At 67.0% G+C, this 55,648-nt stretch carries 55 protein-coding genes and 1 pseudogene (2 of these 56 cut by a window edge); 42 read left to right on the top strand and 14 right to left on the bottom strand.

What is annotated here, in order from left to right; genetic code table 11:
* Positions 1-894, bottom strand: the 5' portion of a protein-coding gene (locus tag LGM56_RS14155; RefSeq protein WP_089430007.1) for a branched-chain amino acid ABC transporter substrate-binding protein. Its footprint begins 261 nt before the window's first position; only the first 894 of its 1,155 coding nucleotides appear in the window; its start codon is at positions 892-894; the stop codon falls past the left edge of the window.
* 639 nt (positions 895-1,533) lie between these two features.
* A complete protein-coding gene (locus LGM56_RS14150; RefSeq protein ID WP_226205232.1) occupies positions 1,534-2,433 on the bottom strand; it encodes a DMT family transporter in 900 nt (299 codons plus the stop codon).
* 57 nt (positions 2,434-2,490) lie between these two features.
* Between LGM56_RS14150 and LGM56_RS14145 the strand changes: the two genes are divergently transcribed.
* The 4 genes from LGM56_RS14145 to LGM56_RS14130 all read left to right on the top strand — a co-directional run bounded on the left by LGM56_RS14145 (position 2,491) and on the right by LGM56_RS14130 (position 5,632).
* Positions 2,491-3,477: a LysR substrate-binding domain-containing protein gene (locus LGM56_RS14145; protein WP_226205231.1), complete on the top strand. Its 987-nt coding sequence runs from the start codon at positions 2,491-2,493 to the stop codon at positions 3,475-3,477.
* 185 nt (positions 3,478-3,662) lie between these two features.
* Positions 3,663-4,331, top strand: coding sequence for a nitroreductase (locus LGM56_RS14140; RefSeq protein WP_089444584.1), 669 nt, complete (start codon positions 3,663-3,665; stop codon positions 4,329-4,331).
* 118 nt (positions 4,332-4,449) lie between these two features.
* Positions 4,450-4,905: a sodium:proline symporter gene (locus LGM56_RS14135; protein ID WP_226205230.1), complete on the top strand. Its 456-nt coding sequence runs from the start codon at positions 4,450-4,452 to the stop codon at positions 4,903-4,905.
* Positions 4,906-5,119: 214 nt separating this feature from the next.
* Positions 5,120-5,632 carry a hypothetical protein gene (locus LGM56_RS14130; protein ID WP_226205229.1) on the top strand — a complete coding sequence of 171 codons (513 nt, stop codon included), beginning with the start codon at positions 5,120-5,122 and terminating at the stop codon, positions 5,630-5,632.
* Positions 5,633-5,671: 39 nt separating this feature from the next.
* Here LGM56_RS14130 and LGM56_RS14125 read toward each other — a convergent pair whose 3' ends face one another.
* From LGM56_RS14125 to LGM56_RS14115, 3 genes are all read right to left on the bottom strand, one after another.
* A complete protein-coding gene (locus tag LGM56_RS14125; RefSeq protein ID WP_226205228.1) occupies positions 5,672-6,316 on the bottom strand; it encodes a glutathione S-transferase family protein in 645 nt (214 codons plus the stop codon).
* 120 nt (positions 6,317-6,436) lie between these two features.
* On the bottom strand, positions 6,437-7,609 hold the full coding sequence (locus LGM56_RS14120; protein WP_226205227.1) for a porin: 1,173 nt from the start codon (positions 7,607-7,609) through the stop codon (positions 6,437-6,439).
* Positions 7,610-7,926: 317 nt separating this feature from the next.
* Entirely contained in the window at positions 7,927-9,780 is a 1,854-nt protein-coding gene (locus tag LGM56_RS14115; protein ID WP_226205226.1) for an ABC transporter ATP-binding protein, read from the bottom strand.
* A 289-nt stretch (positions 9,781-10,069) separates the two neighbouring features.
* On the opposite strand from LGM56_RS14115, the gene LGM56_RS14110 reads away from it, so the two are divergent.
* The 3 genes from LGM56_RS14110 to LGM56_RS14100 all read left to right on the top strand — a co-directional run bounded on the left by LGM56_RS14110 (position 10,070) and on the right by LGM56_RS14100 (position 12,384).
* The gene (locus tag LGM56_RS14110; RefSeq protein WP_089448963.1) at positions 10,070-10,636 is read left to right on the top strand and encodes a TetR/AcrR family transcriptional regulator; all 567 of its coding nucleotides are present in this window, start codon (positions 10,070-10,072) and stop codon (positions 10,634-10,636) included.
* 230 nt (positions 10,637-10,866) lie between these two features.
* Complete coding sequence (locus LGM56_RS14105; RefSeq protein ID WP_046547194.1) at positions 10,867-11,292, top strand: organic hydroperoxide resistance protein; 426 nt, start codon at positions 10,867-10,869, stop codon at positions 11,290-11,292.
* Positions 11,293-11,349: 57 nt separating this feature from the next.
* The gene (locus tag LGM56_RS14100; protein ID WP_226205225.1) at positions 11,350-12,384 is read left to right on the top strand and encodes an alpha/beta hydrolase; all 1,035 of its coding nucleotides are present in this window, start codon (positions 11,350-11,352) and stop codon (positions 12,382-12,384) included.
* Positions 12,385-12,485: 101 nt separating this feature from the next.
* Here the strand turns inward: LGM56_RS14100 and LGM56_RS14095 are convergent, their stop codons facing one another.
* Positions 12,486-14,198, bottom strand: a complete 1,713-nt coding sequence (locus tag LGM56_RS14095; RefSeq protein ID WP_226205224.1) for an ATP-binding protein — start codon at positions 14,196-14,198, stop codon at positions 12,486-12,488.
* A 90-nt stretch (positions 14,199-14,288) separates the two neighbouring features.
* Positions 14,289-15,017 carry a response regulator gene (locus LGM56_RS14090; protein WP_226205223.1) on the bottom strand — a complete coding sequence of 243 codons (729 nt, stop codon included), beginning with the start codon at positions 15,015-15,017 and terminating at the stop codon, positions 14,289-14,291.
* Between the two features lie 69 nt (positions 15,018-15,086).
* On the opposite strand from LGM56_RS14090, the gene LGM56_RS14085 reads away from it, so the two are divergent.
* The 7 genes from LGM56_RS14085 to LGM56_RS14055 all read left to right on the top strand — a co-directional run bounded on the left by LGM56_RS14085 (position 15,087) and on the right by LGM56_RS14055 (position 20,218).
* Entirely contained in the window at positions 15,087-15,332 is a 246-nt protein-coding gene (locus tag LGM56_RS14085; protein ID WP_226205222.1) for a hypothetical protein, read from the top strand.
* A 3-nt stretch (positions 15,333-15,335) separates the two neighbouring features.
* Positions 15,336-15,659, top strand: a complete 324-nt coding sequence (locus tag LGM56_RS14080; protein WP_039355302.1) for a flagellar transcriptional regulator FlhD — start codon at positions 15,336-15,338, stop codon at positions 15,657-15,659.
* Complete coding sequence (locus LGM56_RS14075) at positions 15,656-16,309, top strand: FlhC family transcriptional regulator (protein WP_226205221.1); 654 nt, start codon at positions 15,656-15,658, stop codon at positions 16,307-16,309. Before LGM56_RS14080 ends, LGM56_RS14075 begins: the two co-directional genes overlap by 4 nt.
* Positions 16,310-16,444: 135 nt before the next feature.
* Entirely contained in the window at positions 16,445-18,397 is a 1,953-nt protein-coding gene (locus tag LGM56_RS14070) for a sensor histidine kinase (protein ID WP_226205220.1), read from the top strand.
* A 187-nt stretch (positions 18,398-18,584) separates the two neighbouring features.
* Complete coding sequence (locus LGM56_RS14065) at positions 18,585-18,956, top strand: CidA/LrgA family protein (RefSeq protein ID WP_089429982.1); 372 nt, start codon at positions 18,585-18,587, stop codon at positions 18,954-18,956.
* Entirely contained in the window at positions 18,953-19,687 is a 735-nt protein-coding gene (locus LGM56_RS14060) for an LrgB family protein (protein ID WP_226205218.1), read from the top strand. Before LGM56_RS14065 ends, LGM56_RS14060 begins: the two co-directional genes overlap by 4 nt.
* Before the next feature lie 225 nt (positions 19,688-19,912).
* A complete protein-coding gene (locus LGM56_RS14055) occupies positions 19,913-20,218 on the top strand; it encodes a hypothetical protein (protein ID WP_069249854.1) in 306 nt (101 codons plus the stop codon).
* A gap of 91 nt (positions 20,219-20,309) precedes the next feature.
* Here LGM56_RS14055 and wrbA read toward each other — a convergent pair whose 3' ends face one another.
* Positions 20,310-20,912 carry an NAD(P)H:quinone oxidoreductase gene (gene wrbA, locus LGM56_RS14050; protein WP_039355294.1) on the bottom strand — a complete coding sequence of 201 codons (603 nt, stop codon included), beginning with the start codon at positions 20,910-20,912 and terminating at the stop codon, positions 20,310-20,312.
* A gap of 61 nt (positions 20,913-20,973) precedes the next feature.
* Positions 20,974-21,699: a pirin family protein gene (locus LGM56_RS14045; protein ID WP_089498966.1), complete on the bottom strand. Its 726-nt coding sequence runs from the start codon at positions 21,697-21,699 to the stop codon at positions 20,974-20,976.
* Between the two features lie 128 nt (positions 21,700-21,827).
* Here LGM56_RS14045 and LGM56_RS14040 point away from each other — a divergent pair, with 128 nt between their 5' ends.
* The 7 genes from LGM56_RS14040 (at position 21,828) to LGM56_RS14010 (ending at position 29,847) form a co-directional block, all read left to right on the top strand.
* Entirely contained in the window at positions 21,828-22,745 is a 918-nt protein-coding gene (locus LGM56_RS14040) for a LysR family transcriptional regulator (protein WP_089429978.1), read from the top strand.
* 94 nt (positions 22,746-22,839) lie between these two features.
* Positions 22,840-23,961 carry a Fic family protein gene (locus LGM56_RS14035; protein WP_226205216.1) on the top strand — a complete coding sequence of 374 codons (1,122 nt, stop codon included), beginning with the start codon at positions 22,840-22,842 and terminating at the stop codon, positions 23,959-23,961.
* A gap of 270 nt (positions 23,962-24,231) precedes the next feature.
* On the top strand, positions 24,232-24,429 hold the full coding sequence (locus LGM56_RS14030; protein ID WP_085040323.1) for a DUF3311 domain-containing protein: 198 nt from the start codon (positions 24,232-24,234) through the stop codon (positions 24,427-24,429).
* Positions 24,430-24,513: 84 nt separating this feature from the next.
* Positions 24,514-25,908, top strand: coding sequence for a sodium:solute symporter family protein (locus tag LGM56_RS14025; protein ID WP_226205214.1), 1,395 nt, complete (start codon positions 24,514-24,516; stop codon positions 25,906-25,908).
* Between the two features lie 36 nt (positions 25,909-25,944).
* Complete coding sequence (locus tag LGM56_RS14020; RefSeq protein WP_226205211.1) at positions 25,945-27,612, top strand: amidohydrolase; 1,668 nt, start codon at positions 25,945-25,947, stop codon at positions 27,610-27,612.
* Positions 27,609-28,646, top strand: a complete 1,038-nt coding sequence (locus tag LGM56_RS14015; RefSeq protein ID WP_226205209.1) for a CobW family GTP-binding protein — start codon at positions 27,609-27,611, stop codon at positions 28,644-28,646. The genes LGM56_RS14020 and LGM56_RS14015 overlap by 4 nt, the downstream gene beginning before the upstream one ends.
* A 130-nt stretch (positions 28,647-28,776) precedes the next feature.
* A complete protein-coding gene (locus LGM56_RS14010; protein ID WP_226205206.1) occupies positions 28,777-29,847 on the top strand; it encodes a lysozyme inhibitor LprI family protein in 1,071 nt (356 codons plus the stop codon).
* 37 nt (positions 29,848-29,884) lie between these two features.
* Here LGM56_RS14010 and LGM56_RS14005 read toward each other — a convergent pair whose 3' ends face one another.
* Entirely contained in the window at positions 29,885-30,970 is a 1,086-nt protein-coding gene (locus tag LGM56_RS14005; RefSeq protein ID WP_089498961.1) for a LacI family DNA-binding transcriptional regulator, read from the bottom strand.
* Positions 30,971-31,211: 241 nt separating this feature from the next.
* On the opposite strand from LGM56_RS14005, the gene rbsK reads away from it, so the two are divergent.
* Genes rbsK through LGM56_RS13990 form a run of 3 tightly spaced genes read left to right on the top strand, consistent with a single transcriptional unit; the run spans position 31,212 to position 34,507 of the window.
* On the top strand, positions 31,212-32,138 hold the full coding sequence (gene rbsK, locus LGM56_RS14000) for a ribokinase (protein ID WP_226205204.1): 927 nt from the start codon (positions 31,212-31,214) through the stop codon (positions 32,136-32,138).
* A 60-nt stretch (positions 32,139-32,198) separates the two neighbouring features.
* Positions 32,199-33,518 (top strand): MFS transporter, encoded by a 1,320-nt coding sequence (locus tag LGM56_RS13995; RefSeq protein WP_089498959.1) that lies wholly within the window; start codon positions 32,199-32,201, stop codon positions 33,516-33,518.
* Between the two features lie 44 nt (positions 33,519-33,562).
* Positions 33,563-34,507 (top strand): dihydrodipicolinate synthase family protein, encoded by a 945-nt coding sequence (locus LGM56_RS13990; RefSeq protein WP_089498958.1) that lies wholly within the window; start codon positions 33,563-33,565, stop codon positions 34,505-34,507.
* A gap of 78 nt (positions 34,508-34,585) precedes the next feature.
* Here LGM56_RS13990 and fliD read toward each other — a convergent pair whose 3' ends face one another.
* Positions 34,586-36,088 (bottom strand): flagellar filament capping protein FliD, encoded by a 1,503-nt coding sequence (fliD, locus tag LGM56_RS13985; RefSeq protein WP_089498957.1) that lies wholly within the window; start codon positions 36,086-36,088, stop codon positions 34,586-34,588.
* A gap of 1,027 nt (positions 36,089-37,115) precedes the next feature.
* Between fliD and LGM56_RS13980 the strand changes: the two genes are divergently transcribed.
* From LGM56_RS13980 to LGM56_RS13940, 9 genes and pseudogenes are all read left to right on the top strand, one after another.
* Positions 37,116-37,529 (top strand): DoxX family protein, encoded by a 414-nt coding sequence (locus tag LGM56_RS13980; protein WP_089429970.1) that lies wholly within the window; start codon positions 37,116-37,118, stop codon positions 37,527-37,529.
* A 354-nt stretch (positions 37,530-37,883) separates the two neighbouring features.
* Entirely contained in the window at positions 37,884-38,849 is a 966-nt protein-coding gene (locus LGM56_RS13975) for a dTDP-4-dehydrorhamnose reductase family protein (RefSeq protein WP_226205202.1), read from the top strand.
* A gap of 274 nt (positions 38,850-39,123) precedes the next feature.
* Positions 39,124-39,528, top strand: coding sequence for an extradiol dioxygenase (locus LGM56_RS13970; RefSeq protein ID WP_089498955.1), 405 nt, complete (start codon positions 39,124-39,126; stop codon positions 39,526-39,528).
* A 186-nt stretch (positions 39,529-39,714) separates the two neighbouring features.
* Positions 39,715-40,425 (top strand): SDR family oxidoreductase, encoded by a 711-nt coding sequence (locus tag LGM56_RS13965; protein ID WP_226205200.1) that lies wholly within the window; start codon positions 39,715-39,717, stop codon positions 40,423-40,425.
* Positions 40,426-40,999: 574 nt separating this feature from the next.
* Positions 41,000-42,040 carry a polysaccharide deacetylase family protein gene (locus tag LGM56_RS13960; protein ID WP_413226777.1) on the top strand — a complete coding sequence of 347 codons (1,041 nt, stop codon included), beginning with the start codon at positions 41,000-41,002 and terminating at the stop codon, positions 42,038-42,040.
* Between the two features lie 57 nt (positions 42,041-42,097).
* Positions 42,098-42,415 (top strand): annotated as a pseudogene (locus LGM56_RS37015) (hypothetical protein); the annotation flags it as partial.
* A gap of 250 nt (positions 42,416-42,665) precedes the next feature.
* A complete protein-coding gene (locus LGM56_RS13950; protein ID WP_226205196.1) occupies positions 42,666-43,847 on the top strand; it encodes an MFS transporter in 1,182 nt (393 codons plus the stop codon).
* Between the two features lie 72 nt (positions 43,848-43,919).
* The gene (locus tag LGM56_RS13945; RefSeq protein WP_226205194.1) at positions 43,920-44,477 is read left to right on the top strand and encodes an ester cyclase; all 558 of its coding nucleotides are present in this window, start codon (positions 43,920-43,922) and stop codon (positions 44,475-44,477) included.
* A 123-nt stretch (positions 44,478-44,600) separates the two neighbouring features.
* Positions 44,601-45,524 (top strand): LysR family transcriptional regulator, encoded by a 924-nt coding sequence (locus LGM56_RS13940; protein WP_226205192.1) that lies wholly within the window; start codon positions 44,601-44,603, stop codon positions 45,522-45,524.
* A 348-nt stretch (positions 45,525-45,872) separates the two neighbouring features.
* On the opposite strand, the gene LGM56_RS13935 is transcribed toward LGM56_RS13940, so the two are convergent.
* Positions 45,873-46,145, bottom strand: coding sequence for a hypothetical protein (locus LGM56_RS13935; protein WP_089498949.1), 273 nt, complete (start codon positions 46,143-46,145; stop codon positions 45,873-45,875).
* A gap of 661 nt (positions 46,146-46,806) precedes the next feature.
* Between LGM56_RS13935 and LGM56_RS13930 the strand changes: the two genes are divergently transcribed.
* From LGM56_RS13930 to LGM56_RS13905, 6 genes are all read left to right on the top strand, one after another.
* A complete protein-coding gene (locus tag LGM56_RS13930; RefSeq protein WP_226205190.1) occupies positions 46,807-47,187 on the top strand; it encodes a hypothetical protein in 381 nt (126 codons plus the stop codon).
* Positions 47,188-47,228: 41 nt separating this feature from the next.
* Complete coding sequence (locus tag LGM56_RS13925) at positions 47,229-47,384, top strand: plasmid fertility inhibition factor family protein (protein WP_226205188.1); 156 nt, start codon at positions 47,229-47,231, stop codon at positions 47,382-47,384.
* A 265-nt stretch (positions 47,385-47,649) separates the two neighbouring features.
* Positions 47,650-48,999 (top strand): reverse transcriptase family protein, encoded by a 1,350-nt coding sequence (locus tag LGM56_RS13920; RefSeq protein ID WP_089498948.1) that lies wholly within the window; start codon positions 47,650-47,652, stop codon positions 48,997-48,999.
* Positions 49,000-49,326: 327 nt separating this feature from the next.
* Positions 49,327-49,656: an H-NS family nucleoid-associated regulatory protein gene (locus LGM56_RS13915; protein ID WP_089498947.1), complete on the top strand. Its 330-nt coding sequence runs from the start codon at positions 49,327-49,329 to the stop codon at positions 49,654-49,656.
* Positions 49,657-49,953: 297 nt separating this feature from the next.
* Positions 49,954-51,201 carry an MFS transporter gene (locus LGM56_RS13910; protein ID WP_089498946.1) on the top strand — a complete coding sequence of 416 codons (1,248 nt, stop codon included), beginning with the start codon at positions 49,954-49,956 and terminating at the stop codon, positions 51,199-51,201.
* Between the two features lie 51 nt (positions 51,202-51,252).
* A complete protein-coding gene (locus tag LGM56_RS13905) occupies positions 51,253-51,804 on the top strand; it encodes a DNA-binding protein (protein ID WP_226205186.1) in 552 nt (183 codons plus the stop codon).
* A 148-nt stretch (positions 51,805-51,952) separates the two neighbouring features.
* On the opposite strand, the gene LGM56_RS13900 is transcribed toward LGM56_RS13905, so the two are convergent.
* The gene (locus LGM56_RS13900) at positions 51,953-53,062 is read right to left on the bottom strand and encodes a polyamine ABC transporter substrate-binding protein (protein WP_226205297.1); all 1,110 of its coding nucleotides are present in this window, start codon (positions 53,060-53,062) and stop codon (positions 51,953-51,955) included.
* 241 nt (positions 53,063-53,303) lie between these two features.
* Entirely contained in the window at positions 53,304-53,504 is a 201-nt protein-coding gene (locus LGM56_RS13895) for a hypothetical protein (protein ID WP_373452579.1), read from the bottom strand.
* Positions 53,505-53,754: 250 nt separating this feature from the next.
* Here LGM56_RS13895 and LGM56_RS13890 point away from each other — a divergent pair, with 250 nt between their 5' ends.
* The 3 genes from LGM56_RS13890 to LGM56_RS13880 form a co-directional block, all read left to right on the top strand.
* Positions 53,755-54,345 (top strand): UTRA domain-containing protein, encoded by a 591-nt coding sequence (locus LGM56_RS13890; protein ID WP_226205184.1) that lies wholly within the window; start codon positions 53,755-53,757, stop codon positions 54,343-54,345.
* 223 nt (positions 54,346-54,568) lie between these two features.
* The gene (locus LGM56_RS13885) at positions 54,569-55,372 is read left to right on the top strand and encodes a transporter substrate-binding domain-containing protein (protein WP_319000758.1); all 804 of its coding nucleotides are present in this window, start codon (positions 54,569-54,571) and stop codon (positions 55,370-55,372) included.
* A 4-nt stretch (positions 55,373-55,376) separates the two neighbouring features.
* A protein-coding gene (locus LGM56_RS13880) for an ABC transporter permease (RefSeq protein ID WP_089498942.1) crosses the window boundary here: on the top strand, positions 55,377-55,648 show its 5' end (the start). Its footprint extends 463 nt past the window's final position; the window shows 272 of its 735 coding nt (coding positions 1-272); its start codon is at positions 55,377-55,379; its stop codon lies off the right edge, out of view.

The raw sequence follows: 55,648 nt of genomic DNA, 5'->3' as shown, positions 1-55,648 counted from the left end.
CGCGAGGAAGTCCGCGCCGCCCGGCATCTTCTCGAGCGCGGCGCCGGCCTGCGAGCACAGCACGTTGTCGGCCGCCGGGCCGGCCAGCTCGGCCAGCGAGTCGGTGCACACGCCGTCGCCGGACAGGATCTTCGCGCGCAGGCCGAGCTGCTTCGCCTGCTTCGCGAGCGGGCCGCCGGTGGCGTCCATGCCGCCGTACATGATCGCGTCCGGGTTCTCGCCCTTGACCTTCGTCAGGATCGCGCGGAAGTCGACCGCCTTGTCGTTGGTCGCGTCGTGCGACAGCACCTTCAGGCCGAGCGCCTTCGCCTTCTTCTCGAACTCGTTCGCGAGGCCCTGGCCGTATGCGGTCGAATCGTCGATCACCGCGACGCTCTTCACGCCCTTCGACTGCGCGTAGCTCGCGAGCGCCGGGCCTTGCTGCGCGTCGGTCGCGACGACGCGGTAGGTCGTCTTGAAGCCTTGCTGCGTGTAGGTCGGGTTCGTGGCCGACGGCGAGATCTGCACGATGCCCGCGTCGCTGTAGATCTTCGACGCCGGGATCGACGTGCCCGAGTTCAGGTGGCCGATGACGGCGACGACCTTGTCGTCGACGAGCTTCTGCGCGACCTGGGTGGCCTGGCGCGGGTCGGCCGCGTCATCCTGTGCATCGAGTTGCAGCGTGATCTTCTTGCCGCCGATCGTGAGACCCTTCGCATTGATTTCCTCGACCGCGAGGCGCGCACCGTTCTCGTTGTCCTTGCCGAGGTGCGAGATGCCGCCCGTCGTCGGTTCGACGCTGCCGATCTTGACGACCTGGTCGGCCATCGCGGTCGACGCGGCCGCGAATGCGGCGGCAGCCAGTGCGACGGTGATCAGGGGTTTGCAGCGCATGCCGACAGTGCTTCGTTCCATCTGCCATCTCCGATTTGAATGTCTTTCTATTGACGTCTCGACCGGCCGACGGCGAGGTCGGGGCGATCGGACGAGTCTCCATACCCATCATGGGCTTCACTGCATCGCGTCCTGCCCCGCGACGTGCCGCCCGGGTGAACGGGCGAATCGGGGCCTGAAACGGTGCAATTCGTATGAATATATATGAAGCCGATTTTGCGCGCTGCAGCGAATCATGTAGCGGGGCGGGCGCAGTGCGGCCAGCGCCCGAAATTCGAAGGCGCCGGATGCCGGAAATCGTGCGCCGCGGCAGGCCACAGGCTGCGATTCGCTGTCGACGGCCTTACGAACGCATCCATTATTCGGCCGGCGGCCGGGACGAAGCCATGGACACTGATGCACGGTCAATCCGGAACTGTTCGGTCGATTTGTCTGCACAGTTTGGACGATCTCGATTGCGCATCCGGTTGCGGGGCCCTGTCTCATCGGGATTGATGTCCTCGTTGTAACGCAACTAACGGTCAAGTTCGGCGACGTCGGCGAACGGATGCGAATCGACAGCCCGCGGCACGCATTCCGCTTTGCAAACACCGGGGTTCGCCCCGGCCGGCTCGCTTGGGAACGTCGGGCCGATCGTGCCGGCCCGATTCGGCACCGATCCTAGGACCGTCCGCGCAACGCCACGAAAATCACGCCGGCAATCGCCAGCAAGCCGCCGCACACCGTCTCGATGCCGGGTCGCTCGCCCGTCAGCGCCATCGACAGAACTGTCGCGACCGCCGGCGTCAGGTAGAGGAAGTTGGCGGCGCGCGCCGCGCCGAAGTAGCCGAGTGCGAAGGTCCAGGTCGCGTAACCCAGCGCGGCGGGGAAGATGCCGAGCATCAGCACGGCCAGCGCGGTGTCGCGCGACCCGCTGCCCAGCGCCACGAGCGCGCCCGGCAGCCACGGCGTGAGCAGCAGCGCGCCGGCCAGCAGCGTATACGCGGTGCAGGCCAGCGCGCCGTACACCGGAATCAGCCGCCGCTGCAGCACGAAATAGCTGGCCGAACACAGGGCCGCGCCGAGGATCAGCGTGCTGCCGGCTCCGAGGACCAGGCCGCCCGGCTGCCCGCGCGCGATCACCGCGATCCCGGCGAGGCTGACCAGCGAGCCGAGCCAGCCCCAGCGATTGAAGCGCTCGCCCAGAAACACGGCGGCCAGCAGCGCCGTGAAGATCGGCAGCGTGTTCACGATGAAGCTCGCCGCGCCGGCCGAGACGGTCTGCTCGCCGGTATTGAGCAGCGCGTTGTAGAGCGCGATGCCGAGAAAGCCGCATAACAGGAAGCGCAGCGCGTCGCCGCGGGTCGGCACGCGCGGCCGCCGCACGGCGAGCCACGCGACGATCAGCACGGCCGCCGTGGCGAAGCGCGCCGCCGCGAGCTGCAGCGGTGTCAGGCCATGCAGGCCGATCCGGATGAACGGGAAAGCGGACGCCCACGAGACGATCGTGAAGGCGACCGCGCCGGCCGCGATCAGCGGCTGCCGCGCAGCGCGCGACGACGGGGTGGAGAGCGTGTTCATGCGTCCATGATGCGGTGTGGCAAGATGCTAAGCTAGCGCACAGATCAGCACGCAGATATGACGACGATTCACAGCTCGATCCGGCGGCCGGCCGGTGCTTCGACCCGCGCGAAGCGCGCGCCGGCGGCGTCGCCCGCCGCAGCGCCGGCGCCGGGTGCGCGGCCGCCGCTCGCGAGTCTCGAGACGGTGTGCACGGTCGCGCGCGAGGGTTCGTTCCTCGCCGCGGCCGATGTCTCCGGCGTGACGCACGGCGCGATCAGCCGGCGGGTGGCCGCTGTCGAAAACTGGCTCGGCCTGCGGTTGTTCGAACGCCATGCGCGCGGCGTGCGCCTGACGCCGGACGGCCAGCGCTTCGTCGGCCGGATCGAGCAGGCGTTCGCGATCATCGACAGTGCGGCCGATCAGTGGCGCTCGCCACGTACGCCGCGACTGGTCAGGATGAGCGTGGTGCCGGCCTTCGCGCAGCTCTGGCTGCTCGAGCGCCAGCATGCGCTCGAGAGCGAGGCGCCCGCGTTACGGATCGAACTGGGCATCGATCTGCGCAACGTGGATATCGCCGGCGGCGAAGCGGATCTGTCGATCCGGTACGGGCGCGGCAACTGGCGTCAGCTCGACACCCGTGCGTTCATGCCGGAACGGCTCTATCCGGTCGCGCATCCGCGGCTTGCCGCGCAACTGGCGAAGGCGCGCCGCCGGCGCGGCGATGCCGCGCTGCTCGACATGCCGTTGCTGCACGATTCCGATGTGACCGGCTGGCGCACGTGGTTCGATGCATTGGGCGTGCCGTTCAAGCCGCGCGCGCAGGATCGCCGTTTCGAGGATTACAACCTCGTGCTGGCCGCCGCCGAGGCCGGGCTCGGCGTGGCGCTGGCGCGGGTACCGCTCGCCGACGCCTATTTCAAGCGCAGCGAACTCGTGCGCGTGAGCCCGCACGAAGTCGATTCGGTGCTCAGGTATTACTTCGTGCATGCGAAGGGGGAGAATCGGCCTGAGGTGCTGGCGTTGATGGAGCGGATGCGGGCGGCGGTGGGGACAGGCGGCTAGCCCTGGCCGGTGTATCGTGTCGGCCCGCCCCGGTAGCGGGTGGGAGCGAAAAAGCGTTGTGCGATACGCGGCACTAGGCTCGGGCCGCCGGATCGACGACAATGCGACCGCGAAAAACGATGAGGTGGAGAGATGAACGAGATTCGAAAAGGGATGCATCCGTGCGGATGCAAGCGAGGTCAACAATGAACAAGCCGGACAAGTCGTCGAAAGCGCGTGCCGCACTCGACCAGCTGTTTTCGGGCATGGCGCCCGCGGACGCGACGCGCGCGTCGCGTCCGGGCAATCCGTTCGAAGCGAGCGCCGACGACGCATCCGCCGGCACGGGCGGGCGCGGCGGTATCGAGGTCACGCTGTCGACCCGGATCCAGTTGCGCGGCTATCCGAATGCGAACGCATTCATGAAGCGCATGGCCGAAGCGTGGGGGCTGGAGTGGGGGATGTACGACAGCGTCAAGGCCATCGCGACGCTGCCCGTCGGATGGCGAGCGCGCCGGCTGCCGGAAGTCACGCAGATCGTCGACGGACACGACGTGCTGCGCGCGGAGAGCAGCCTGCAGGGCGGCGAGATGTCGTATCTGAAAGTGCATCCGCGGTACTACATCGACGCGCGCAAGGGGTTCGGCTGGGGCAAGTCGTCGAAGGCGTCCGACGATCCGGATCTCGACGGCCCCGACTGGAACTGCTTCGTGATCGATCGCGAAAAGTCCATCGAAGTGCACGAACTGACGACCTCGTCGCTGAAAGCCGACATGGACAACGCGCGGGCGACGTTGCTGAAATGGCTGGACGAGAACTATCCGAAACATCGCGATCCTTTCGCTTACTGGTCGGATTGCGAAGGGGCGTCGTAATCTTGCGTGGCTGCCCGGTTCGGGTTCCGGTTCACGGGCACGCGCTGCGCGACCGGCGCCGGAGCGGGTGGGCTGCAAGCCGCTTCGATGCATGGGCCGGTTGCGACGGGAGCGTCAATTGAAACGAGCCAGTGCCGTCCCGGTTCTCTGGGCAGCGTTCGGTGCGGCGGCCGGTTCGACCGTCGTCGAGCTGCTGCTCTGGCCGATCGTCGGCGACGACGCGATCGGCAACCTGTTACGCGACACACGCCTCACGGCGGCCATCGTGATGGGGCACGGCGTGCTCGGCGCGTCCGCCGGCTTCGATCCGTGGGTCATGGCGGTGGCGACCCTCGTGCATCTGGTGCTGTCGCTGGTCTATGCGGCCGTGCTGGCGAACGCGATTCGCAACCTGTCGCTCGCGGCCTCGCTCCTCGCAGGCGGCGCGTTCGGCCTCATCCTGTACGGCGTCAACCTGTACGCGTTCACCGCGATCTTCCCGTGGTTCATCCCGGTTCGTGGCGCGATCACGCTCGTGGCCCATCTGGTATTCGGGATCACGGCAGCGGCTGCCTACCGCTTCGCCAGGCGCTAGGCCGGGCGCCAATCGACGGTGCCTGCGTCGATCATTCGCACCAGACCCCTGGAATAAGCCGGCGCGCTGCATCGTTTAGCCGTCAGGAGACCCTGCACGAAGCGGCGGCACGTGAGCGCCGCGCGATGAATCGTGCGCGAGCAATCCGATCTGCCGGGCGCCGTCAGCCGCGCCCGCGGTCGAGTGGTCGGGGACAATCAGGCAGGAGCCGATCATGGGCAACTGGTTTCGATCCGGGATAGGGTTCGTCTGTCTCGGCTGTTCCGCGGCGGTCTTTGCGCAAACGTACGACGATCTGGCGGACGAGACGACGAACTGCCGGGCGGTCGTCGCGCAAGTGAACATCGACGGCACGGAGCAGCAAATCGTCGGGCGTGCGTGCCTGCAGGACGATGGCACATGGCAGTTCGTGCAGAGCGCCGATGGTAGTGTTTTATGGTATCCGGCGGCGGACTATCCGTATGCCGACCTGGGGTACTGGGGGCCGCCGCTTTTTATCGGCGCAGGTGTGGGCTTCGTGTTCGTCGATCGCTTCCACCACTTCCATCATTTCCACCACTTCGATCGCGTCGTCCACTTCAACGGTGGGGACCATCGCCGCGTCGGCGTGCCGATCGGCGCCGGCTTTCACCACGGCGCGTTCCCGGCCGGCACCGCCGGCCACGGATTCGGCGGCATGCATCCGTTCGGCGGCGCGAGCGGATTCGGTGGAATGCGGCGACATTAGGCGGTGTTTGCGGCCGGACGCGCTGCCGCCGTACACCTGCTAATCGAGCCGCCCGCGCAAATCGTCGAACGGAATCATCACGTGCGTGCGATACGCGGGCCGCGCTTTCAGCCGCTCGTACCACGCTTGCACATGCGGGAGGTCCGGCCGCGCGATGTCGAGTTCGAAGTAGCGATACAGATGCGTGCCGGCCGCGATGTCGGCAAGCGTGAGCGCGTCGCCCGCGAGAAATGGCTGACCGGCCAGCGCCGCATCGAGCGCCTGGAAGTGCCGCGCGCACTGCGCGATGCTTTGCTCGACGCGCACCGTGTCGCGCTGCTCGGGCGGGGTCCGGAAGTAGCCCCGGAACACGCCGTTCAGGAACGTCGGCTGCAACGTGGTTTGCGACCAGTCCATCCAGCGGTCCGCGCGCGACTGTTCGGCGGGGTCGTCGTGCCAGAAGCCGGGGCGTCCGTAACGCGCGGCAAGATAGCGCAGGATGCTGTGCGATTCCCAGACGACCGTGCCGCCGTCGTCGATCACGGGGATGCGCCCGTGCGGATTCATCGCCAAAAAATCGGGCGTGTCGAGCACGCCGAACTGCCCGCCGGCCGGCACGTGCCGATGCTCGAGCGCGAGCTCGTCGACGAGCCACATCACCTTCTGGACGTTGAATGCATTGCGGCGCCCCCATACGGTCAGCATGCCGGCCTCCTTGTGTCGTGCGGAACGGGATCGCGACAGTGTAAACGCCGCAGGCGCGCACCGAGGTGCGCGCCTGCCGGCTGCCGTCGAGGTCGTCGTCGTTGCCGTGCGGCGACGCGATCAGAACTTGTGGCGAATCCCGACGATCGCGAGTTCCTGCGTATCGGTGCCGGAGTTCACGCCGTACGAGCCGACCGACGCGGCGGCCTTCACGACCGCGCCGTTCGCGTTGAGCGTGTTGCCGCTCGCCTTCTGGTAGCCGAACAGCGCATACAGGTCGGTGCGTTTCGACAGCGCGTAGTCGGCACCGAGGTTGACCTGGTTGTAGTGCGCGGAACTCGGCCCCGTCAGCGACGTGTAGTTGTAGCCGACGCCCGCGCGCAGTGCCGGCGAGAACTGCCAGTTGAAGAACGCCGAGCCGTTGTTGAATTTCGCGTTCTGGCTGAACGCCGAGAGCGTGTCCGCGCCGTACTGCGTGTTCGAATACGCGAGGCCGAAGGTGGCGGGCCCGGCCACGTACTGGCCGGCCACGCGCACGATCTGGATCGACTTCGCGCTCGAGAAGCCCTGGTTGATCACGGTGTTGAACAGCGTATCCGAGCTGCTCGACCACGTGCGCACGCCGTTCGCGACGGTGGAGCCGCCGTTCGCGTAGAAGAAGCCGGCGCCAAGCGACAGCGGGCCGTTCGCGTAGCTTGCGCCGAAGCTGTACGTGCGGCCGCTGCCAGTGGCGCCCGCGACGCCGCCGAAGCCGTACAGGCCTTCGAACTGGAAGCCCGAGATCAGCGGGCTCGTGTACTTCACCGAGTTGCTGACGCGCAGGCTGTTGTCGTAGTTGTCGAGGTCGCCCGGCGTCGCGAACACGCCGCCGAAGTAGTTGTCCTGCGTGAGGCCCTGCACGAGATCGACGACCGGATCGTACTGGCGGCCGAGCGTCACGGTGCCGTACGTGCTGCTCGCGAGGCCGACGACAGCCTTGCGGCCGAATTCGCGCGAGCCCTGGCCGAGTGCGCCCGTGCCGATGTTGAAGCCGTTCTCGAGCTGGAACAGCGCGGCCAGGCCCCCGCCGAGATCCTCGGTGCCGCGCAGCCCCCAGCGGCTGCCCGACAGGTTGCCGCTGCTGAACTTGACGAGGCTCGACGCGTTGCTGCCGTTCGCGTTCTGCGCGTTGTGCACGTAGGCAATGCCCGCGTCGGCGATACCGTACAGCGTGACGCTGCTTTGCGCGTGCGCGCCGGCGGCGAAGAGCGCGGCCGGCAGTGCGAGCAGTGCGAATGAACGGATCTGTTTCATTGTTGGATTCCCCCGTGGATCGATTGGTCTGACGAGTCGGTGAACGATACGGACGGCGCATCGTCGAGGGAACCAATAAATTGTCGGATCGTTATGAGGCGGCGCGGAGGTGGATGCGTGCGCAACGAATGGGCGGCGCGGGCGGGTCACCGGCGCATCGCGACGGGCGTGCCGCACGATCCCGTGCGCAGATCAGTGGCGAGCGTCGCCCGATGCGAACCGCCGCGGCAGTGCGGCATTCAACGTGTCATCCGCTTCGGGCTGCCACGGAAAGCGATCGCGGCCGAAACCGCCGCCGATCGCTGCGCCGTCATGGCTTATTGCTCCACGCTTTCCGCATCCGCCGTTTCCCCGAGGAACCCGCCACTCTGGTGCGCCCACAGCGCCGCGTAAATACCACCCGCCTGCAGCAACTGCTGGTGCGTCCCTTCCTCGACGATGCGCCCTTCGTCGAGCACGATCAGCCGGTCCATCGCCGCGATGGTCGACAGCCGGTGCGCGATCGCGATCACCGTCTTGCCGCTCATCAGGTCGTCGAGGCTGCGCTGGATCGCGACTTCGACTTCGGAATCGAGCGCGCTGGTCGCCTCGTCGAGCACGAGGATCGGCGCATCCTTGAGCATCACGCGCGCGATCGCGACGCGCTGCCGCTGGCCGCCCGACAGCTTCACGCCGCGCTCGCCGACCTCGACGTCGTAGCCGCTGCGCCCGTGACGGTCGCGCAGCCGGTCGATGAACTCGGACGCTTCGGCGCGCACGGCTGCGTCGTGCATCTCGCGCTCGGTCGCGTCGGGGCGACCGTACAGCAGGTTCTCGCGCATCGTCCGGTGCAGCAGCGACGTATCCTGCGTGACCATCCCGATCGCGCCGCGCAGGCTGTCCTGCGTGACGTGCGCGATGTCCTGCCCGTCGATCCGGATCGCGCCGCCGCCCACATCGTAGAAGCGCAGCAGCAGGTTCACGAGCGTCGACTTGCCGGCGCCCGAGCGGCCGATCAGGCCGATCCGCTCGCCGGGCCGGATCGTCAGGTTCAGCCCGTCGAACACCGCGCGATCGTTGTCCTCGTGCGCGAACTGCACGTTGTCGAACACGATCTCGCCGCGCTGCACCGTGAGCGGCTTCGCGTCGGGCGCGTCGACCACGCTGTGCACCTTCGTCAGCGTGTTGATGCCGTCCTGGATCGTGCCGACGTTCTCGAACAGCTCGGTCATTTCCCACATGATCCAGTGCGAATAGCTCGACAGGCGCAGCGCCATCGCGATCACCGCCGCGACGACGCCCGCGCTCGCCTCGCCATGCATCCACAGATATAGCGCGAGGCCGGTCGAGCCAACCAGCAGCAGCGTCGACAGCAGATGGTTGACGACCTCGAACGCGCTGACGAGCCGCATCTGCGCGTCGCCGGTCGCCTTGAACGCTTCCATCGCGCGGCGCGCGTGGTCGGCTTCGCGCCGCGTGTGCGAGAACAGCTTGACGGTCGTGATGTTCGAATACGCGTCGGTGATGCGGCCCGTCATCAGCGCGCGCGCATCGGCCTGGCGGCTGCCGACGGCACCGAGGCGCGGCACGAAATACGCGCACGCCAGGCCGTAGCCGAGCGCCCACAGCGCGAGCGGGATCATCAGCCGCCAGTCGAAGCTGGCCGCGAGCGCGAGGATGCCGATCAGGTACGCGGCGACGCCGATCACGACGTCGACCGACATGAACAGCGCATCGCGCACCGCGAGCGCGGTCTGCATGATCTTGGTCGTCACGCGGCCGGCGAACTCGTTCGCGTAGAACGACAGGCTCTGGTCGAGCATCAGCCGGTGAAACAGCCAGCGCAGCCGCATCGGGAAGTTGATCGCGAGCACCTGATGCTTGACCATCGTATGCAGCGCGATCAGCAGCGCACTGCCGGCGAGGATCGCCGCGAACCCGGCGAGCGTGCCGAAGTGCCGGCCGCCGAAATCGGCCGGCGTCGAGGACGCGAGCCAGTCGACCACGCGGCCCATCATCGCGAACAGCGCGGCTTCGTACGCGGCCAATGCGGCCGACGTCAGCGCGATCAGCAGGATCCAGCTGCGCGCGCCTTTCGTGCACGCCCAGACGAACGAGAAGAAACCCCGCGGCGGCGTGACGGGATCTTCGAGCGGGAAAGTCGGCAGGCGCCGTTCAAACCACGAAAACATCGACTTGTTCTCCTTGTGCGGCCCGACGCAGCGGGCGGGCCGATGATGCCGGGGCCGGATGCGACGCGGTCATCGTGTGCCGGCACGTCCGCCCGGCCGATGGACGTTGCGCCGCGATTCGCGTGGCCCGGCGTGAAGTGTCGCATCGATTCGATCGTGCTGCAGGCCGGTTGTAAGCCGCCCGGCCAGGCGAACGGCGTCGTCCTTGCGCGGCGGGCTCGCAGGCATGGTCATCGCGCCCTTAAAAAAGTCCTTGACTGTCTATCTATGAGTAGATAAAGTTCGATCCATGGAAACGAAACCGACCGTCCGCGAACAGATTCTCGATCATGCAATCACGCTGATGATGCAGCGCGGTTACAACGGCTTCAGCTATCGGGACCTGTCCGACCTGGTGGGCGTGAAGACGTCGAGCATCCACTACTACTTCCCGTCGAAGGACGATCTGGTGCTGGAAGCGGTGGCGGCTTACAGCGACGAAGTCCTCGCGGCCGTGCGGGCGATCGATCCGGCGCTGCCGGCCGACGTGAAGCTGAGCCTGTACACGAAGATGTTCGGCCGCACGCTGGGCGACGGCAACCTGATCTGCCTGTGCGGGATGCTCGCGTCCGACATCGAAACGCTGCCGGAGAACGTGCGGCAGGCGGTGCAGGCGTTCTTCACGGCCAACGAGCGCTGGCTCGCGGAATTGCTGGCGCAAGGCGCGAAGGAAGGCACGCTGCAGTTCAGCGGCGAGCCGGACACGGCGGCGCGCACGTTGTACGCGGCGTTCCAGGGCAGCGTGCTGGCCAGCCGGCTGTTTCATACGCGGGCGCGTCTCGAGGATGTCGAGGCCGTCTGGAAAGCGCGGTCCTGACGGGCGGCGCACGAGCAGTGAGGCGGTTCGCCGCCTTTTTATTAAATCTTGTTATCTATCATGTAGTAGATAGATAGGTGGCTGGCGCAGAGGAACCAATCCTCTGCATTTTTGGGGATGTTTGTCTATCTATGAGTAGATAAACAAATGCGAAGCCGGCGAAGAAGCCGCCGGCACGTGGTCCCCGGTTCGAGGGCTGTTTCATTCATTTGCTGAAAAAGGAGTCTGTCATGTCGATCGAAAAAGTGCTGTACCGCGCCCATGCAAAAGCCACCGGCGGCCGTGACGGCCGTGCGACGGTGCCCGAAAGCGGCCTCGACCTGAAGCTGACCACGCCGCGCGAGCTCGGCGGCGCGGGCGGTGCGGGCGCGAACCCCGAGCAACTGTTCGCCGCCGGCTACAGCGCGTGCTTCATCGGCGCGATGAAGTTCGTCGCCGCGCGCGACAAGATCGCGATCCCCGCGGACGCCGCGATCGAAGGCAGCGTCGGCATCGGCGCGATCCCGAACGGCTTCGGCATCGAAGTCGAACTGAAGATCTCGCTGCCGGGTCTCGATCGCGATGTCGCGCAAACGCTGATCGACCGCGCGCACGTCGTCTGCCCGTACTCGAACGCGACGCGCGGCAACATCGACGTCACGCTCACGCTCGTCTGATCAGTCGCACTGCAAACCATCCATCGCCATTCAAAGATTCGACCAAGGAGTTGCACCATGAAGATCGTCAAGCCGCTGCTGATCGCCGCCGCCGTGGCAGCCGCATTGTCCACCGCACCTGCCGCGTTCGCCGCCGGTGCCGACGCCGTCGGTCCCGACGCGACGACGAGCGCATTCCTCGCCGTGCTGAACGGCCAGAAGGGCCCGGGCCTCGAAACGCTGAGCCCCGCGAAGGCGCGCCAGGTGCTGGTCGATGCGCAGAACGGCACGAAGGTCGACCTGTCGGGCATCGACGTGTCGAACCGCACGATCGAGCAGGACGGCTTGTCCGTGCCGGTCACGATCGTCCGCCCGCAAGGCGCGACGGGCACGCTGCCGGTGTTCGTGTTCATTCACGGCGGCGGCTGGGTGCTCGGCGATTTCCCGACACACGAACGCCTCGTGCGCGACCTCGTCGTGCAATCGGGCGCCGTCGCGGTGTTCGTGAACTACACGCCGTCGCCGGAAGCGCATTACCCGGTGGCGATCAACCAGGCGTATGCGGCGACGAAGTGGGTGGCCGCGCACGGCGCGGAGATCGGCGTCGACGGCAGCCGTCTCGCGGTGGTCGGCAACAGCGTCGGCGGGAACATGGCGGCCGTGGTGACGCTGATGGCGAAGGACAAGGGCGGCCCCACGATCCGCTTCCAGGGGCTGATGTGGCCGGTGACGGACCACAACTTCAACACGGGCTCGTACAACGCGTATCAGCAAGGGCACTTCCTGACGCGGCCGATGATGAAGTGGTTCTGGGACGCCTATACGAAGAACGAAGCGCAACGCAACGAGATCTACGCGTCGCCGCTGCGCGCGAGCACCGCGCAGTTGAAGGGCCTGCCGCCCGCACTGATCCAGGTCGCGCAGTTCGACGTGCTGCGTGACGAAGGCGAAGCGTACGGCCGCAAGCTCGATGCGGCGGGTGTCGATGCGACGACCACGCGCTACGACGGCACCATCCACGATTTCGGCCTGCTGAACGCACTGGCCTCGGATGCGCCGACGAAAGCCGCGACGAAGGCGATGGCGAACGAGATCGCGACGCGGTTGAAGTAAGCGGGGGCCCGCACGCGCGCCGCGCTTGACGCGGTGCGCGTGAGACGACTCGGCGGCGGGCAGATGCCCGCCGTTTTTGCATGCCGCCGGTGCGCCGCCGACTATCCCGCGTCGGCCCGGCGCTGCTGCCCGGGGGCCTGCGCATGCAGCAGGCGTGCCATCGCCGCGCGCAGCTTGTCGCTCGGCACCGGCTTGTGCAGCAGCACGAACCCGCCGTGCTTCAGCCGGCCGGGCCGCCGCGCGGTCGTGTCGCCCGTGATCAGCATCGCCGGAATTGCCGTGTTGTACTCGTCGCGAATGCGCGCGATCGCAGCGATGCCGTTCTGGTCGCCGTGCAGATGCAGGTCGCAGATCAGCAGGGTCGGCCGGACCTCGCACGATGCCAGGCACGCGATCGCGTCATCGACCGACGCGGCCGTGACGACCTGGTAGCCCCAGCGCTCGAGCAGCATCGACATGCCGGCGCGGATCGCGCTTTCGTCGTCGATCACGACCACGAGGTGCGCGGCGGCCGTCGCCTCGTCGACGGCGATCTCGTCGGCGGCGCCCGGCAGCACGGCCGTGTCCAGCCGCACCAGCTGCAGTTCGAAGCATGAGCCTCGCCCGGGTTCGGAGCGCAGCGTCAGCGGACAGTCGAGCAGCCCCGCGAGGCGCCGCACGATCGCCAGCCCGAGGCCGACGCCCCGTTCGGGCTCGTCGCCGCGACGGCGCAACTGGTAGTAGTCGTCGAATACGCGCGCCTGCTGGTCAGCCGGAATGCCGCGCCCGGTGTCGATGAATTGCAGGCGAACGTGCTGGCGTGTGCGCCGGCAGCCGACGACGATGCGTCCGGTGTCGGTATAGCGCACCGCATTCGACAGCAGGTTGCGCGCGATGCGCTCGATCAGCACCGGATCGGAATCGACCACTGCGGTGCTGCGCACGTACGACAGCGACAAGCCTTTCCCGTGCGCGTCGGCGGCGACTTCGCGGCACACGCGCTCCAGCACCGCGCTGATCGCGAACGGCCGGCGATGGACGGGCACGACGCCCGCATCGAGCCGCGAGATGTCGAGGATCGCGGTGAACAGCGCGTCCATCGCGTTGACGGATTGGTCGATGCGATCGACGAGCAGCGTGCCGTCGGCCGGCATCGGCACGTGCCGCAACGCGCCGACGAACAGGCTCAACGCGTGGACGGGCTGGCGCAGGTCGTGGCTCGCGGCCGCGAGAAAGCTCGACTTGACGTGCACGGCCTCCGTCGCGAGATCCTTTTGCCGGCGGAAATTCTCGGCCAGCTGCGCGGCGCGCTGGCGTTCGCGTTCGGCGATCCGCTGTGCGCGGATCAGTTGCAACTGCATCTCGATCTGGTCGCGGAATTCCTCGACGAGCCGGATGTAGCGCTCCGAATACGCATTCTCCTTGCAGTCGAGCAGGCAGATCGTGCCGAACGGCGTATTGTCGGGCCAGCGGATCGGCAGGCCGAGATACGAGACCATGTTGACGCGCAGGTCCGGATTGTTGCGCCACTGCGCGGATTGCCGCGCATCCGGCACGACCAGCGTAGCGCCGCTCGCGATGACCGCTTCGCAGTAAAGCCCTGAGCCGTGCAGTTCGGCCGATTCGCCGGGATAGAACGGATTGCCGGTGTTGCGGCTCGCCACCAGCACCTGGATGTCGCGGCCGACGTTGCGCATGATCAGCCCGGCCGGCACGCCGACGATTTCCGCCATCAGGTCGACGAGGCGCTGCCAGCGCGCGATCACGTCGGCGGCGAGGTCGAACGGGACTTCATGGTCGGCCGGCGCGTCGGACGGCTCGTCGACAGGCGTCATGCGCACGCTCCTCGAACGGGCGGAGACAATGAGGAAAATTTAGGCGTTCCGCGCCGGCATGGCAATGTCGCGACGCAAGCCGGCGTCGGATCAGATGAGGCCGGCCTTCCTGCCGGCTGCCGCTGCCTGGGTGCGATTGATGACGTTCAGCGCTTTGAAGATCGCGGTGATGTGCGCCTTGATGGTTTTTTCGGACAGGCCCAGCTTGTCGGCGATGACCTTGTTCGGCACGCCTTCCGCGAGATAGCGCAGCACTTCGACCTGTCGTTGCGTCAGCATCGAACCGCGTGCTGCAGCGGCGCCGTCCTGATGCTGCAGCGCGGGGTCGTCGAGCACGAGCGGCGGTACGTAGCGTTCGCCGTTGAGGGCGATCCGGATCGCGGACAGCAGCGTGCGCGGGCTGGCGGACTTCGGCACGTAACCCATTGCGCCCTGCGCGAACGCGCTGCGCACGGCGCCGGGATCCTCGGACGACGACAGCACGATGACCGGGAGCCCCGGGCGCATCGTCGCGAAGACGGCGAGCGCGTCGAGGCCGTCCATGCCCTGCAGCTTCAGGTCGAGCACGATGGCGTCGAGGTCGGTGTGATCGTCGAGCAGCCGCACCGCATCATCGGCGCTGCTCGCCTGGACGACGACCGTGTCGTCGTCACTCTGGCGCAGCAGCATCTCCACGCCATCCCGCAGGATCGCGTGATCGTCGACGATCAGAATTTTCATGAGGACGCTTGAATAAGTGAATCCGGAGTCGGGCCGACACGAACGAACCGGATTGTACAAGACGAAAGTCTTAATACTAAAGTCGCTTTTGTCCTGCATCTGTCTTGCGTCTAACGTCGCATTTACATTCAGCGGAATATCGTCGAGACTCAATCACGACAGTTCGCAATGCAGGTGAATGCAGGCACGCCATTCGATGCGTCGCCGGCATCGCGGCGATGCGAGCGACGAAGCAAGCGGCCCTCTACGGGATTGAATGACGGCGCGCTGCACGCACACGATGTGCGTCGTTCGGCAACCGTGAATTTCGGTTATTCATGCCGAACGAAAAAATTAACGGTTCGTAATAACCGGATGATCGGCACGCATTTTGACGATGAATCATTGATCCTGATCGCGCATGAATCGAGGTGAACGATGAAGGTTGCCAACGACAGCGATGCAATGTGGGAACTGAACATGTCGTATCTCTGGCTTGCGCAGCGACTGCTGCAGTCGGATCGCGCAACCGGCATGTTCCGCCTGGGTGTGACCGCCGATGTCGCCGCCGCGCTGGCCGCGCTGTCGATGAAGCACATGAACGAGCTCGCGTCCGCGGGGCAGTTGATCTGCGCATTGCGGCCGGGCCGGTACGGTGTGCTGTCGGCACTGACCCGCGCGACACCGCCGGTCGATCTCGTGCGCGTGCACACCGCGATGGTGCTGGCCGGCCTTGCGCTACCCGACGAGGAAACATCATGAACGGCCGGGCAGGGCGACATGGCCTCGCGGACGACGCGCAACTGACGATTCACGCGGCGGCGCTGATCCGGCTCGGCGCGCGGCTGCAGATGCTGGAAGTGGAGTGCGGATTGCCGCGCGACCGTCTCGTGCGGCTGTATCGCGAAGTGCGCGGCGTGGCCGCGCCGAAGGGGTTGCTGCCGTCGTCGATCGACTGGTACATGACGTGGTTCGCGAACCTTCATGCATCGCTGTTCCACAGCATCTATCGCTTCCTGCGCAACCAGGCGGGCTGCACGCGACTCGAGGCGCTCGTCAAGGCCTATACGCTGTATGCCGAACAGGGCGATGCCGCGTCTTGCGCGTTGCCGCTGGACCTGACACGCGCCTGGATGCTGGTGCGCTTCGTCGATGTCGGCGTGCTCGACATCGCCCGATGCCGGGATTGCGGCGCGGCGTTCATCACCTACCGCCACGCGCTGCGCAGGCATCCCGTGTGCGTCGCCTGCCGGCTGCCGGCGCGTGCCGGCAAGCGCGCGGTCGGGACGTCGCCGCGCGTGGCGCCCGGCACGCGTCATGCGCGACGGCACGACGCACAGGTCGCCGTCGCGTCCCGTCGCGACAGCGGGAGCGCCGCGGACGAATCATCGGGAGAATGGTGTGCGATCTAGCGGGGCGAGGGCGGCCGCGGCACGACCCGCGCGGTCCGCGGCGAATCACGCTGGTCGGCGCCTCGCGTCGGCCGGGGCGGCGCGTTCGCCCGATGGCGAAGGCTGCGCGCATCCTGTGCGCATCGAGCCGGCATCGTGAACCTCCGCGGTCTCTCCATCCGGCAGCGGATGCGTGCCGGCTTCGTGCTCGTCGTGATGCTGACGGCAGTCGCGTGCGGCACGAATCTGTGGGAAAGCTATCGGCAGTATCGGCGGGGAATGCTCGACCTGCGCGATTTCGCGTTGATCGAGTGCGTGATGATCGCGTCGAACCGGATCTCGGCCGAACGCTGGCCGGCCAACCGGCTGCTGGCGCTGCGGCGGCGCGATTCGGCCGCGCAAGCGCAGGCCGTGCGCGATGCGCGCGCGCACACGGATCAGGCGCTCGATGCGCTGCGAGACGACCTCACGCGGGCGGCGGCGCTCGGTGCATCCGAGCGCGGGGCCGCGCTGCACACGCTCGAGTCGATACGCGCCGGGCTGGCCGGCGCGCGCGGCGAAGTCGATGCGCTCGCCGCGCGGCCCGCGGCGGCGCGTGCGACGTGGCAGGTGCAGGCTGCGCAGGACCGCATGTTCGCGGCCGCCGACGATCTGGCGGCGCTGACCAGCGGCGTGATGGCGGGCACGGCGATGCGTCATCCGGACACGGCCGGCGCGCTGGTCCTCGCGCGCCTGCTGGGCGACCTGCGTGAATACACCGGCCGGCTCGGCGCGCTGTTCGTCGCGCCGCTGGTGAGGAACGAGGCGCTCGACAATGATCGGCTGGCGCGCATCCTCCAGATGCGCGGGCGCATCGTGCAGCTCCGCGCACTGATCGCCGGCGCGATCGCGCCGCTGCTCGACGACGCGATGCTGTCGAATGACCTGGCCCGGTTGAACGACACGATGGACGGCAGCTTCCTGCCGCTCGTGGCCGCGACGCTTCGCGCAGGGCGCACGGGCACCTATGTGATGAACGCGGAGGATTTCGCGTCGCGGATCATGCGCGACCTCGACGCATCGGCGCACTTGCGCGACCACGTGCTCGACCTCACGCGGGCGCGCGCGGTGGCGCTGCGCGATGCGGCGCGCGTCCGGATGACGCTGTCCGGCGCCGAGGCGGCGTGTTGCATCGCGATCCTGTTCCTGCTCGTGCGCGGCACGCACCGGACGCTGTCGAAACCGCTCGATGCGCTGAGCCGGCGCATCGTCGCGTTGAGCGAGGGCGACGTATCGCCGATCGTCCGGATTCCGGGGACGAGCCCCGAGATCGCGCACGTGAACGATGCACTGGACGCGCTGCGCGGCGCCTACGTTCATCGCACGCTGCTCGAGCGGCAGCGCAACGACATGCTGACGCTGTTCTCGCACGACATGCGTGCGCCGCTCACCTCGGTCATCGTGCTCGTGAACGCGCCTGCCGCCTGCCCGCCCGACTGCGCGCTGCGCGAGCGTCTTCACGAGATCGGCGGGCTGGCGCGTCATACGCTGGCGATGGCGGACGGTTTCGCGCAGGTGTCGCGGGCGGAGGCGGGCGAGTACGCGTCGGAACTCGTCAACGTGGCCGACCTGATGAATCAGGCTCGCGACGAAATCTGGCCGCGTGCGCGGGACAAGCACATCGCGATCGACGACGTCCCGTGGTGCGACGACGCGCTCGTGCACGGCGATCCGGCGCTGCTGTCGCGTGCGCTGGTCAATCTGCTGGGGAACGCGGTCGACTACAGCGCGGCGCATACGCGCATCGCGTGCAGCGTCGAGGTGACGGACGACGGTGCTTCGGTATGCTGCGTGATTCGCGACGACGGCTACGGGATCGCGGCCGAGGATCAGGCGCGCCTGTTCGAGCGTTACCGGCGCTTTCGTCTGCCGGGACAGCCCGACACGAAGGGTGTCGGGCTCGGCATGGCGTTCGCGAAGGCGGTCGTGGACCGGCACCGCGGCGAGATCCACGTGCGCAGCGCCCCGTGGCAGGGCACGACCGTGACGCTCACGCTGCCCGTGGCCGGCGTGTCCCGCCACGCGCACGAGCCGGGCAGGGCGATGCCGACCGAACCGGTGCCGGGATGATGCGTGGCGGCGGGAGGCCGCACACCGTGCAGCAGCCGGTGGTGTCGTCCCGCAGCCGCACGCGGCGATGTTCGATCGCGCGTGAAGTTGGTAGGATCGCGCGTATCGTTCACGCCGGCGCCGCAAGCCGCCGGCGATCGGTCGCGCGGCCGTCCGGCAGCGCGGCCCCGTTCGGGAGAAGCGGTTCATGCTGCAGGCGTTCGCGGTCTTGCTGACCTTCCAGTGTCTCGGGGAAGGCGTGTCCTACCTGTTCGGCCTGCCGGTGCCGGGCCCGGTGATCGGCATGCTGCTGCTGTTCGGCTTCGTGATGCTGCGCCCGCAGGTGGCCGACGCGATCGAGCCGACCGCGCTCGAGCTGCTGCGCCATCTGTCGCTGCTGTTCGTGCCGGCCGGCGTCGGCATCATGGTGTCGGCCGACCGCGTGCGCGGCGATGCGGTCGCGGTCGTCGTCGCGCTGGCGGTGAGCACCACGCTCGCGATCGCCGTGACCGCGCTCGTCACGCGCGCGCTGCTGCGGCGCCAGCGGCGCGCGGGCGGCGCGGCGGAGGGCACGCGATGACGGCCTTCCCGACACTCGGCGCGATCTGGGTCTATCTCGCCGCGACCCCGCTGCTGGGCCTGACCATCACGCTGCTCGCCTATCTGCTCGCGCAGGCCGTCTATGCGCGGGCGCGCTTCAACCCGCTCGCGAACCCGGTGCTGATCGCGGTCGCGCTGATCGTCGTGCTGCTGACGATCACCCGCACGCCGTATCCGACGTATTTCGAAGGCGCGCAGTTCGTCCACTTCCTGCTCGGCCCCGCGACCGTCGCGCTCGCGCTGCCGCTGTACCGCCAGTGGTCGAAGCTGCGCCGCGCCGCGGTGCCGCTGCTGGTCGGCCTGCTCGCGGGTTCGCTGACCGCGATCGTGTCGGCGGTGGGCATCGCGGCGCTGTTCGGCGCGTCGCACCAGACAATCGCGTCGCTTGCACCGAAATCGGCGACGACGCCGATCGCGATGGCCGTCGCGGCCGAAATCGGCGGGATTCCGTCGCTCACCGCCGTGCTCGTGATCTCGACCGGGATTTTCGGGGCGGTGTGCGCACGCGGGATCCTCAATGCGCTGCGGGTCGACGAACCGGCCGTGCGCGGCTTCGCGCTCGGCGTCGCGTCGCACGGGATCGGCACCGCGCGCGCGTTCCAGGTCGGCGAGGAAGCCGGCGCGTTCGCCGGGCTCGGGATGGGGCTGAACGGCGTGCTGACCGCCTTCGTCGTGCCGATCCTGCTGCCGGTGCTGTCGCGCTGGATCTGAGCGCCGGCCGGGCCGGGTTATCGGTTTCCCTGATGGCGCCGGCGCGGCGCCGAAACGGCGGCTCTCGCGGTGCGCATGTATCGTGGCCGTTATCAGGAGAATTCAGGAACGCACACGGACAACGGAATACTGATCGGCTAACGTTGCAACGGCGCCGATGTCGCAAGCGGTCGCGTGCGCGCCGGTGTTCGACCCATTATCAACAATCGACAAGGAGATCCGGCCATGAAGCAGTCTCGCGTGGTATCGGTGGCAGTGGCAGTAACGGCGTCGTTCGGTCTGCTGTTGACCGCCGCGCCGGCGGCATACGCGCAGGATCCGGCGTCCGCGCCGACGCAGAAGCAGCTCGACAAGGCGCAGAAGAAGGCGGCCCGCAAGGCCGCCCGGGCGCGGCATGCGTCGGACCTGAAGGCGATCGGCACGGGCAGCGGCTACCGGTTGACCAACGACCAGAGCAACTATCCGCAGAACGCCGCGCAGAAGGCGCCCGCGACGAAGGCGGCGCCGGCCGCCCCGGCATCGGGCCAGTAACGGCCGCAACCCGGGCACAGCGCGAACGGCGCCGGATCGACCGGCGCCGTTCGCGTATGTGCGGGGCGGCCCGAACCGCCGGGCCGCCGCGTTACGACGCGAGCTTGCTCGCGATTTCCGCGACGTGCTTGCCCTGGTAGCGCGCGATGTCGAGCTCGTTCGCGCTCGGCTGGCGGCTGCCGTCCGCGCCCGCGAGCGTGGTCGCGCCGTACGGCGTGCCGCCGGTGATTTCGTTCATGTTGACGAGGCCGCTGCAGGCGTACGGCACACCCACGATCACCATCCCGTGGTGCAGCAGCGTCGTGTGGAACGACGTGATCGTCGTTTCCTGGCCGCCGTGCTGCGTGCCGGTCGACGCGAACACGCTGCCGATCTTGCCGACGAGCGCACCCTTCATCCACAGGCCGCCGGTCTGGTCGAGGAACGTGCGCATCTGGCCGGCCATGTTGCCGAAGCGGGTCGGCGTGCCGAAGATGATCGCATCGTAGTCGGCGAGTTCGTCCACCGTCGCGACCGGCGCGGCCTGGTCGACCTTCACGCCGATCGCGCGGGCCTGGTCGACGGGAATCGTTTCCGGCACGCGCTTGAGCGTGACCTCGACGCCGGCCACCGATTTCGCGCCTTCCGCGATGTGCTGCGCCATCGTTTCGACGTGCCCGTAGGACGAGTAGTAAAGAACGAGTACCTTGGCCATGTTGCGAATCTCCGATTAAAAGGGCCCCGCGTTCAGCGGGGCCCGGTTTCCCGAACGGGCGTCATGCCCATTCGGCCGTCACTTCGACCGGACGCAGGTCGAACACCAGCACTTCGGCATCCTTCCCGTCGGCGAACGTCAGCGCCTGTTCGTCGCGGATGCGCACGCCGTCGCCTTCGCCGAGCGTCACGCCGTTGACCGTCACGCTGCCGCGTGCCACGTGCACGTAAGCAAAGCGGTTCGGCGCCAGTTCCAGCGTCGCGCGTTCATCGCCGTCGAACAGGCCCGCGTAGATCCGCGTGTCCTGCCGGATCTTCAGCGAACCGGCGTCGCCGTTCGGCGAGACGACGAGCGCGAGCTTGCCGCGCTTGTCGTCGGCCGTGACGTTCGTCTGCTGATAACGCGGCTCGGCACCCTTTTCGGCCGGCCCGACCCAGATCTGCAGGAAGTGGACCGGCAGTTCCGGCGAGTGGTTGAACTCGCTGTGGCGCACGCCGGTGCCGGCGCTCATCAGCTGCACGTCGCCCGGCACGATCACCGAACCGGTGCCCATCGAGTCCTTGTGTTCCAGCGCGCCGTCGAGCACGTACGACAGGATTTCCATGTCGCGGTGCGGGTGCGTGCCGAAGCCGCGGCCCGGGGCGACACGGTCGTCGTTGATCACCAGCAGGTCGGAGAAGCCGACTTGCTTCGGATCGTAGTAGTTCGCGAACGAAAACGTATGACGGGAGCTGAGCCAGCCATGCTCCGCACGGCCACGTTGGTTTGCTGCACGGGTTTCGATCATGATTTTTGTTCCTCAAGACGCCGGACCTCGGAAGTGAGCCCGGCCGTTCGTTGAGATGAATCTTAGGTCAATCGATTTGACAAATAAATGGCTGTAGAGATAATGACTGTCGCTATGGAGTGGACAATATGGAACTGAACGATCTCAGGATCTTCGTCGCGACGGTCGATGCGGGCAGCTTCACGGCGGCGGCCGACCAGCTGATGCTGTCCAAGCAATTCGTCAGCCGGCGCACGATGGCGCTGGAGGCGTCGCTCGGCGTGCGGCTGTTGCACCGGAACACGCGCAATCTCGCGGTGACCGAATCGGGGCAGGAGTTCTATGCGCGCGCGCAGCGGATCCTCGCGGAGATCGCCGACGCCGAGCAGGCGATGTCGGTGCGCAGCACCGAGCTGCACGGGTCGCTGAAAATCAGCGCGCCGCTGTCGTTCGGGATCACGCACGTGTCGCCGCTGATCGCCGAATTCCTGTCCGCGCACCCGGCCGTGCGGCTGAACCTCGACCTGACTGACCGGCGCGTCGACCTGATCGGCGAGGGCTTCGATCTCGTGCTGCGGATCGGCTCGCTCGAGGATTCGACGCTGATCGCGCGCCCGCTCGGCGCGTGGCGGATGATCGCGTGCGCGAGCCCCGCGTACCTGAAGCGGCAGGGCACGCCGCAGACGCCGGCCGATCTCGCCGGCCATACGTGCGTACTGTACGGGCGCGAGCGGCGCATCGGCTGGGAATTCCGCGTCGACGGCGCGGCGCGCACGTTCGACGTGCAGGGGCCGCTCGTCGCGAACAACGGCGAGGTGGTGCGCGACGCGGCGATCGCCGGGCTTGGCATCGCGCTGCTGCCGGATTTCATCGTCGGCGGGGCGCTCGACAGCGGCGCGCTCGTGCCGGTGCTCGACGCGTACGCGCCGTCGCCGATCACGCTCAATGCGGTGTTTCCGCAGCATCGTGAAGGGTTCGTCACGCTGCGCACGTTCATCGGGTTTCTCGCGGAACGGCTCGGCGACGCGGCGCCGGCCGCGAAGGGCGGGGCGGGCCGGGCGCGGTAGCGGGCCGGTTTGCGGGGAATGGGGGTGCTATTCTCCGCATGATTTGCGGAGAATATTGAGTCATGCGGTGAATCGGTGGGATAATCTCCGCATCATGAGCGGAGATTACACCTACATCTGGGAGTCGGCCGACTGGCCCGCGTGGCGCTTCGACCTCCCTGCACTGGCGACGCCACTCGCCGACGTCAGCCGTGCGCAAGGCATGCTGGCCGGCCGGCTGGCGGATGTCGGCCTGGCGCTGCGCGACGAGGCCAGCCTCGCCGCGTTGACGGAGGACGTCGTCAAGACCAGCGCGATCGAGGGGGAAAGCCTGAACGTCGCATCGGTGCGGTCGTCGATCGCGCGCCGGCTCGGGGTCGACATCGGCGCGCTGGCGCCGGTCGATCGTCACGTCGAGGGCGTGGTCGACATGGTGCTGGACGCGACCGCCCATGCGGCGGCGCCGGTCACCGACGCCCGTCTGTTCGGGTGGCATGCGGCGCTGTTTCCGACCGGCTATTCGGGGATGTCGCGGATCACGGTCGGCGGCTGGCGCACCGATGCCACCGGGCCGATGCAGGTCGTGTCCGGCCCGATCGGCCGGCAGCGCGTGCATTTCGAGGCGCCGCCCGCCGCGCGCCTCGCCGGCGAGATCGCGCGCTTTCTCGCGTGGCTCAATGCCGAGCCGGTCGAGCCCATGCTGATCCGCGCCGGCCTGGCCCACCTGTGGTTCGTCACGCTCCATCCGTTCGACGACGGCAACGGCCGGATCGCGCGTGCGCTCGGGGATCTGGTCCTCGCGCGCGCCGACCGCAGCCCGCAGCGCTTCTACAGCCTGTCGGCGCAAATCCAGCGCGAGCGCAACGCGTATTACGACGTGCTGGAGCGGACCCAGCGCGGCTCGCTCGACGTCACGGAATGGCTCGCGTGGTTCCTGACCGCGCTCGGCAGGGCCATCGACCACGCGCACACGACGCTCGACGCGGTGCTGGTCAAGGCGCGCTTCTGGCAGCGCTGTGCGGGCTTCGCGATGAACGAACGCCAGGTGAAGGTGATGAATCGCCTGCTCGACGGCTTCGAGGGGAAGCTGACCTCCACCAAGTGGGCGGCGCTGGCGAAGTGCTCGCAAGACACCGCGCTGCGGGACATCACGGAGCTCGTCGAGCACGGCGTGCTGCGCCGCTCGTCGTCCGGCGGCCGGAGCACGAGTTACGAGCTGATGCCGGTTAGCGGCTGACGCCGGCCCGGGTCATGACCGGTGGGCGTTGGCCGCGACGGAGCGCAGTCGGGTTGCCGCTTCGATCGTTGCCGCGTTGACCGGGCAACACAGAGCTACACCGGGCCGCGCCGGGCAGTGGGCCACTGGCCCAAGCGATTGCCCGCGTCTGGCACTATCCCGCGCCTTTTTGTCTTCGAATACTGGATTCGAGCCCGGATGTCGTACCGGCGACATCCGCCGCCCCCGCGTACGCCCCTTCCGTACGAACCCGCTTTCAAGGAGACACGCATGCTCAGGTACCTGATCGGCATCGGTATTCCGTATCTCGGCGTGATCGGCGTGCTGCCGTGGGCGGCCGCGCAGGACCGCTACGTGCTGGGCGTGCCGTTCATCTTCATGTGGATCTTCGCGTGGTTCGTGCTGACGTCCGGCTGCCTGTTCGCGTGCTGGATGCTGTTCGACCGCCGCGCGAGCGGCGCCGCCTAGCGCACGCATCCGCTGCTTGCGGACCGCCGGCCACCCGCGCTTTCCGGCGAACCCTACGCATTCCTTTCCTTCGCAGAGGTGCGCATGTCCACGGTCGTCTTCGTCGCGCTGATCGCGCTGTCGCTCTATCTCGCCATTCGATCCGGCCGCGGCCGCGGCAAGCAGAGCGTGCATGACTTCTTCGTCGCGTCGCGCCAGTTCGGCACGGCGCTCGTGTTTTTCCTGACCGCCGGCGAGATCTACAGCATCGGCACGATGGTCGGCTTCCCCGGCGGCATCTACGCGAAAGGGCCGACCTACGGCGTGTGGTTCCTCGGCTACATCCTGCTCGCCTACCCGATCGGCTATTTCGTCGGCCCGAAGATCTGGGAGGCCGGCAAGCGCCACAACGCGATCACGCTGCCCGACCTGTTCAAGGGCCACTACCGCAGCCGCGGGCTCGAGCTGGTCGTTGCGTGCGCATCGATCCTGTTTCTGATCCCGTGGGGGCAGCTGCAGTTCACCGGCCTCGTCGCGGCGCTGAAGGGGCTCGGCTGGCACGTCGAGCCGCTGTACCTGATCCTCGTGTGCGCGGCGCTCGCGTTCACCTATATCGCGATCTCCGGCGTGCGCGCATCGGCGTACATCGCGATCCTGAAGGACATCCTGATGCTGCTCGCGATCGTCGTGACGGGCGTGGCCGTCGCATGGCAGGTGGGCGGCGTGCATCCGGTGTTCGACGCCGCGAGCCGGCAGGTCAGCAACACGATGAGCGGATCGCAGCTGCGCTTCTCGATGAGCACGATGCTGTTCCAGTCGCTCGGCTTCTACCTGATGCCGTTCGCCGCGCAGAATTTCTTCACCGCGCGCGGGCCGGACGCGATCCGGCGCACGCAGGTCGTGATGCCGCTGTACATGCTGATGTATCCGTTCCTCGTGATCGCGTCGTACTACGCGATCACCGCGAACCTGACGCTCGCGTCGCCGAACGACGCGTTCTTCGCCGCCGTCACGCACCTGCTGCCCGGCTGGCTGATCGGCCTCGTCGCGGCCGGCGCAGCGCTGTCGGGGCTGCTCGTGCTGGCCGGCATCTGCCTCGCGATCGGGCCGATCGTCACGCGCAACCTGATGCCGAACCTGCCCGAGTCGCGCCAGAAGCGTGCGGCGAAATACGTGATCGTCGGCTACCTGCTGCTGTCGATCGCGACCACGATGCTCGCGCCGAACCTGATGCTCACGCTGATCAACACCACGTACTACGGCGTCACGCAGTTTCTGCCGGGCGTGCTGATCCTGCTCGCGGGGCGCCGGGTGCGGCCGGTCGCGGTCGGGGCCGGGATGATCTGCGGCCAGGTGCTCGCGATGATCTTCTACGTGCTCCATGTCGACTTCGGCGGCATCAACCTCGGCCTCGTGTGCCTCGTCGTCAACGTGCTGGTCGTCGCGGCCGTGCATGTGATGCTGCATGGCCGTCCCGTGAAGCAATACGCCGTATCCTGACGCATCGGCGTTCCACCGCAAGGAGAACCGCATCCCATGCCAGCATCCGCAACCCCGGCCGCACCCGTGACGGTGTTTACGGCGCGCCGCATCCTGACGATGAACCCGGCGCAGCCGTCGGCCACGCACGTCGCCGTGCGCGACGGCCGCATCCTCGCGGTCGGCGACGCCGACGCCGCCGCCACGTGGCACGCGCGGTTCGGCGCGTGCGCGACCGACGACACGCTGCGCGACAAGGTGCTGATGCCGGGGCTCGTCGAAGGGCATTGCCACCTGATGGAAGGCGCGATGTGGGACGCCGTGTACGTCGGCTACTACGACCGGCGCGGCCCCGACGGCACGCTGTGGCCGGGGCTGCGCTCGCTCGACGCGGTGCTCGAACGGCTCGGCGAAGCCGAGCGCGCGATGACCGACGACGGGCCGCTGCTCGCGTGGGGCTTCGATCCGATCTTTTTCGGCACCGCGCGGCTGACCGCGCACGAACTCGACCGCGTGTCGGCGCAGCGGCCGATCGCGATCCTGCATGCGAGCGTGCACCTGATGAACGTAAACGGCGCGATGCTCGCGCGCGCGGGCATCGACGAGGACACCGACATCGACGGCGTGACGCGCGATGCCGACGGCCGCCCGACCGGCGAGCTGCAGGAGTTCGCGGCGATGCTGCCGGTGTATCAGACGATCGGCGGCAAGCTCGCGATTTCCGCGAGCGAGAAGCCGCACGCCGTCTGGAATTTCGGGCGCGTCGCGCAGCTGGCGGGCGTGACGACGGCCACCGATCTCGTCAACGACCTGTCGGCCGATGGCAACCGCACGCTGCGCGAGGTCACCGCCGATCCGGATTATCCGGTGCGGATCGTGCCGGCGTTCGCGCCGCAGCGCAATCCGGCGCGCTCGGCCGACAGTGTGCTGGCGGAGATCGAGCGCAATACCGACAAGCTGCATTTCGGGCCCGTGAAGTTCATCGTCGACGGCTCGATCCAGGGCTTCACCGCGCGCGTGCGCTGGCCCGGTTACGCGGGCGGCCAGCCGAACGGGTTGTGGCTGATTCCGCCCGCCCAGCTCGTCGACGTGTTCGAGCCGTTTCATCGCGCGGGGCTGCAACTGCACGTGCATACCAACGGCGACGAAGCGACCGACGTCGTGCTCGACGCGATGGCGACGCTGCTCGGGCGCCATCCGCGCCCCGATCATCGTCATACGCTGCAGCATTGCCAGATGGCGGACGCCGCGCAGTTGAAGCGCGTTCGCGCGCTCGGGATGTGCGTGAACTTCTTCGCGAATCATCTGTACTACTGGGGGGACGCGCATTACGGCCAGACCATCGGTCCCGATCGCGCGAACCGGATGGATGCGGCCGGTTCCGCGCAGCGGCTCGGCATTCCGTTCGCCTTGCATTCGGACGCGCCAATCACGCCGCTCAATCCGCTGTTCACCGCATGGTGCGCGGTGCAGCGCGAGACGGCGTCCGGGCGCGTGCTCGGGGAAGGCGAGCGGATTTCAGTCGACGATGCACTGCATGCGATCACGCTCGGCGCGGCTTATACATTGCAGATGGATCATCTCGTCGGCAGCATCGAGATCGGCAAGTTCGCGGATTTCGCGGTGCTCGATGACGATCCGTCGGTCTGCACGCCCGCACGCCTGAAGGAACTCGCCGTGTGGGGCACCGTGCTCGGCGGGCGCGTGTTCCGGTCGCCGCGATGAGCACGCAGACCGACGCCGTCCTGCCAGCTGCGGCCGCACTCGCGCCGATCGACCTCGCGGTGATCGGCGGCTATCTCGGCGCGGGCAAGACGACGGTCGTCAACGCGATCCTGCAGGCGCCGCATGGCCGGCGCATCGCGGTGCTCGTCAACGATTTCGGCGCGGTGAACATCGATGCGCGCCTCGTGCGGGCGCGCGGCGACGACGTGATCGAACTCGACAACGGCTGCATTTGCTGCACGATCGGCGGTGCGCTCGTCGATGCGCTGACACGCGTCGCGACGCGCGACGTGCGGCCCGAACTGCTGCTCGTCGAAGCGAGCGGCGTGGCCGATCCCGCGAAGATCGCGCAGATCGGGCTGCTGAACGGTGCGTTCCGGCTGACGTCGGTGCTCGTCGTCGCCGACGCGCTCGCATGGCGCGACACGCTCGCCGATCCGCTCGTCGGCGCGATGGCGCAGCGCCAGCTCGACGGCGCGGGCGCGATCGTCGTGACCAAGCTCGACCGCGTTGCGCCGGAACGGCGCGACGCGGTGCTCGACGACGTGCGCGCGTGTGCGTCGACCGACATCGTCGTCGCCGCGCGCCATGGCGAGATTCCGCTCGCGTTGCTGTTCGACGCGGCCGTGCCCGATCGTGGTGCGATGCCGGCGGGTTTCGCGCGTTCACACCGGGCGATCGGACATGACGCGATGCCGGCGTTCGCGAGCGTCACCGTCGCCGCGCCGGACGTGCTCGACAAGGCGCGGCTGCGTGCATGGTTGAAGGCATTGCCGCGCACGATCCTGCGCGCGAAGGGCATCGTGCGCGTGGCCGATGCGCAGGGCGCGGTCGCCACGCGCGTGTGCCAGGTCGCCGCGCGGCGCATCCGGTTTTCGTCGATGGAAGACGAAGGGCTGACCGCGCACGAAGGAGACGGCGTGATGGTGTTCATCGGGTTCATCGATGCGGCCGTGGAAGCTGCGTTGCGCGACGGCATCGTGCAATGTAGCGCGGCTGCGTCGACGGTTGCGCTGACATCGACCATGGATTGATCGGCGCCGCGCATTCGGGTTAGGCTTCGGCGAGCAACGGCATGCGCCGCATGCCGGGCCGGGCGTTTTTACCTCGAATGCCGCGTGCAGGTAGCTTCTGCAGGCGCGCGATCCAGCGACGATCAAGCCGATGACCCTCCAGAACCAAAAGAATGCGCGCGGGCAAACCGCGATTTGCGCCCGTGCCGTGCGGCACACGCACTTGCGATCCGTCGCGGCCGCCGCGTTGCTGACACTGCTGCCGCTCGCCGCGCATGCCGCCGGCTTCGACTGCGCGAAAGCCGCTTCACCCACCGAGAAGGCGATCTGCGCGGATGCCGCGCTGTCGAAGCTCGATGGCGACCTGACGACGGCATGGAAGCAGGCGCTCGGAAAAGGCGGCGATACGGCCGCGCTGAAAGCCGCGCAGCTGAAGTGGCTCAAGCAGCGCGACCGGTGCGGCGGCGACGCGCAGTGCCTCGGCGATCGCTACCGCGAACGGCTCGCGAGCCTGAACGGCAAGCCGCTGGCCGCCGACCGCTGGCAGCAGACGTGGTACATGACGAGCGACAACCCGTCGTTCGGCGGCGTGCTGACGTTCACCGGCACGGCGCCGCGCCTGCATTTCGAGCTGGGCGGCAACAACGGCGCGAATACGGGCGGGCTCGACGGCGACATCGTGCTGCACGGCGACAGCGGCACCTACCGCAAGGACAAATGCCGGATCGATTTCGAACGGAAGGGCGGGCGCATCGGCGTCACGCAACACGGCGCGGATTTTGACTGCGGTGCGGGCTCGGGCGTCTCCTACGACGGCCAGTACGTGACCGCGTCGCAGTTCCAGGCCAAACCGGCGGCCGACCTGCTGAGCCTCAAGGTCGTCGACGACGCGACGCAGAACGCGACCGCGCACAAGCTGCTCGGCGCCGATTATCAGACGCTCGTCGACAACGTCAACTACAGCGCCGACGAGAAGGATCTCGACGGGCTGAACGCGCACGTGAATGCGTACTGGGTGCGCGGCATCGCGACGACGAATGCCGCGATCGTGATGCGCCGCGGGAATGACCTGTGGATCGGCCTGCTCGTGTTCGACGCGAAGAACGACGTCCGGATGCGCTATTACACGAACGTGCCGGCGTGGAAGAAAAACGTGCCGAAGACCATCCAGGCGTGGCACGACCATCTCGACAAGACGCTGCCAGTCGACGTGATGCAGTGACAGGCGGGCCGGGCAGTCGAAGCCGAGCGGCGCATCGTCATTTTTTACGTCCTGCCCGAACCTGCGCCGGCGCCGCAGCCGATTCCCGCATGCGCAACTCCGGCAGCACCGCATGACCCGGCCCCGTTGCACCGTTCTCGAGTGCGTCGAGCAACGCCTGCGCGGCCTGGCGCCCGATCGCGTGGGTGTCGACCCACATCGTCGTCAGCGGCGGCTGGATCTCGCGCGCGAGCGCGATGTCGTCGAAGCCGGTGATCGACAATTGCGCGGGCACGTCGATGCCGAGCGCCTGCGCCTCGAGCAACGCGCCCAGCGCGAGCGCGTCGTTGCCGCAGATCACGGCCGTCGGCCGCGTGGCCGCGTCGCTGTCGGCGATCGCGCGCAGGCTCGCCCGCCCGAACGCGATCGTGGCCGCGCCTTCGTGCTGATGGACGGGGCGCACCGCGAGCCCGCGCGCGGCCAGCGTGTCGTGAATGCCGCGCAGGCGCGCTTGCACACGGTCGTTGTCGGCGGACGGCTGCATGATGATCGCGAAATCGCGGTGGCCGAGGTCGAGCAGGTGGGTAGTGAGCCGCGCGAACGCCGCGCGGTTGTCGAAGCCGATGCAGCAGTGCGGGCTGTCGTCGCGATACGCATAGGTGACGACGTACGGCACGCGGTGCATCGCCAGCAGTTCGAACAGTTCCGGCGGATACGCTTCGCCGACGAGCGACACGGCTTCCACGCCGCGCGACAGCATCGCGCGCACCTGGTCCAGCGCCTGCGCGGGATCGTAGTTCGAGCAGCCGAGGAACAGCGTGATGCCGTGCTCGGCCATGACCGTCTGCATGCCCGCGACCTGCGAGGCGAACACCTGGTCGTCGAGCGTCGGAATGATCGCGCCCGTGATGTGGGTGCGCGTGGACGCGAGCGCACGGCCCGCCGCATTCGGGATCCAGTTCAGCGCGCGCGCCGCGTCGCGCACGCGCTGCTGCACGTCGGCCGACACCTTGCCGGGATCGTTGTACACGCGCGAAACGGTCGCGGTCGACACGCCGGCCAGCTTCGCGACATCGCCGAGCACCGAGCGGCCGCTGCCGCGGCGCGCGCGGGGCGCGCCGGCGCGGGACGGGGGCGAGCTCATCGGCTGTCTCCAGGCGTGGCGGCGGTGCCGGCGCGGTGCGTTGTCAAATGCGTCATTGTTTACCCTCGGTTCGTGGTGGCGCCGCTTGCATTCTCGCTCGACCCTGTGAGAATGTAAGCGCTATCTTGACGTGCTTCCGTATTATGTCAGACGCATATTCTATCCATATCGTGAAATTTTCATCGACGACGGCCATTCCGGCCTTTTTGTCCGTCGCAAATGTAAGCGGTTACATTCGGAAATGAGAGACACCCCTTCCCCGCGCATCGCCGTCGTCGGCAGCGTGAACATCGACCTCGTCACACGGGCGCCGCGCCTGCCGGTGCCGGGCGAGACGCTGCTCGGCACCGATTTCCAGACCGTCCATGGCGGCAAGGGCGCGAACCAGGCGGTCGCGGCCGCGCGCCTGGGCGCGTCGGTCGCGATGATCGGCTGCGTCGGCGACGACGCGTTCGGCGCGCGCCTGCACGACGCGCTGTCGGCAGAGGGCATCGACGTGACGCACCTGGACCGGATCGGCGGCACCGCGACCGGGGTGGCCACGATCACGGTCGACGCGGGCGGCGCGAACAGCATCGTCGTCGTGCCCGGCGCGAATGCGCGCCTCGATGCCGACCGGATCAACGCGGCGCGCGACGCGATCGCCGGCGCGGCGATGCTCGTGAGCCAGCTCGAAGTGCCGGTCGCTACCGTCGCGCGCGCCATCGCCTGTGCCTCCGCGCACCACACGCCGGTGCTGCTCAATCCCGCGCCCGCGCAGCGGCTGTTCGACGCGCTGCTCGCACGGGTCGACTACCTCGTCGTCAACGAAACCGAAGCCGAGTCGCTGACCGGCATCGCCGTCGGCGACGATGCGTCCGCCGTGCGCGCCGCCGATGCGCTGTGCGCGAAGGGCGTGGGCAACGTGCTGGTCACGCTCGGCGCGCGCGGCGTGTGCTGGCGTGGCGGTGCAGGCAACGGCCGCCTGCGGGCGATGTCGGTGGTCGCCGTCGATACGACCGCGGCCGGCGACACCTTCGTCGGCGGGTTCGCGGCCGCTCGCGCGGGCGGCGCGTCGATGGACGACGCGATCGGCTTCGGCCAGCGCGCCGCCGCGATCAGCGTGACGCGCCACGGCGCGCAGACCTCGATTCCGACGCGCAACGAAGTGGCATGCCTGGAACCTTGAATTCCGCATCAGACGGACAGGCCGGAACCGGCCGATATCACTGACATGGAGACAACCGCAATGAACGAAACCCCAACCGTTCCGCCCGCCCCGCCGCGTATCCGGCGCGGGCAACGCATCGCGCTCGCGCTGTTGATGGTGAGCGGCATCGTCAACTACCTCGATCGCGGCACGCTGGCCGTTGCAAGCTCGGCGATTCGCGGCGATCTCGGCCTGTCGCTCGCGCAGATGGGGCTGCTGCTGTCGGCCTTCTCGTGGAGCTACGCGCTGTGCCAGTTCCCGGTCGGCGGGCTGGTCGACCGCATCGGGCCGCGCCGGCTGCTCGGGATCGGCCTGATCGTGTGGTCGATCGCGCAAGCGGCGGGCGGTATCGTGTCGACCTTTGGCTGGTTCATCGTCGCGCGCATCGTGCTCGGCATCGGCGAGGCGCCGCAGTTCCCGTCGGCCGCGCGGGTGGTGAGTAACTGGTTTCCGCTGCGCGCACGCGGCACGCCGACCGGCATCTTCAACGCCGCGTCGCCGCTCGGCACCGCGCTCGCGCCGTTGCTGCTGTCGATCCTCGTCGCGTCATTGGACTGGCGCTGGGCGTTCATCGCGACGGGCGCAGCCGGTCTCGTCGTCGCCGTCGTCTGGTTCGCGCTGTATCGCGATCCGGTGCGCGCGCAACTGACTGCCACCGAGCGCAATTACCTCGACGCCGACGCGCAAAGCACGGTCGCGACGCCGAAACTGACGTTCGCCGAATGGCGCGGCCTGTTCTCGCACGGCACGACCTGGGGGATGCTGATCGGCTATTTCGGTTCCGTGTACCTGAACTGGGTGTACCTCACCTGGCTGCCGGGCTACCTGACGATGGAGCGGCACATGAGCCTGATCCGCACCGGCTTCGCCGCGTCGGTGCCGTTCCTGTGCGGGTTCGTCGGCTCGCTGCTGGCGGGCTGGCTGTCGGACCTGGTCACGCGCCGCAGCCGTTCGCCGGTCGTGAGCCGGCGCAATGCGGTGGTGGTCGCGATGCTCGGGATGGTCGCGTTCACGATTCCCGCCGCGCTCGCGCAGAGCAACACGGTGGCGCTCGCCTGCATTTCGGTCGTGATCTTTCTCGCCAACGCGGCGTCGGCCTGCTCGTGGGCGCTCGCGACGGCAGCCGCGCCGCCGAGCCGCATTGCGTCGCTCGGCGCGATCCAGAATTTCGGCGGTTTCATCGGCGGCGCGCTCGCGCCGATCCTGACCGGCATCATTGCGCAGAAGTGGTCGTTCGTGCCGGCGCTGCTGACGGCCGCGGCGATCGCGTTCGCGGGCGCGATGGCGTACCTGCTGCTGGTGCGCAAGCCGATTCCCGAGCAGGCCGCGAACGCCGCGCCCGGGCCGTTGCCGGCCTGAGCACGCGGCATGTGCCACGCATTCACTGAAACAAGGAGAAACAGATGCAACACCCGCAGCAATCGAACGTGACCATCGAGGGCATCGTCCCGGTGATGCTGACGCCGTTCGACGACGCCGGCGCGATCGACTACGCCGGGCTCGAGCGGCTCATCGAATGGTATCTGGCGCACGGCGCCGATGCGTTGTTCGCGGTCGCGCAGTCGAGCGAGATGCAGTTTCTGAGCCTGGCCGAACGCGCGGCACTCGCGCGCTTCGTGGTCGAGCGGGTGGCCGGGCGCGTGCCGGTGGTCGCGTCCGGGCACATCAGCGACGATCTCGACGCGCAGGCCGAGGAGCTGTGCGCGGCGGCCGAATCGGGCGCGCAGGGCGTCGTGCTCGTGACCAATCGCCTCGATCCGCAGCGCAAGGGCAGCGCCGCGCTGCTCGACCATCTGCACCGGCTGCTCGCGCGCTTGCCGTCGGATCTGCCGCTCGGGCTGTACGAGTGCCCGGCGCCTTACCGGCGGCTGCTGTCGGATGACGAACTGCGTGCGTGCATCGACACGGGCCGCTTCGTGATGCTCAAGGACGTGAGCTGCGACCTGGAGACGGTGAAGCGGCGCGTCGCGCTCGCCGAGGGCTCGCCGCTGAAGATCCTCAACGCGAACGCCGCGATTGCGTGGGACGCGATGCAGGCGGGGTCCGCCGGCTTCAATGGCGTGTTCACCAACTTCCATCCGGATCTGTACCGATGGTTGCGCATGCAAGGGGCGTCGAATCCGGCGCTGGCCGACGAGCTGTCGACGTTCCTCGTCGTGTCGGCGGTGTCGGAAGCGCTGGGGTACCCGGCGCTCGCGAAGCTCTATCACCAGCGAATCGGCACCTTCGCGTCGATCCGCTGCCGCGTGATCGACTACGACGTGCGTGAGCGGTTCTGGGCGCTCGATGCGGTGCTCGACAAGATCGTGGCCGGGACCGAGCATTTCCGGCGAAGGATCGCCGCGTAATCGTGCGCGCGCGGCGCGAGCCGGTCGATCCATTGACCGGCTCGCGCCGCGATGATCGTCAATCGGCCCGGACGCTCTTCACTTGTTCGCCAGCGTGCCGTTGCTGTTGGCCCCGCCGAACAGCCGCGTCAGGTACTGCGTGTTCGAGTTCATCTTGGCCATCAGCGCGTTGAGTGCCGTGAACTGCGCCTGGTACTGCTTGGTCAGTTGCGCGGCGTAGTCGGCCAGATTCGTCTGTTGCTGCGTGACGCGCTTCAGGTCGGCGCCCAGCGCGTTCGTGCGCAGGTCGATCATCCCGCCCCGCTTCGTGAAGGTCGCGATCTGGTCGGTCAGTTGCTTGCCGACCCCGTTCGTCGCGTTGAACAGGTGCGCGACCCCCGACGGGTTGTTGTTCAGCGCACTGTCGAGCTTCGCGCTGTCGGCCCTCAGCGTGCCATCCTTCTCGAGCGAGACGCCGATCGCCGCCAGGTTCGTGTGCCCGTCGCCGTTCTTGTTGGGAACGCCGCGCGCGATGGTCGACGCGAGGGCGTTGCGGATCGTGTGCAGCGTCGAATCGCCGATCAGCGCTCCCTGCGCACTCGCCCCTGGCGTGTAGCTCGACAGCGCGCCCATCGTCTTGACGACGGCGTTGTACTGGTTCACGAAATTCGTGATCGTGGCCGCCTGCGACTTCGTGTCGGGGCTGATCGTCAGCGTCTGCGTATCGGTTGCGCTGACCGCGGCCGCCGACAAGTTCAGCGTGACGCCGTTCAGCACGCCCGTCACCGTGTTGCTCGCGCTGGTCGACGCGATGCCGCTGACCGTGAACTTCGCGTCCTGCGCGACGGCGCTTTGCCGCCATGCGGCCGCGCTGTTCGCCGAGTCGATCTTCGACGGGCCGCCCGTCGGGTCGGCCGTCGACGTGACGCCGAGGTTCGACAGCCCGTTGTCGTTGGCCACGTTGCCGACCGCGACGCTGATCGTGCTCGCGGAGCCCGTCTTCGACGACGCGAGCACGAGGTGCGCGCCGTCGGTGCCGTTGATGACCGTCGCGCTGATCCCCGGGTTGTTCGAGGCGGAGTTGATCGCGGCCGCGATGCCTGACAGCGTGTTGTTCGTGCCGTTGACGTCGACTTTGAACGACTGGTTGCCGAGCGACAGCGTCAGGGTGCCGGTGCCGAGCGCCTTCTTCCCGTCGACGCCCGACGAAGCCAGCGACTGCGCGGTCGCGATCTGCGTGACGCCGATCGTGTAGGTGCCGGCAACCGCGCCTGCACTCGGCGTCGCGGTCAGGCCCTTGCCGCTCGTGACCGCGGTGAACGTCGACTGCAGCGCGCCGTTCGCCAGCGTGGCGAGGCCCGTCTCGAGCGCCCCTAGCGCGGACGACAGCGCGCCGAATGCGGAAATCTGCGTGGTGCCGGTCTGCTGCGACGCGGCGAGCGCCGCGGCCCGGCCGGCCGTCTTCGCGTTCACCAGCGTCGTGACGAGCAAGCCGACATCCATCGACCCATTGCCGGTCGAGCCGTTGATGATCGATTGCGCCGCCTGTTGCAACAGGCTGTTCGTATTCGCGCTGCTGTTCACAGGCATGTTCGTTGCCATGGGTGGTCTCCGGTTGAAAAGCGATCCCGTGACGAGCGGCTGTCGACGGCCTGCGGCGATGCGCGTGCGGGCCGTGTCCGGAGCGACGCGTTCCGGGCGTCACGGGAGTGTCGGGAAAACGTAAGGACGTGCGCTATCGTATATTTAAATCTGTATTAATTAGTAATTTTTTGTAATGATTGTTGGGAAAAGTGTGGATGGAAATGCGGTGGTGGAGTGGGGATTAAAGATTTGCGATTTTTTGCCGTTAACGACGCACTATTTTTAGTGTATTTATTGAGGGGTTTTACTGGAATTGAGAACTTGCCAGGAGCATGAATGTTTGTTCGGTTTTTTCGCTTGCTCGGCTAAACACCGGCTCGATCGACAGTGCGCGGAAAGTGTTCGTCCTGGCAGCTGTCAGGCTGAAAACCCTTGCCCACGGGGCGGCATCCTCCGCGGATGACATCAACCCGCCTTGCCCGCGAAACGTTTTCGTTTGCTCATGCGCATTGCCAGGCGAGACGCCTTTGTCCCGGAACAGGGGCCTTCGTCGATTGGAAAGAAAGTCGAGTTTGTAAATTAATTCACTGATGGCAGGTTTTTACACATAACGTATCGTCGAATCGCGATTGCGATATATCGATGTGCCCCATGGGCACGAATTGGCGCTTCAATATCGACTGGATAGGGAGGCCGGATATGAATGGGCGGTTTTCATGTCCTTGAAACATAAGCGCAGATTCATCCGATCGGATTCATGGCTGCTGCGTCACGCTCTTGTTCCGCTCGATTGTCCACTTGATTGTGACAGCGAATCTTGTTTTGACGGATTGATGATTCACGGGGAGACAGTAGACTGCATCCGTGCTTCGCCAGAACCGATCCGGAGCGCGCCGGGAACGGCGTGGCCAGGCGGATTCTTCGGCGGCGGGCCAACCGGCTTGCTGTCCGATGGTGCGAGGAGTGGTTCGTTGCCGACCTGGCGCGCCGATTGGGCGCGTATCGGCACCGGACGCATCAAACCGTCAATTCAAGGGTGATTGTCATGCGTTACGTTTCACTGGAGTCGAAGAAGGACGAGCTGCTGCTGGCCGCTCGCGTGCTGTTGATGATCCTGTTCGTGCTGTTCGGCTGGCAGAAGCTGAGCGGCTTCTCGGGCACGGTCGCGTACATGGCGTCGACCGGGAACCCGGCGCCCGAGCTGGCGGCCGCGATCGCGGTGGCGGTCGAGCTGGCCGGTGGCCTGCTGATCGCGATCGGCTTCTATACGCGTCCGCTCGCACTCGTGTTCGCCGCCTATACGCTCGCGACCGCGCTGATCGGCCATCGCTACTGGGCGCTGCAGGGGATGGAGCAATACATGGCGATGATCAACTTCTACAAGAACGTGAGCATCATCGGCGGGCTGCTGTTGCTCGCACTGACCGGGCCGGGGCGGTATTCGCTCGACCGGAAGTAACGCGGGGCGCGGTTTTCCGCAGAGGTGACGGCCCGGTGCGTGCAAGCGCACCGGGCTTTGCTTTTGGGCGAGGTTCGTGAGGTGGCGCCGCCGTGGATTGCCCGCGCGCGCGGGCGGCCGCGCGGCGTGTCGACGTCGTCGGCAGGACGGGCGTCATCCCGGTGGACGGGGGCGCCGTGCCGAGCGCCGGCCGCCGACCGCGGCGCACGTGATGCGCGTGACGCGCGCCCGTCGCGGGGTTGCCGATCTGCCATCACGATGTAGCGGCTGTCATACTCGGCTATGCTCCCCGCGACCCGAACTCGAGCGTCGAACGCGACCTCGTGCACTTCCCAGTCACCCGAATGACCGCCCATGCCAAATCCGACCTCGTCGACTGACCTCCCGACCGTTCTCCTCATCGGCGCCGCCGGCCTCCTCGGCCGCGCGGTTGCCGCATCCCTGGCCCGCGAATCGTCGCTGAACCTCGTCGCGACCATCCGGAACCCGCAAGGCGCCGGCGCCAAACGCCTGGCGCTGCCCCCGGAAAACCGCGCCGAACTCGACGTCCTCGACGAGCCAGCCCTCGAACACCTCTTCGCCGTCCGCCAACCGGCCGCCGTGATCATCTGCGCGGCCGAGCGCCGCCCGGACGTCTGCGAGCGCGACCCCGCCGGCGCCCGCGCGATCAACGTCACGGCCCAGGCCCGTATCGGTGCGCTCGCCGCGCGCTACGGCGCATGGACGCTCGGCATCTCCACCGACTACGTTTTCGACGGCAAGGCGGCGCCGTACCGCGAGGACGCCGCACCGAACCCGCTGAACATCTACGGCCGCACGAAGCTCGAAGGCGAGGCGGCCCTGCTCGCCGCGTCGCCGCTGTCGTGTGTGTTGCGCCTGCCGCTGCTCTTCGGCCCGATCGTCGACTGGAGCGAATCGGCCGTCACGAGCCTCGTGCCGGCGATCGTCGCTTCCGCTCGGCCGGGCGCCGACGCGGTCGGCATGGACGCATGGGCGATCCGGTACCCGACGTATACGCCGGATGTCGCGGACGTCATCCGCGACCTCACGCTGCGCCATCTCGCGGGTGCGTCGATCACGGGCCTCCGCCACTGGTCGGGCGAGGAGCCGATGACGAAGTACGACATCGCGCAGCGGATCGCGGCCGCGCTCGGCATCGACGCCGCGCTCAAGCGGATCGACCAGCCGACCGACGCGACACCGCGCCCCTATGACTGCCATCTGGACGCATCGCGCGTGCGCGCCGCCGGGATCGACCACGCGACGCCGTTCGATACCGCGCTGCGCGCCGTGCTGCGCGATGCGCCGCAGGGGCTGTAGGATCGGGCGCCCCGCGCGGCCCGTGCGCATGCGCCCATTGCGCCGGCCGCGCCATGAATGCCGTTCGCGACTTTGCCGAAGACGTGCACACATGGCGTCGCGGTGACATCGTGTCTCGTGAATCCGCTGGCATGCGACGAAACCGGGACCCCGGGCAACCAGCGGCCCCCATCTCCTTGTCGTCATTGAAGATCATTCAATGGCGAAGCCAATTATCAAGACCGACCGACGTGCGACAGAATGCGTACCAGGCTTTCCAGCATGGACACGAAGCATGCATTTCGACCACGCCACCATCGTCACCGATGACATTGAAGGGACACGCCGCTTTTTCGATGAGGTCGCCGGTCTCGATACCGGGCCTCGACCGCCGTTCAGGGTGGATGGCTACTGGTTGTACCTCGATAGCCGCCCGATGATTCACGTCACGCGCGCGACGCTACCGGCGCAAGCAGGCCGTAGCACGCCGCGCATCGATCATATTGCGCTTCGCGTCGACACACACCGCGAATGGGTGACGTTGATCGATCGGCTGTCCAGCAGTCGGATCGACTACTCGCTGAGTGAAGTGCCGTTGTCCAATGAGCTTCAGTTGTTCGTGTCCATTGCCCCGGGGGTTTCCGTCGAATTTGTGACGACGCTCGCGGCCGACGAGCAGGTCGGGATTCCTGACGGATGACCGGATCTGCCCAATCGTCTCGCGAGACACATGACGCTTGCCGGCTTCGCCGGCGGCAGCGGCGATTCGGCGTGGCGGCGTGGCGGCCGACGATCCTCGGCCGCAAGCAGTATTCAGAACATTTGACGCGTGCGACGGGCACGGCTTCACGCTCGGGAACACGCTTTTGATCGGAGGAAGCGAACGATGAAATTCGATGGACAAGACGTGCTGGTGGTCGGCGGAAGCTCGGGAATCGGCGAAGCGGCCGCGCGGGCCTTTGCGGCGGCCGGGGCGAGCGTGACGATCGCGTCGCGCGACGCGGTCAAACTGGCGGCGAGCGCAGCGAGGATCGGTCACGGCGTGCGAACCGGTGTGATGGACACGACCGACGACACGAGCGTACGTGCATTCTTCGAATCGGCGGGCGAATTCGACCACGTCGTCGTGTCGGCCGCGCAGACACCCACGGGGCCGGTGCGTGGTCTCGCGCTCGCCGATGCCTACGCGGCGATGGACAGCAAGTTCTGGGGCGCCTATCGCGTCGCGCGGGCCGTACGCATTCGGCAGGGCGGGTCGCTGACGTTCGTGTCGGGCTTCCTGAGCGTGCGGCCGAGCAGGACCTCGGTCCTGCAAGGCGCGATCAACGCGGCGCTCGAATCGCTGGCGCGGGGGCTTGCGCTCGAGCTGTCGCCCGTGCGGGTGAATACGGTATCCCCGGGCCTGATCGCGACGCCGCTCTGGTCGAAGCTCGATGCGCAGGCGCGGGACAGGATGTACGAAGGCGCAGCGGCGCGCTTGCCGGCCGGCCGTGTCGGTCAACCCGAGGACGTTGCGAACGCCGTGCTCTATCTCGCGTCGACCCCGTACGCGACCGGCTCGACGGTGCTCGTCGACGGTGGCGGTGCAATCGCGTAGCGGCCGGGTCGGTTGAAGACCTGGTCGATCGCCGCAGCCGGAAATTCCTGAACGGACACGTATCACTGCGGGTGTCGCGCGAGCAGGGCCGATATCGTCGGCATGACGAGCGATCGTGCGTACGTGTCGATCGCACCGATTGCCACTGTTTTGGCGCCTGCCGACCATGCGATTGACCGGCGCGGCCGAGGTGGCGGGATCGCGCCGATCAATTGATTCGGAAACCTGATCGGTTTTGTTGGGCCGATCGTGTTCGGATGGTTGAGGGATCGCCATCACGATGCGACGGCGCCGACGTTGCTGCTGGCGCTCACCGTCATTTACCGAAGGGTATCGACGCATTGAAGCGCAGCAGGCCGAGCGGACATGCCGTATCCGGACGGAACACCGATTCTTTGGTCTGGATTGAAAGTCTATTCATTTCAAAGCCCATTTTCAAAGCGGGGCCGCTTTCCGACAATGGGTTGTACGCGCACGTATCTGCGTGACATTCCATATCCGTTCATTCGTCATCATGCATCGCGTTGCGGTGCGAGCGACGCGCTTGCGCGTCATGAGGAGATTGTCCATGGCAATTCAAATCGATCACGTGGATCGTGATCCGGCCGAGCAGGCGCCCGACCAACCGACGCGCCGTTCGTTCCTGACCAAGGCCGGAGCCGGCGCGGGCGCGTTCGCCGTCGGTGCGATGCTTCAATCCGCCCAGGCCGGTGCGCAAACGGGCAGCCCCCGATCGGCCCCGGTCGCCGCGCCCGTGCCGGGTGAATTCTGGCCGAACGGTGCACGGCTGGTCATTTCGATCTCGATGCAGTTCGAGGCGGGCGGACAGCCCCCAAAGGGTGCCGACAATCCGTTTCCGAAAGTCGATTTCCCGGCGAGCGCGCCCGCCGATCTTGCCGCGCAAGCGTGGTTTGCGTACGGGTATCGCGAAGGCATTCCCCGAATGCTGGATCTGTGGGATCGTCATGACGTGAAGGTGACGAGTCACATGATCGGCGAGGCGGCGAAGCGGCATCCGCAGGTGGCGCGCGAAATCGTGGCGCGCGGCCACGAAGCGTCGGGCCATGGGCCGACGTGGAACTCGCAGTACGCGATGTCGCGACCGCAGGAACGCGAGTTTCTGATCCAGGCGCGATCGATGGTGGAGGAGGTGACGGGCCAACGTCCGATCGGCTACAACGCGAACTGGCTGCGACGCGGGCCGAACACGCTGTCGCTGCTGCAGGAACTGGGCTACGTGTATCACATCGATGATACGAGCCGCGACGAGCCGTTCATCGAAACGGTCAACGGCAAGGATTTCGTCGTGATTCCGTATACGCTGCGCAATAACGACATCCTGCTGGTGGAGGGCCGGAATTACTCGCCGGACAAGTTCCTCGAACAGATCAAGTTCGATTTTGATCAGCTGTACGAAGAAGCGGGTACGCGTCGGCGCATGATGTCGATCAGCGCGCATGACCGTATCAGCGGCACGCCGCAGATGACGCGTGCATGGGACGCGTTCCTGCGTCATGCAAAGAGCCATCCCGGCGTTGCATTCATGCGCAAGGACGACATTGCGCGGTTCGTGCTGCAAAGCCCGATTACGGTGCGCGAAAGCGAGACGATCTAGCGGGTTGCCCGAGCGCCTTCGCACCGGTGCGCTCGTGCGAAGGCGCTCGACGCCTCTTCGCTTGTCGCCCGTCGCATCGACGAAGCGGCGCCGATCCTGTGCACGCATCCGGATTCCCTGACGGCCAACCCGACGATTCGTGCGGTTGACGATTTGTGGAAGCATCGCCTCATTGCGTTTCGCATACCAACCACGGGCCGCGACCGGCCACTCGAGTTCGTCGAACACGGGCGAACGGTCGCGTTGCCCATCGAGTCCCGCTTCCGCATCAACCACGGTGAAGCGCTCGCCGAAGCTGCCGCGCTTGGCGCGGGCCTCGAACAAGGTCCCCGCGTTTCTCGCCAAACCCCACCTGCGCAGCGGCACGCTCGTTGAAGTGTTGCCGACCTGTCGCCCCGCGCCGCTGTTCGTCAATCTCGTGACGCCGGGCTCGCGTGCGCGCGCTGATCGACGCGTTGACCGGTGACGAATGATGGAGTGCTGATCAGGCACGCGCCGCCCCTTGCGTTGATTTTCTCGTCTGGCTTGAAAATCATTTAAGACGGAGGCCAATTATCAATCCACACGGTGGCAAGCAGAATGGCTGCACATCCACTGCGGCTTCGCCGCTTTCCCGGAGACAGCCATGCCACTTCCCATTCTCGCGCTGGCCCTGAGCGCTTTTGCGATCGGCACCACGGAATTCGTCATCATGGGCATCCTGCCCGATGTCGCGCAGTCGCTTTCCGTTTCCATCCCGTCGGCGGGGCTGCTCGTGAGCGGCTACGCGCTGGGCGTCGCCGTGGGTGCGCCGCTGCTCGCCGTCCTCACGAGCCGTATGCCGCGCAAGTGGGCGCTTCTGCTGCTGATGGGAATCTTCATCGTCGGCAATGTTCTGTGCGCGGTCGCGCCGGGTTATACGAGCCTCATGATCGCCCGCGTCGTCACGTCGTTCGCGCATGGCTCGTTTTTCGGCATCGGGTCGGTCGTTGCCGCGTCGCTCGTGCCGCAGGACAAGCGCGCGAGTGCCGTCGCATTGATGTTTACCGGTCTTGCGCTCGCCAACGTGCTCGGCGTGCCGCTCGGCACCTTCATCGGCCAGATGCTCGGCTGGCGTGCCGCATTCTGGTCCGTCGCCGGCGCAGGCGTGCTCGCCGCGCTGGCCCTCGTGGCGCTCGTGCCGAACACGCTCGAAGCGCAACCCGCGAGCCTTGCGCACGAAGTAGGCGTGCTCAAGCACCCGCAGGTTTGGCTCGCACTGTTGATGACCGTGCTCGGCTTTGGCGGCATGTTCGTGGTGTTCACCTACATCACCCCCGTGCTCGAGCAGGCGAGCGGATTCGCGCCGAGCGGCGTGACGAAGATTCTCGTGCTGTTCGGCATCGGTCTCGCCATCGGCAATGCGCTCGGCGGCAAGCTTGCTGATCGCGGCGTGATGCGGGCGCTGACGGGCGTGTTCGTCGTGCTGGTCGCGATCATGGTGGTGTTCAGTCGCACCATGCATCATCCCGTGGCATCGGTCCTGACGATTTTCGTCTGGGGCGTCGCGGCATTTGCGACGGTCCCGGGCCTGCAGATGCGCGTGCTGAGCAAGGCCGCAAGCGCACCGAACCTCGCATCGACGCTCAACATCGGCGCATTCAACGTGGGGAATGCGATGGGGGCGTGGCTCGGCGGCATGGCGCTTTCGCACGGGCAGGCACTCGACACGCTGCCGCTCGTGGCCGCCGCGATGACGCTGATGGCGATTGCGGTGACCGCTTTCGCGTCCCGGCTTGATCGACGCGAGACTGCACAAGTGAATCGCACCGCCCGCTTCCCAGCCTGAATGACCCAAGTCGCACCACCGCCGGATTCAATCCGTTCATCGAGCATCGCGTACACCCTCAAGGAGCCCGTCATGAAAACCCGCACCGTCCTTTCCTCCGTTTCCCGCATCGCGCTGGCCGCGGCCACCGCTGCTGCCGCGTTGCCTGCCGTCGCCGCGACCGGCGACGATCTCGTGCAGCCGAAAACGCTGATCGTCGACAAGACCCTCTCGAAGCAGCAGGCCGAGCAACAGATTCGCGCGGCACGTCTTTACGACACCTTCTGGAGCACGGGTGACGAGGCCCAGGCCCGCGAGGCGCTGGCGGCCGATTTCACGGACCGCACGTTGCCCGCCGGTCGGCCGCAGGGCATCGCCGGGCCGCTGGCTGCATCGAAAGGCTTCCATCGCGCCGTGCCGGACGTTCACGCCGACGTCGAACAGATGATCGTCGCCGGCGACCGCGTCGTCACCCATCTGCACTTCACCGGTCACTTCACCGGCACCTTCAACGGCGTGCAGGGCAAGGGGCAGGTGGTCGACTTCATCGCCACGGACATCTATCGCATTCGCGACGGCAAGATCACCGACAACTGGCATCTCGAAGACAACCTGACGTTCCTGCAACAGCTCGGCGTGGTCGCCAAGTAAGCGGGCCCGGGGGCCGATCCTGCCGATCGGCCTTTTCCTCGTCCGTCCGCATCGCGTTACCATGCCCGGTCCGCGCGGCGCATCGCGCGGCACACCCCAACATTCCTTTCGCACGACGCGACCATGGACAATCTCGGTGACATTCGCCTTTTCGTCGAAGCAGCAAGCCAGGGCAGTCTTTCGGCGGCCGGCAGAAAGCTCGGACTGTCCCCCGCGGCGGCGAGCGCCCGGCTCGTCAAGCTCGAGGGAGAACTCCGCACGCAGCTGTTCGAGCGTTCGACCCGCAAGCTGCGCCTCACGGATGAGGGCCGTCTGTATCTCGTACATTGCCAGCATGCGCTGCAAACGCTGGAAGATGCGCGTGCGGCGTTGCAGGCCGGACGTGCATCGGTGAGCGGGGCGTTGCGTGTATCGGCTACCTCCGATTTCGGGCGCACCGTGCTGCGTCGCTGGCTCGACGCATTCAACGAGCGCCATCCGAACGTCACGCTCTCGCTCGTGCTCTCGGATTCACTGTCACACCTGCTGCAGGACGATATCGATCTCGCGATCCGGTTCGGCGTGCCGGCGGACAGCTCGATGGTCGCCAAGCGCATGGCCGACAATCGCCGCGCGCTTTGCGCGTCGCCCGACTACATCGCCGAGCACGGCATGCCGAGCCATCCCGACGATTTGCGTGAGCATCGATGCATCGTCCTTTCTTCGGCGGCCGGCGTGGCGAACAACTGGCGTTTCACGCGCGACGGGGAGACCGCATCGTTCACCGCGCCGCTCGACCGTTCCCGTCAGACCAACGATGGTTCGCTTGCCCGCGAATGGGCGATCGAGGGGCGAGGGGTGGCCATGAAATCGATCTGGGACATCGGCGCCGATCTTCAGGCCGGGCGGCTCAAGCTGCTCCTGCAGGAGTGGCGCTGCCCGGACGTGCCCGTGAACGCGCTGTTTCAACGCACGCTTTATATGGCGCCGCGCGTGCGCACGTTGCTCGACTTCCTCGAGCAGCGGTTCTCCGAAGCTTCCGACGCGCTGGCGCCGTTTCTGCGGTAGTGTCCCGCGATCGCAGGCATTCTGCGTTCGCCGGGGTGGCGCGTGAAGACATTCGATTCGGCCCACGTTCGCGACATCGCGCTCGCCGATTGAGCACGATGGCCGTCGCGATGCGGGTCGGCGCTGTCCTTGCGGGCGCCGGAGGTGGTCGGGGTGAAAAATACCGGGCAACGTTTGGCTCGTCGCGGCAAGCGCGGCTGCTCCATGGATACCGGAACGGGGGGGCGGGCCGCGGGTGTGGTGTCATGACGCGCAGCGCCGACACCACGGCCCGCGATGGCACCGGATTCGGAACGTCAATCCAGCCCCGTGCTCCACGTATTGATAATCGTCGAGCGTTAAGATCGATTAACGAATGGCAAAGCGGGTTGCCGGCGAGCCATTCGCACAATTGTTTCCGTAGATAAACAGATTCCTGTTTTCTGAATAGGCCTGGTAAATAATTGAATAAACTTCCTTCGCGCTGAACGAGTAGATGCCGTCGTTGATGGTCACCAGCAGGTTGCCGGTGGCGTCGGTTTCGATCTTGTCGATCTTGCCGGCCTTGCAAAGCGCCTGGGCGGACGCGCACGTGGAGGCGAGCATCAGTGCTGAAAACAGCACGGTTGCAATCTTCTTCATGACTTTCCTTTGGTATTGAATGAATTAATGCGATCTGACGACGTCGGTCACGTCCGGGAAGACAGGTATGCCTTTCCGGATTGCTGATTCACGAATGCCTGGAAATCAACGGTGGCCTGACAAGGTGGAAACTTTGCGACAAAGCACGAATGAAGCGATTCGTGCTGCGCCTCCGTATCTCGTTGATCTTTGAATCACGGTGTTGCGGCGCACAACACAGACTATTTATTTGATTTTGAGGGCGCCAATCGTATTAATTTATCGTTGATCGAATTCGATAATTTTTTGTTTGAATTTGATTTCATTGAATTCTGCGGTCTGTTGTTATTGTTTTTGATTGTTTCGATATTCAGATAATCGGCGACGAATATTGATTCTCTGGTTGATGGCGTGGCAGGTGAAGCGCATGGGCGTTCATGAGGGTTCGAGCATTCGAGCGTGGGGTTCGTCCGGTGCTTGAACTGCGCAGCGCAGGTCCGTCGATACTGCAGTCGGCGCCGGCCGAGTTGATTCTTGCCGACCCGGAAAAACGCTACACTGCGCCAGTTCCCGAACACACCGGGGGCGTCAGGACGCCGGGCCCACGGATTGCGAACACGTGACGATGTAATCGCCCGCCCCCTGACGCATTCGAACAAATCACGAGAGAAAGAGAGGGCCCATGCTGACACGTCTTCGTATCGGACTCGATCGCGCACGCGACCTGCGCGAAGCGGGACGACCGTCTCCCATCCAGCCGCGGCCGCTGCCGAGCGAGCTGGTCGACCTGAGCGCGCAGCGCGCGACGTGGCGCGTCGTCGTTCCCGGCCAGGCCGACTGCTACATGGCGGCAACGCCCGCCGAAACGGAGCGCTTCGTCGTGCATCTCGACGCTCAAAGGTTCTACGGCCTGTGGCTCGGCACGAGCCCGGCGTTTCCGCAGCTGAATTCGCAGGACTGCGTGCCGTGCCGCGTCATGCCGCTCGACAGCAAATACGCGTCGACCGCCGCCGCGTTCCGGGCCGGCCGCGTCGAACCGGTGGCGCTGCCGCCGGTCGGCTAAGGCTCGAGGGAAGCGGGTACGAAGTCGCGACGAGCAACGGCATGACGCGCACCTTCTGGCTGCTCGCCAACCGCGTGCGGTCGTTTCCGGTCAGCGTCGACAACGCGACCTGGGCCACGATGCTGAACAACATGGCCGGCGTCGGCGTCGGCGTCGCGCCGATCGCGTACCGCGAACTGTTTTCCCGGCACGCGTAGGTTGCGCGTCGCGATCCGGCGCGCCGCCGCGGCGCCGGATCGCCACCCGGTTTGACACGCCGCGTTCGCGGCCATTAAAGTCGCATCGCGGGCCGGTGGGTCAAGCACACGCCCGGAACAGGCAGCCGATGTTCCAGGACTACGGGGCTACCCCGTGGATGAGATTGACACCCCGATGCGTCGCAAGGGGCCGGGTTGCGCGTGGCGTAACGCCTCCCCTCGCAGCACCAGTCACGTTGGCTCATCGTCCCGCCCATCTTTCTCCATGCATTCATCCCTGCGCGATACCACCCGCACGATTGCCGAGGCGATGCTCGCCGGGACGCCCGAGCGCGGTGGCGTCATCGCGCGTATGGCTGCCGTGCTAGGCGGCGCGCAGCCGTGGGCGCACGAATGCGCGGACGTCGCGCTCGCCCGCTTCGGCGCGAACTGGGACGACGTCGACATCGACGTGCTTGCGGCGGTTCTGGCCGATGCGGCCGCGTTCGTGCGCGCCTGGTATCGCGAGGATCGGCCGGCCGTGATCCGCGTCATACGGCGTCCCCCCGTCCAGCAACCCTTGCCGGCGCCGCTCGCCGGCTGCGACGTGCCGCAATGGGCGACGCCCGGCGATCTGGCCGGCTGGCTCGGCGTGAGCGCGCCGGCGCTCGACTGGCTGTCCGACCACTGGCGCGTCGACGCGCGCAGCAGCGCCACGCCGTTGCATCACTACACGTACGTGGCGCACGACAAGCGCAGCGGCGGCAGCCGCCTCGTCGAAATCCCGAAAGGCCGGCTGCGCGAAGCACAGCGCCGCATCCTGCACGGGCTGCTCGATCGCATCGCGCCGCACGGTGCGGTACACGGCTTTCGCAAGGGGCACGGGATCGTGTCGTTCGCGGCGCCCCATGCGGATCGCGACGTCGTCGTCCGGTTCGATCTCGCGGATTTCTTCGTATCGATACGCGCCGCCCGCGTGCACGCGCTGTTCGTCACGCTCGGGTACCCGGTCGAAGTCGCGCGCATGCTCACCGGGCTGTGCACCAACCGCGTGCCGTCCGCACGGCTGCTCGCGCCGGACCTGCGCGACCGGTTCGACTGGATCGGCCGCCAGCGTTATCGAGAGCGGCATCTGCCGCAGGGCGCGCCCACGTCGCCGGCGCTGGCGAACCTGAGCGCGTTCCGGTTCGACATGCGGCTCGCCGCGCTCGCGCGTTCGCTCGGTGCAACCTACACGCGCTATGCCGACGATCTCGCCTTCTCCGGCGGCGGCACGCTGGCGCGCGAGGTCGAACGGCTGCAGATCCGGGTCGCCGCGATCGCGCTCGAGGAAGGCTTTGCGCTGCAACTGCGCAAGACGCGCGTGATGCGGCGCGGTACGCGGCAGCAACTGGCCGGCGTGGTCGTCAATCGTCATCCGAACCTGGCGCGCGATGCGTTCGATCTCCTGAAGGCCATCCTGACCAACTGCATCCGCAGCGGCCCGGCGTCGCAGAATCGCGATGCGCACCCGGACTTTCGCGCGCATCTCGCCGGGCGTGTCGCGCATGCGGCCGCGCTGAACGCGGCGCGCGGCGCGAAGCTGCGCGCGCTGTTCGACCGGATCCAGTGGGACGCCCGCGACGTCGGCCAGTAATCCGACGTATCCGCATCGACGCCGGCCGACGACTTCTGCAACACGACGCCGAGCACTGCTATCATTCGCGCCATGCCGCGCCAGTGCCATGGTGCGACGCTTACTTGCCGCAGCCGTTCGCCGTGCCTTCGACCATGGCGGGCTGCGCGTTGCCGGCCCGGTCCTGTCTGCCATTGATTGACGCGCGGCGTCGTTTAGTGCGTATCGCGCAAGCCATGCCGGCTCCGGCAAACGATTCAGACATTTGACAGCCCCCATCGGCGGAACTTCATGGTAGGTTCCGCCATCGGAGCTTTTTGCGAAAACATGCCCAAAGAGGATGAATACATGACCCAGGCCCTGCAGGAACTCGAAGCACAACTTCGGGACCTGAACATCAAGCTGTCGGATGCGAAGCAGAAGGAGAAGCAGGCCGCGCTCGCGGCATTCAAGGAACAGGTCGAGCTTTTGGGAATTTCGCAGCAGGAAGTGCTGAGCGCGCTCGGTTACATCGTTCAGCGAAAACGCAAGGCGCCTGCCAAGTACTACGATCCGTCGACCGGCCGCTCGTGGTCGGGCCGCGGCCCGCGCCCGAAATGGCTCGAAGGCAAGGATCTCGATACGCTCGCCGTCGACCGCGAGGCCAAGACCTGGTGGCCCGGCGACGATCAAGGCTGATGCCGGCCGGGCCGCGAGGCCGCCCGGCGCCGTCCGGTTCGCGCCAGCGGGCCGGCCGGTAACACGCCGCCTTCATGCTGTCTTTCATCCGGTGTCCGGCCTGACCGCGACATCACCGGCTTCGCCGCCGACACCGGATCGCCGTTTTTCCCTCCCGTTCATTCCCCGCCAATTCCCGCTCGCCGTCCTGCAAGCGGGCGCCGACGCGCGCGCGATCCATTTTCACCGGGGGGCTGCCGGCCCGTCGCTCACGGGCACAGGCTTTAAAATGTCGCCGGACAATCGTGGCAGGACACCATGGCAGCAAACATAGAATCTTCGACGCTCGGCGGCCCGCCGGCCCCGCGCGTGGAGCAGGTCGGCGCGTACGCGTGGAAAGCGCTGGCCGGATCGGCGATCGGCTATGCGATGGACGGCTTCGACCTGCTGATCCTCGGCTTCATGCTGCCGGCGATCACGGCGGCGCTGCATCTGACGCCCGGGCAGGGCGGCGCGCTGGTCACGTGGACGCTGATCGGCGCCGTCGCGGGCGGTATCCTGTTCGGTGCATTGAGCGACCGATACGGGCGGGTGCGCGTGCTGACCTGGACGATCCTGCTGTTCGCGATCTTCACCGGGCTGTGCGCGTTCGCCCAGGGCTTCGAGGATCTGCTCGTGTACCGCACCATCGCGGGCATCGGGCTCGGCGGCGAGTTCGGGATCGGCATGGCGCTCGCGGCGGAAGCGTGGCCGGCGAGCAAACGCGCACGCGTGTCGTGCTACGTCGCGCTCGGCTGGCAGGCCGGCGTATTGCTGGCGGCCCTGCTGACGCCATTCCTGCTGCAGCACATCGGCTGGCGCGGGATGTTCGTGGTCGGCGTGCTGCCCGCGCTGCTCGCGTGGGCGATGCGCAACAGGCTGCACGAGCCTGAAGCGTTCGTGCAACGCGCAGCGCAGCCGAAGGCCAACGCGTTCCGCCTGCTCGTCGCGGACGGCCGCACCGCGCGCACGAGCGTCGGCATCGTGATCCTGTGCTCGGTCCAGAACTTCGGCTACTACGGGATCATGATCTGGCTGCCGACCTTCCTGTCGAAACAGATGGGCTTCTCGCTGACGAAGTCGGGGCTGTGGACCGCGGCGACGGTCGTCGGGATGATGATCGGCGTCTGGGTGTTCGGGCAACTGGCCGACCGCATCGGGCGCAAGCCGACGTTCCTGCTGTACCAGCTCGGCGCGGTCGTGACGGTCCTCGCGTATGCGCGGCTGTCGGATCCGACCGCGATGCTGTGGGCCGGGGCGCTGATGGGCATGTTCGTCAACGGGATGGTCGGCGGCTACGGGACGCTGATGTCGGAAGGCTATCCGACGGCCGCACGCGCCACCGCGCAGAACGTGCTGTGGAACATCGGCCGCGCGGTCGGCGGCTTCGGCCCGGTCGCGGTCGGCGCGCTGGCCGCGCACTACTCGTTCCAGACGGCCATCGCGCTGCTCGCCGGCCTGTACGTGCTCGACATGGTCGCGACGCTGTTCCTGATTCCCGAGCTCAAGGGCGTCGAGCTCGAATGAGCGCGACCATCGCGCACCACCCAACGACCAACGACTTCACTGAAAATTTCGATGCAACAGAAGAACAAGACGATCGGCGTGATGGGCTCGGGCAAGGAGCCGTGGCTCGCGTTTTCGGAGCCGCTCGGCGCCTGGCTCGCGCAGGCCGGTTTCAACCTGCTGACGGGCGGCGGGCAGGGCGTGATGCTGGCGGTCGCGCGCGCGTTCGCCGGCGTGCCGGGGCGGGCCGGCCGGTCGATCGGCATCCTGCCGACGCAGGCCGATCCGCTCGCGGGCTTCGTGCCGCTCGACGGCTATCCGCATCCGTTCGTCGACATCCCGATCCTCACGCCGCTGCCGCGCCGCGAGCCGGGCGCCGCCCCGGATACGATCAACCGCAACTACGTGAACGTGCTGAGCAGCGACCTGATCGTCGCGCTGCCGGGCGGCCACGGCACGGCCGAGGAGATCGCGCTCGCGCGGCGCTGGCGCAAGCCGCTCATCTGCCTCGGGCCGGACGGTGCGTTTCGCGAACTCGCGGCGGGCGCCACATGCACGTCGTCGCTCGACGACGTGATCCGCTTCGCGGAACACGCGTTTTCGGCGGAGCAGGCGTTGCGATAGTTCGCGCGGCCGGTTCGACTACTGTCGTCGCGATGCGCGCGTGGCAGGGTCGGCCCGCTGGCACGCGATGTCCCCGGTTTCGAGGCGACGGCGTGGCGCCGGCGCGCGCCAGCCGCCGGCGGCACGATGCGTTACCGCGGCGCGCGGTTCAGCGCCCCGTCTTCAACTGCGCCCACAGCCGGTTCTGCAGCCGGCGAATCTCCGGCGGCATCGGCTTGAGCAGCGTCATCTTGCTCAGCACCTCGTCGGGCGGATACACCGACGAATCGCGCGCGATCGCGGGCTTCACGTACTGGCGCGCGGCCTTGTTCGCGGTCGGATAGAACACCGCGTTGGTGATGCCGGCATTGACCTTCGGATCCTGCACGTAGTTGATCCACTTCAATGCGGCGTCGCGGTTCGGCGCGTCCTTCGGGATCACCATCATGTCGAACCACAGCAGCCCGCCTTCCTTCGGGTTCGCGAAGCCGATCTCGTACGGGCGCTTCGCTTCGGCGGCACGACGGTGCGCGATGCCGACGTCGCCCGAATAGCCGAACGCCACGCACAGGTCGTTGTTCGCGAGATCGTTGATGTAGCCCGACGAGTTGAACTGCGTGATGTACGGGCGCACCTTCTTCAGCACCTCGTACGCGGCGCGGTAGTCGGCCGGGTTCGTGCTGTTCGGATCCCTGCCCATGTACTGCAGCGTGGCCGCGAACACGTCGACGGCCTGGTCGAGGAACGACACGCCGCAACTCTTCAGCTTCGCCATGTTGGCCGGATCGAACACCAGCGCCCAGCTGTCGACCGGCGCCTTGTCGCCGAGCGCCTTCTTCACGGCCTGCACGTTGTAGCCGATGCCGTCGGTGCCGTACGCCCACGGCACGCCGTACCGATTGCCCGGATCGGCATCGGCAACCATCTTCATCAGCAGCGGATCGAGGTTCGCGAGGTTCGGCAGTTTCGACTTGTCGAGCGGCTGGTAGACGCTCGCCTGGATCTGCTTGGCCATGTAGTTCGACGTCGGCACGACGACGTCGTAGCCGGAATTCCCCGACATCAGCTTTGCCTGCAGCGTGTCGTCGCTGTCGTAGTTGTCGTAGCGGACGTGCAGGCCCGTCTGCTTCTGGAAGGTCGGGATCGTGTCCGGCGCGATGTAGTCGGACCAGTTGTAGATGTTCAGTTCGCCGGCCGCGTGGGCGGTCGTGCCGGCAGCCGCGGCGGCCGACAGGATGGCGGCGGTCGCAAGGGCGCGGCGAAGCGTGCGGATTCGCATAACGGAGTCTTCCATTTCGGTGCGCGTAGCGAGCCGCAAGGCGCGGGTCGTGGCGCGATGGTTCATCGGATGAAGCGGGCGTGCGCGACCGTCGCTCGCGGCGAGCGAGCGTGGTGCACGGCGATCAGGAGTCCGTTCGATCAGGAGCCGGCTTGCACGGAAACGCAGTGCGAGCCGATCCTGTCACCGGTCGGTTGACACGGCGAATGGGTCGAACGGAGTCAGGGAAAGTGGCGGGGCGCTAAGGCAGTAGCGATGCCACGTCGTCGGTATGGATCGCGACGTACGCACGCGCGGCGACGGCGTTGTGGCGGCGAACGGAGCGGCGGGACAGGATGGTGTAGATCGACAGCGGCAGGCGAGGGCTTGGGCCGCCGCCACTGTCGTCGGAGGACGCGATCGTAGCGCGCAGGTTTCGCGCATCGCCTCGTCTCCACCGCACCAGCGGGCCACGGAATCTCACGATTACTCTCGACCGGGTTGTTGAAAGTATTGAACACCTGACGATTCGCCGGCGGCTGCCGTTTCAGGTTTCGGTCATCGCATGCGCCGCGCGGCGGCATCGGTTTCGTGACGCGAATTGAAAGCTTGGCGGACACCTGAATCGCCGTAACATGACGCTTCCATGAATCATCAGGTAAATCGCTGTAAGGATGTCTCCGGATTTTCCCTAGGCGTTCGAAGGCCGATGAATGCGTTCGGGTGTGATGGCGAGGGTGGGTGACCGGCTCGAAGTGATGAGAATATTCGACGGTTTTCTGCCGCGATCGTCACCGGGCGAGCGTCGGAAAGGCCGTCGAAAGCCCCCGGTGACAAGGTGGGTCAGGTCGGGCGCGCATGCGTCGGCCTGTCGCCCGTCGGCGAAAGCCGTTTCGCACAAGACGGGCCTTCGACACGCGTTCTCGACCGACGTGACGCGCTGCATCTATCTCGAACGCCTGCACTGGGTCGACGACGAGCCCATCGCGCTCGCGCAGATCTGCCTGCTGCCCGATGCCGGAATCGTCACCTTCGAGCAGGCGCGGCAAATGTCGACCTACGAGGTACTCGAGGGCGTGCTGGGCTGGCGCATCACGGATGCGGACATGTCGGTCACGGCCATTGGTTCTCCGATGGAAGTCGCAGCGCACCTCCGGATTGCCTTGCACGCGCCATTGCTCGTATTGCGGCGTACGTCGCGCCTGTCGGATGGCCGCACGTGCGAATCCACGGTATTCCATATCCGCCCCGAGCGTTTCGATCTCGTGGTGCGAAGCGGTGTGGAAGCGAAGTTCGTCGGTTGAGGGGCCGTCGACCCGGCGTTCTCCGGAATCAAGAGACGCCGGAATTCGAGGCCGACGGTTTGAGTAGTCCTGGCCTCAGGCACGTAGGGCAGCGGCATATCTTCCGATCAGATATCCATCGAAAAAATAACCATTTGGTACACGCATCGGCAGGCACTAAAGTCACGCATCCCGATGCCGGTGCGACACCGGCGATGTCGACGTTATCCGAGAAGTCTGCCAAATGAATCGCTTGATGCCCTCAACGGTCCGCCGCGCCGCGGCCGCGCTGTTCGTAATCGGTCTTTTGCCGGCCGCCCACGCGGCGCAACCGACGCTGCGCGTCGGCATCGACGCCGAGTCGTACCCGCCGTTCTTCTCGAAGGATGCCACCGGCAAGTGGAAGGGCTGGGAGGTCGACCTGCTCGACGCGGCATGCAGCAAGCTCAATGTACGTTGCGAACTCACCGACATCGCATGGGACGGGCTGATCCCTGCGCTGCAGAACCGCAAGATCGACGTGATCTGGTCGTCGATGACGATCACCGGCGAACGACAGAAGGCGATCGACTTCAGTCGTGCTTATTATGAGTCGCCGACGGTTTTCGTCGGCGCAAAAAGCGATCGGCGCCGCGTCGATTGCGCGGTGCCGGCCACCTTCAAGGATCGCGTGATCGGCGTGGAGGCGGGCACGAACTTCTCGGCGTTCCTCGATGCACGTTTCAAGCGCGACGCCCAGATCAAGGCGTTCGATAAATTCGACAACGCGCTCGCGGATCTGGTCTCGGGCCGGGTCGATTACGTGCAGGAAGCGAAGGGCTTGTTCACGGCCTTCCTGTCGTCGCGTGACGGCAAGGATTTCGAGGTCAAGGCCACCTGCGCGGACAACCCCGTGCTGGGTCTCGGCATCGGCGCGGGCGTGCGTCAAGGCGATGCATGGCGCGGCCGGTTGTCGACCGTGATCGCGCAACTGCAGCAGGACGGCACGTGGGATGCGATCACCGCACGCTATCCGAACCTGAAGGGTACGATCGAGAAGGGTCGCTGAGCCGATGACCGCGGACGATTCGCTGCTGGCATTGCTTGCGTTCGGCGACGGCGGTTACGGGCGCATCTTCGCCGGCGCGTTCGCACTGACGCTCGGCGTCGCGTCTGCGTCGTTCTGCGCCGGGACGCTGCTCGGCATCGCGGGCGCGCTCGGCAAGCTGTCGCGGCACGCCCCGCTCGCTTGGCTGGCACGGCTCTACACGACACTCGTGCGCGCGCTGCCCGAACTGTTGTGCCTGCTGCTCGCGTTCTATGCGGTCGCACCTGCGCTCGAGTC

The organism is Burkholderia sp. AU38729 (genome assembly GCF_020419725.1).
Lineage (GTDB): Bacteria > Pseudomonadota > Gammaproteobacteria > Burkholderiales > Burkholderiaceae > Burkholderia.
Note: the sequence above shows the minus strand (reverse complement) of the source record. Positions and strands in the feature narration are given on the sequence as shown.

What these genes read in the sequence shown, in the direction of transcription:
- LGM56_RS13885 (WP_319000758.1), top strand. Translation starts at nt 54,569, where the DNA reads ATGAATCGCTTGATGCCCTCAACGGTCCGCCGCGCCGCGGCCGCGCTG.
- LGM56_RS14105 (WP_046547194.1), top strand. Translation starts at nt 10,867, where the DNA reads ATGTCGATCGAAAAAGTGCTGTACCGCGCCCATGCAAAAGCCACCGGC.
- LGM56_RS14140 (WP_089444584.1), top strand. Translation starts at nt 3,663, where the DNA reads ATGAACAAGCCGGACAAGTCGTCGAAAGCGCGTGCCGCACTCGACCAG.
- LGM56_RS13980 (WP_089429970.1), top strand. Translation starts at nt 37,116, where the DNA reads ATGCGTTACGTTTCACTGGAGTCGAAGAAGGACGAGCTGCTGCTGGCC.
- LGM56_RS13925 (WP_226205188.1), top strand. Translation starts at nt 47,229, where the DNA reads ATGACGCGCACCTTCTGGCTGCTCGCCAACCGCGTGCGGTCGTTTCCG.
- LGM56_RS14005 (WP_089498961.1), bottom strand. Translation starts at nt 30,970, where the DNA reads ATGAGCTCGCCCCCGTCCCGCGCCGGCGCGCCCCGCGCGCGCCGCGGC.
- LGM56_RS13900 (WP_226205297.1), bottom strand. Translation starts at nt 53,062, where the DNA reads ATGCGAATCCGCACGCTTCGCCGCGCCCTTGCGACCGCCGCCATCCTG.
- LGM56_RS13935 (WP_089498949.1), bottom strand. Translation starts at nt 46,145, where the DNA reads ATGAAGAAGATTGCAACCGTGCTGTTTTCAGCACTGATGCTCGCCTCC.
- wrbA (WP_039355294.1), bottom strand. Translation starts at nt 20,912, where the DNA reads ATGGCCAAGGTACTCGTTCTTTACTACTCGTCCTACGGGCACGTCGAA.
- LGM56_RS13890 (WP_226205184.1), top strand. Translation starts at nt 53,755, where the DNA reads ATGCGTTCGGGTGTGATGGCGAGGGTGGGTGACCGGCTCGAAGTGATG.
- LGM56_RS14110 (WP_089448963.1), top strand. Translation starts at nt 10,070, where the DNA reads ATGGAAACGAAACCGACCGTCCGCGAACAGATTCTCGATCATGCAATC.
- LGM56_RS14145 (WP_226205231.1), top strand. Translation starts at nt 2,491, where the DNA reads ATGACGACGATTCACAGCTCGATCCGGCGGCCGGCCGGTGCTTCGACC.
- LGM56_RS13990 (WP_089498958.1), top strand. Translation starts at nt 33,563, where the DNA reads ATGCAACACCCGCAGCAATCGAACGTGACCATCGAGGGCATCGTCCCG.
- LGM56_RS13940 (WP_226205192.1), top strand. Translation starts at nt 44,601, where the DNA reads ATGGACAATCTCGGTGACATTCGCCTTTTCGTCGAAGCAGCAAGCCAG.
- LGM56_RS14085 (WP_226205222.1), top strand. Translation starts at nt 15,087, where the DNA reads ATGCAGGTGAATGCAGGCACGCCATTCGATGCGTCGCCGGCATCGCGG.
- LGM56_RS14015 (WP_226205209.1), top strand. Translation starts at nt 27,609, where the DNA reads ATGAGCACGCAGACCGACGCCGTCCTGCCAGCTGCGGCCGCACTCGCG.
- LGM56_RS14025 (WP_226205214.1), top strand. Translation starts at nt 24,514, where the DNA reads ATGTCCACGGTCGTCTTCGTCGCGCTGATCGCGCTGTCGCTCTATCTC.
- LGM56_RS14035 (WP_226205216.1), top strand. Translation starts at nt 22,840, where the DNA reads ATGAGCGGAGATTACACCTACATCTGGGAGTCGGCCGACTGGCCCGCG.
- LGM56_RS13970 (WP_089498955.1), top strand. Translation starts at nt 39,124, where the DNA reads ATGCATTTCGACCACGCCACCATCGTCACCGATGACATTGAAGGGACA.
- LGM56_RS13965 (WP_226205200.1), top strand. Translation starts at nt 39,715, where the DNA reads ATGAAATTCGATGGACAAGACGTGCTGGTGGTCGGCGGAAGCTCGGGA.
- fliD (WP_089498957.1), bottom strand. Translation starts at nt 36,088, where the DNA reads ATGGCAACGAACATGCCTGTGAACAGCAGCGCGAATACGAACAGCCTG.
- LGM56_RS14075 (WP_226205221.1), top strand. Translation starts at nt 15,656, where the DNA reads ATGAACGGCCGGGCAGGGCGACATGGCCTCGCGGACGACGCGCAACTG.
- LGM56_RS13930 (WP_226205190.1), top strand. Translation starts at nt 46,807, where the DNA reads ATGCTGACACGTCTTCGTATCGGACTCGATCGCGCACGCGACCTGCGC.
- LGM56_RS14020 (WP_226205211.1), top strand. Translation starts at nt 25,945, where the DNA reads ATGCCAGCATCCGCAACCCCGGCCGCACCCGTGACGGTGTTTACGGCG.
- LGM56_RS13910 (WP_089498946.1), top strand. Translation starts at nt 49,954, where the DNA reads ATGGCAGCAAACATAGAATCTTCGACGCTCGGCGGCCCGCCGGCCCCG.
- LGM56_RS14130 (WP_226205229.1), top strand. Translation starts at nt 5,120, where the DNA reads ATGGGCAACTGGTTTCGATCCGGGATAGGGTTCGTCTGTCTCGGCTGT.
- LGM56_RS14040 (WP_089429978.1), top strand. Translation starts at nt 21,828, where the DNA reads ATGGAACTGAACGATCTCAGGATCTTCGTCGCGACGGTCGATGCGGGC.
- LGM56_RS14030 (WP_085040323.1), top strand. Translation starts at nt 24,232, where the DNA reads ATGCTCAGGTACCTGATCGGCATCGGTATTCCGTATCTCGGCGTGATC.
- LGM56_RS13975 (WP_226205202.1), top strand. Translation starts at nt 37,884, where the DNA reads ATGCCAAATCCGACCTCGTCGACTGACCTCCCGACCGTTCTCCTCATC.
- LGM56_RS14150 (WP_226205232.1), bottom strand. Translation starts at nt 2,433, where the DNA reads ATGAACACGCTCTCCACCCCGTCGTCGCGCGCTGCGCGGCAGCCGCTG.
- LGM56_RS14060 (WP_226205218.1), top strand. Translation starts at nt 18,953, where the DNA reads ATGACGGCCTTCCCGACACTCGGCGCGATCTGGGTCTATCTCGCCGCG.
- LGM56_RS13920 (WP_089498948.1), top strand. Translation starts at nt 47,650, where the DNA reads ATGCATTCATCCCTGCGCGATACCACCCGCACGATTGCCGAGGCGATG.
- LGM56_RS14095 (WP_226205224.1), bottom strand. Translation starts at nt 14,198, where the DNA reads ATGACGCCTGTCGACGAGCCGTCCGACGCGCCGGCCGACCATGAAGTC.
- LGM56_RS14100 (WP_226205225.1), top strand. Translation starts at nt 11,350, where the DNA reads ATGAAGATCGTCAAGCCGCTGCTGATCGCCGCCGCCGTGGCAGCCGCA.
- LGM56_RS13915 (WP_089498947.1), top strand. Translation starts at nt 49,327, where the DNA reads ATGACCCAGGCCCTGCAGGAACTCGAAGCACAACTTCGGGACCTGAAC.
- LGM56_RS14055 (WP_069249854.1), top strand. Translation starts at nt 19,913, where the DNA reads ATGAAGCAGTCTCGCGTGGTATCGGTGGCAGTGGCAGTAACGGCGTCG.
- LGM56_RS13945 (WP_226205194.1), top strand. Translation starts at nt 43,920, where the DNA reads ATGAAAACCCGCACCGTCCTTTCCTCCGTTTCCCGCATCGCGCTGGCC.
- LGM56_RS14065 (WP_089429982.1), top strand. Translation starts at nt 18,585, where the DNA reads ATGCTGCAGGCGTTCGCGGTCTTGCTGACCTTCCAGTGTCTCGGGGAA.
- LGM56_RS14090 (WP_226205223.1), bottom strand. Translation starts at nt 15,017, where the DNA reads ATGCAGGACAAAAGCGACTTTAGTATTAAGACTTTCGTCTTGTACAAT.
- LGM56_RS14010 (WP_226205206.1), top strand. Translation starts at nt 28,777, where the DNA reads ATGACCCTCCAGAACCAAAAGAATGCGCGCGGGCAAACCGCGATTTGC.
- LGM56_RS13995 (WP_089498959.1), top strand. Translation starts at nt 32,199, where the DNA reads ATGAACGAAACCCCAACCGTTCCGCCCGCCCCGCCGCGTATCCGGCGC.
- LGM56_RS13905 (WP_226205186.1), top strand. Translation starts at nt 51,253, where the DNA reads ATGCAACAGAAGAACAAGACGATCGGCGTGATGGGCTCGGGCAAGGAG.
- LGM56_RS14120 (WP_226205227.1), bottom strand. Translation starts at nt 7,609, where the DNA reads ATGAAACAGATCCGTTCATTCGCACTGCTCGCACTGCCGGCCGCGCTC.
- rbsK (WP_226205204.1), top strand. Translation starts at nt 31,212, where the DNA reads ATGAGAGACACCCCTTCCCCGCGCATCGCCGTCGTCGGCAGCGTGAAC.
- LGM56_RS14045 (WP_089498966.1), bottom strand. Translation starts at nt 21,699, where the DNA reads ATGATCGAAACCCGTGCAGCAAACCAACGTGGCCGTGCGGAGCATGGC.
- LGM56_RS14080 (WP_039355302.1), top strand. Translation starts at nt 15,336, where the DNA reads ATGAAGGTTGCCAACGACAGCGATGCAATGTGGGAACTGAACATGTCG.
- LGM56_RS14125 (WP_226205228.1), bottom strand. Translation starts at nt 6,316, where the DNA reads ATGCTGACCGTATGGGGGCGCCGCAATGCATTCAACGTCCAGAAGGTG.
- LGM56_RS14115 (WP_226205226.1), bottom strand. Translation starts at nt 9,780, where the DNA reads ATGTTTTCGTGGTTTGAACGGCGCCTGCCGACTTTCCCGCTCGAAGAT.
- LGM56_RS13950 (WP_226205196.1), top strand. Translation starts at nt 42,666, where the DNA reads ATGCCACTTCCCATTCTCGCGCTGGCCCTGAGCGCTTTTGCGATCGGC.